Genomic DNA, 44,426 nt, shown 5'->3' with positions numbered 1-44,426 from the left:
CATGCGTGGCCTCAGCGCCAGACCGGCACCGGCGCTGACGCACGACGTTCAGGGTAAGACGGTTGAACTGGTTGACGGACTCACCCTTGAGGTCGAATTTCAATTCGACGATGCCACTTTCAAGAGCTTTAACCGTGATGGCTTTACCTTCGTAAATCATCAACTGATCTCCACGATATGGAAGCTGAACAGTACACGTCGGACGCAAGCGAATGGTTTGGCAGGACGCTTCTTCGTCACTGCTGATACCCATTCACCCGGCACACCCGCCAACGCGATAGTCGGGATTCTGTAGGAGCGGTCAGTAAGACAAACGCTCAATTCATACGCCCGTTTGATTTGGGTACGTCACCTTCACGGAATTTCCGACAATTGTCAATCGCCCAAAATACGGGTTGAAATGCGACTTTGCCGTCATTTCCGCACCACGCAGACCGGCAACACGCGCCTGCATGAGAAGCCATTCATAGAATCAATAGTTAGAAAAGTCGCCCTAATTAGCGCCGAGCCTTGTTTAACAGGCTACGCTGGCTGGACTACAGGGAAAAGCGCTGAGCGCTGCAAGCGAGATTCGTTGTAAAAAGATTTACCGGCCTGCCTGGCCAACCCAGCCCGATGAATCATGTCGGGCTTTTTAATGCGCGTCTGCCGGACGATCCCCACCGTTGCAGTGGGAAAAGTCCGCGCGTCATGCCAGCGCTTTCAGAGTCGCGTCGATATCCAGCAAAACCGAGGCTTCGCCCTTCTCACCCCAATACAAGGCGATCATCTGCTTGTCGGCTTCGACTTTGAAAACGTTGCCTGGCAACTTTTCGAAATGATTAAGCAGCGCCGGATCTTCGCAGGCTTCCTGCCACTGATTGACCCACGCACCCGGCGATTTCTGCCAATACGTCCAGCACGCCGGCTGCTTGCTACGGCGCGGCCGATGATATTGCGCGCACGGGCTCGGCGGCTCTTGCGCCATCCAGTGTGGCCACTCCTGAGGCGCCAGTTGCATGGCCAGACCGATGCGGCGCGCCTCCATGCGCAGGGCGATGCGACCGCTTTGCGCACGCGATGGACGCAACCACGCCAGCGGACTCAAAACCACCAACAGGATTGACACCACCAACCAGACCGTCATATCTCTACTCCCGATTTTTGATGAGCCATTGCTCCACTTCGGAACCAATGCGCTTGAAACCAGCCATACTTAACAATATTGAACCGTCACGAGGAGCACCTCATGCCCTACACCCATATCCTGGTCGCCGCAGATCTGACTGAAGAGTGCGACCCTGTGATTCACCGCGCCCGTGAGCTATCGGTGAGCAACGGCGCCAAGCTGTCGCTGGTGCATATTGTCGAACCAATGGCCATGGCGTTCGGCGGCGACGTGCCGATGGATCTGTCACAACTGCAACAACAGCAGTTCGATCAGGCCAAGGAGCGCCTGGAGCGCCTGAAGCTCAAATACTCCGAGCTCGAAGGCGCCAACTGCCATTTGACCTATGGCCAGCCACGTCAGGAAATCCACCACTTCGCCAAGGAACAGCAATGCGATCTGATTGTGGTTGGCAGCCATGGTCGTCATGGCCTGGCCTTGTTGCTCGGCTCCACTGCGAACGACGTACTGCACGGTGCGCCTTGCGATGTGCTCGCTGTCCACCTGGTTAAACGCTGAAACACCTGACCATTGTGGGAGCGAGCCTGCTCGCGAAGGCGTCGACACATTCAGCACTAATGCTGCCTGACACACCGCATTCGCGAGCAGGCTCGCTCCCACATTTGATCTGCGTATATCGATAGTTCGCATTACATATGAAAAGCCCGGCGCTCATCACTGAGCGCCGGGCTTTTTTGTTACGGGATCAATCAGGCATCCAGCTCGGCCCAACGCTCCATCAACGCATCCAGCTCAGCGTGCAACTGCTCCAAAGAAGCAATCACCTTGGCCGTCTCAGCCGCAGGACGCTGATAGAAACCGGCATCCGCCATTTCAGCTTCCACCGCAGCGATCTGCTGCTCTTTGGCGTCGATATCGCCCGGCAACGCTTCCAGCTCGCGCTGCAGCTTGTAGCTCAGCTTTTTCTTGGCCGCCGGGGCGGTAGCGGCAGGTTCAGCCACCGCAGCAGGCTCAGCCGTTACCACTGCCGAATTCAGGTCAGCCTTGCCGGATTTGCTTTCAGTCACGCCCAGCAGACGCGGCGAGCCGCCCTGACGGATCCAGTCCTGATAGCCACCGACGTATTCACGCACCTTGCCTTCACCTTCGAAGACCAGGGTGCTGGTGACCACGTTGTCGAGGAATGCCCGGTCGTGGCTGACCATCAGCACGGTGCCGTTGAACGTCAGCAGCACTTCTTCAAGCAGCTCCAGCGTTTCCACGTCGAGGTCGTTGGTCGGTTCGTCGAGCACCAGCAGGTTGGCTGGTTTGCTGAACAGTTTGGCCAGCAACAGACGCGCACGCTCACCGCCCGACAGCGCCTTGACCGGCGTGCGAGCACGCTGCGGGCTGAACAGGAAGTCGCCGAGATAACTCAGCACGTGGCGGCTCTGGCCGTCGATATCAATGAAGTCGCGACCTTCGGCAACGTTGTCGATAACGGTTTTTTCCAGATCCAGTTGATGACGCAACTGATCGAAGTAGGCCACGTCGATCCGCGTGCCCTCTTCCACTTTGCCGCTGGTCGGTTGCAAACCGCTGAGCATCAGTTTTAGCAGCGTGGTCTTGCCGGTACCGTTGGCGCCGAGCAGACCGATACGGTCGCCGCGCGTCAGCACCATCGAAAAATCCTTGATCAGAAACGGGCCGCCCGGGTGAGCGAAACTCACGTTCTCGAGCACCATCACCTGCTTGCCGGACTTGTCGGCAGTGTCCAACTGAATATTGGCCTTGCCGGTGCGCTCACGACGCTCACTGCGCTCAACGCGCAAAGCTTTCAGGGCGCGGACGCGGCCTTCGTTACGGGTGCGGCGCGCCTTGATGCCCTGGCGGATCCAGACTTCTTCCTGGGCCAGTTTCTTGTCGAACAGCGCGTTGGCGGTTTCTTCAGCGGCCAGCGCGGCTTCTTTGTGCACGAGGAAACTGGCGTAGTCGCCGTTCCAGTCGATCAGGCCGCCGCGATCCAGTTCGAGGATGCGCGTGGCAAGGTTTTGCAGGAAGGAACGGTCGTGCGTGATGAACAGCACGGCGCCCTGGAAATCTTTCAGCGCTTCTTCGAGCCAGGCAATCGCACCGATGTCCAGGTGGTTGGTCGGTTCGTCGAGCAGCAGCAGATCCGGTTCGGACACCAGCGCCTGCGCCAGCAGCACGCGACGACGCCAGCCGCCGGACAACTGGGCGAGGGTCTTGTCGGCCGGCAGTTGCAGGCGGCTCAGGGTGCTGTCGACCAATGTCTGCAAGCGCCAGCCATCACGGGCTTCGAGGTCTTGCTGAACGTGCATCAGCTTGTTCAGGTCTTCTTCAGTGACGCAGTTCTGCGCCAAATGATGGTACTCGGCGAGCAATGCGCCCACACCATCCAGGCCTTCAGCGACCACGTCGAACACCGTCCGATCGTCGGCCACTGGCAATTCTTGCGGCAATTCGCCGATTTTCAGACCGGGGGCACGCCACACGGAGCCGTCATCAGGCTTTTGATCGCCCTTGACCAGCTTCATCATGCTGGACTTGCCTGTGCCGTTGCGGCCGATGATGCACACCCGCTCACCACGGGCGATCTGCCAGGACACCTTGTCCAACAACGGCATAGCGCCGAACGCAAGGGACACATCGCTGAATTTGAGCAGGGTCATGAGCTTCTCCAAAAACCGGGCGCGCATTCTACCTGACTTAGGACTCCAGCAGGCCGGCAATTTGTCTGTCGAAGCACTCTGCACAACAATTGTTGCGAACTTGTGCTGCGAGGCCCGCAAAGCTTTCGCCGCTCGCTGGCAAAAGGCTAAGCTACAGACAATTCAGTGCTGACCGAGGTCGGCACTTGTCATGATTTCTCTGCCCGGATGTCTCATGCGCAGTCGCCTTTTCAGTGTTTTGTCCTGCTTGCTACTTACCGCCGCTGCCGTTCAATCCGCCCAGGCGGTGGATCTGTCCACCCAACGCCAGTATTACGATGAAGCCAAGCGCGCCTTGGCCAAAGGCGACACCGGCCCGTATTTCCGTTACAGCCAGGCCCTGGCCGATTATCCGCTGGAACCGTATCTGGCTTACGACGAATTGACCGCGCGCCTGAAAAGCGCAAGCAACGAGGAAATCGAGAAATTCCTCGCCGAGCACGGTGACCTGCCCCAGGCCAACTGGATGAAGCTGCGCTGGTTGCGCTGGCTTGCCGACCGTGGCGACTGGGCGACCTTCGTCAAGTACTACGACCCGAAGCTCAACTTCACCGAACTGGACTGCCTGAATGCGCAGTACCAGATCACCCACGACAAAAAATCCGAAGGTTATGCCAATGCCGACAAGCTCTGGCTTACCGGCAAATCGCAGCCCGCCGCGTGTGACGCGCTGTTCGGCATCTGGGCCGCTGACGGCCAGTTGACCGAACAGAAACGCTGGGAGCGCACCAAACTCGCCGCTCAGGCGCGCAACTATCCGCTCGCCAACAGCCTCGTTAACGGCCTGACCACCCTCGCCCCGCGCGGTCGGTTGCTGGTCGATGTCGCGCAGAAACCCGAGTTGCTCAACCAACCGTCGCGCTTTACTCCGGCGGATGAGCCAATGTCCGACGTGGTCAGCCTCGGCCTGCGCCGCCTCGCCCGTCAGGATCCAGACAAGGCCATGGCGCTGCTCGACGGTTACGCCAGCAGCATGCATTTCTCCCGTGATGAAAAAGTCGCGATCGCCCGGGAAATCGGCCTGACCCTGGCCCGGCGTTTCGACAGCCGCGCGCTGGACGTGATGACCAAATACGACCCGGAACTGCGTGACAACACCGTGTCCGAATGGCGTTTGCGTCTGCTGTTGCGTCTGGCGCGTTGGGACGATGCTTACCAACTGACCAAGCGTCTGCCGCAGGATCTCGCCACCACCAACCGCTGGCGTTACTGGCAGGCGCGCAGTCTGGAACTGGCGCAACCGCAGAACCCGGAAGCACAGACCCTGTACAAAAATCTGGCGCGTGAACGTGACTTCTACGGTTTCCTCGCCGCCGACCGCTCGCAATCGCCGTATTCGTTGAACAACAAGCCGCTGGTGCTGAGCCAGGCGCTGATCAACAAGGTTCGCAACACGCCTGGCGTACGCCGTGCGCTGGAATTCCATGCGCGCGGGCAGATCGTCGACGGTCGCCGCGAGTGGTACCACGTCAGCCGTCATTTCAATCGTGACGAAATGGTCGCGCAGGCAAAACTGGCTTATGACCTGAAATGGTATTTCCCGGCGATCCGCACCATCAGTCAGGCGCAGTATTGGGACGACCTGGACATCCGCTTCCCGATGGCCCACCGCGAAACTCTCGTGCGTGAAGCCAAGGTGCGTGGCCTGCATTCTAGCTGGGTGTTCGCGATCACTCGCCAGGAAAGCGCCTTCATGGACGACGCCCGCTCCGGCGTCGGCGCCAGCGGCCTGATGCAACTGATGCCCGCCACCGCCAAGGAAACTGCGCGCAAGTTCAGCATTCCGCTGGCCTCGCCACAGCAAGTGCTCGATCCGGATAAAAACATCCAGCTCGGCGCAGCTTATCTAAGCCAGGTGCACAGCCAGTTCAACGGCAACCGCGTCCTCGCCTCCGCCGCCTACAACGCCGGCCCCGGTCGTGTGCGCCAGTGGTTGCGCGGCGCCGATCACCTGAGCTTCGACGTCTGGGTGGAAAGCATCCCATTCGACGAAACCCGCCAGTACGTGCAAAACGTACTGTCGTACTCGGTGATCTACGGCCAGAAACTCAACTCGCCACAGCCGCTTGTGGATTGGCATGAGCGCTACTTCGACGACCAATGAACTGTAGGAGCTGCCGAAGGCTGCGATCTTTAGATCTTGCTCCAAATAAAATGCCCGCATTTTCATGCGGGCATTTTTAGATCAAAAGATCGCAGCCTGCGGCAGCTCCTACAGGAATGTGGAGGCTGTCGTTTTACCCCGTTCAGTCAGGCGATACTTTTGTACTGGGCTCCTGGGCGAATCGGGGTCGGTCATTTCAATCAATTTAATAGCCAGTGCGGGTTTGAGATAGTTCGCGCGAAAGGTTGCCTTGTGAGCCAGCCCGAGGCTACTCATGAGCTCGTTTACGCTCAGTTGATCAGCCCCATCAAATACGCCGAGCAACATCGCTACTTGGTCGGTTACTTGGTCGGTTACTTGGTCGGTTGAAGGCTCATTGCTGATTGCTTCTTGCAGCGCAAGACTTAAGGCTTGAAGCATGTACTCGACGAAGGGTGTCGATTCGGCCATCCGATCCGCCGCTGACAACGCTGCATAATAAGCATCTTGCTGATCTCTGATTACCGCCTCAACTGGCAAATAAGCCAGCACCGGTCGCCACTGACTGAGAATCAAGGTTTGCCAAAGCCGCCCCATCCGCCCGTTACCATCGGCAAAGGGGTGAATGAATTCGAATTCATAGTGAAAGACACAACTGATAATCAACGGATGCCAGTCAGAGCCCTGCAGCCAAGCCAGCAAATCATCCATCAAAGACGATATCCGGCTCGGCGGCGGTGCCATATGAACCAGTTGATCACCGCGATAAATGCCTACACCCGCTCGGCGAAAGTGCCCGCATTCATCAATAAGTCCATGCATCAATAGCTCATGCGCGCGAAGCAAGTCAGCCCTGTTACCGGGCTGCCACTGCTGCATGGCTTCATAGGCCGTAAAAGCGTTACGTACTTCCTGGATTTCCTTGGGTAATCCAAGCACCCGACGACCGTCGAGGACGGCTGTTACCTGATCAACACTCAACGTGTTGTTTTCAATCGCCAACGAAGCCTGAATCGAACGGATCCGATTGCCACGCCGCAGTTGAGGCGTCTGAAGGCCATCGTCCAAAGCCGAAAGCTGACCGATTTGCTCGCTGATGTCAGCGATCAAAGCAATCATTCGAGTGGTCAGGGTCAATGGCGGTTGGTAACGACTCATGTCCTCATCCAGGCATTCCATACAGGTCGCCATAATGCCCGATACGGGCGTAGTTCATCAGTGTTGTTTAGACGTTTCCTGACCATCACTAAACTGCAACGCCGCCAGCCGTGCATACAGCGGATTACTGGCAACCAATTCCTGATGTGTCCCCACCGCAACCAATTTGCCCTGATCCATCACGGCGATCCGGTCGGCGTTTTTCACTGTGGCCAAACGGTGCGCAATCACCAGCGTCGTGCGGTTGTGCATCAGGCTCGGCAAGGCTTGCTGGATCAAGTGTTCGCTTTGCGCGTCGAGGGCGCTGGTGGCTTCGTCAAGCAGCAGGATTGGCGCGTCCACCAGCAGCGCCCGGGCGATGGCCAGACGTTGGCGTTGGCCGCCGGAGAGGCCGAGGCCGCCGTCGCCCAAGTGGGTTTGGTAGCCGTCAGGCATTTGTTCGATGAAATCGTGGGCGTGGGCGATTCGCGCGGCCTCCTTGACCTGCTCCAGTGTGGCCGTCGGGCAGCCGTAACGAATGTTTTCCTCGACGCTGCCAAAGAACAGCGCGGGCGTTTGCGAGACGAGGGCGAAGCAGCGGCGCAAATCCAAAGGATCGAGGCGGGTCAAGGGCACGCCATCGAGGAGAATTTGTCCTTCGCGCGGGTCGTAAAATCGCAGCAACAAATCGTACACCGTGGATTTCCCGGCGCCGGACGGCCCTACCAGCGCCAGGGTTTCGCCCGCGCGGACGGTCAGATTCAAGCCATCGACGGCGTAACTTTCTGGACGCGACGGGTAGGAAAAACGCACATCCCGCAGCTCCAGCTCGCCGCGCACGCGCTCAGGCAACGTCACCAACCCGGAGGTGGGCGGCTGGATGATATTTTCCGAGCGCAGCAGTTCGGCGATGCGTTCGGCAGCGCCAGCAGCGCGTTGCAGCTCGCCGATCACTTCGCTCAATGTGCCGAAAGCACTGCCGACGATCAGGCTGTAGAACACAAACGCCGCCAGTTCACCCGCCGAAATTCGCCCGGCGATCACGTCCATGCCGCCGACCCATAACATCACCGCGACCGCGCCCAGCACTAGCACGATCACCAGGGTAATCAGCCACGCACGCTGGAAGATGCGTTTACGCGCGGTTTCAAAAGCCTGCTCGACCGTCGAGGCAAAGCGATGCTCGTCCTGCACCTGATGGTTGTAGGCCTGCACGGTTTTAATCTGGCCAAGGGTTTCGGAGACGTAACTGCCAATGTCGGCAATGCGATCCTGACTCTGGCGCGACAGATTGCGCACACGGCGGCCGAAAATCAGGATTGGCGCGACTACAAGCGGCAGCGCGATCACCACGATGCTGGTGAGTTTGGGGTTGGTGATGAACAGCAGCACGACGCCACCGATGACCATCAGCAGATTGCGCAGAAACAGCGACAGCGACGAACCGATCACCGACTGCAGCAATGTCGTGTCCGCGGTAAGGCGCGACTGGATTTCCGAGCTGCGGTTGTCTTCGTAAAACCCTGGATGCAGGTACACCAAGTGGTTGAACACCTGTCGACGAATGTCCGCGACAACCCGCTCACCAATCCACGACACCCAATAAAACCGGGCAAAGGTGCCGATCGCCAGTCCGACCACCAACAGCATGAACAGGCCAATCGACTGGTTGAGCAAATGCGGCGACTGGGTCATGAAACCCTGATCGACCAACAGCTTTATGCCCTGCCCCATCGACAAGGTAATGCCGGCGGTGACGATCAATGCGAGCAGCGCGCCAAAGGCCTGCCAACGATAGGGCAGGAGAAAATGGCTGGTCAGACGCAGGGCGCGCCGGTGTCGGGAGGAAAGCATCGAGATCATTCGGGTTCACATCTGCGCAGATGAATAGGGCCAGCCTAGTCATTGAAATGGGGTGGAACTCTGTAAATCACAATGAGTCAGGTTAAATATGCCCGTGACGACTAGCCCCTAGAGGCTATTGGTCTAAAGTTCGGGTTGAGACGAGCGGTCATTTCTGTTTGAGTGGAGATGCCGCCGCCGACAGACCGCAGGGCGTTGTAACAGCCCGGTCACGTGGCAGTTTTAACCTTGGCGAATAACCTGATGAGGAGACAGGCCATGTCCTTGCAACACAGCAGCGATGACAAGATTGAAGTGATCCGCACCAAGCCCGGCCAACCTCTGGGTTGCTCGATTATTGATAAGGATGGGCGTGAAGTACCGATCACTGAAGACATGATCCAGCAAGCGTGCAGCGAACTGGAGAAGCGATTGGTCAAGCCTGCCGAACAAGAGTGATATAGCCACCGTCTTCCTGACCCGGCCCCATTTTGGCCGGGTTTTTTCTGGCTGCAAGCATGGGATTTGTGGTGCGGCCTTCGCGAGCAGGCTCGCTCCCACAGGATCTGTTATCCATTGAAGATCTCTTGTGGGAGCGAGCCTGCTCGCGAATGGGCCACCTCGGTTCTAAACCGAAACAGCACCCAGCGCCGCCACAATCTGCCGCAACACTGGCGACGCCCCTTCAATCCGCACTTTCAGCCCTTCAATCTCGCGTCGCACCGGATACTGTTTGCGCAACACATCAAACGCCGCACGCTGCTCAGCGACGTTGCCTACAAGGCTGCGGCGGAAATCCGCATCATCGCGGCGCGGGTCGTACACGCCACGGCACAACATCGCCAGCGCCCACGCCGGATCGCTGTCAGCGTGCAGGGAAACTTCCGACAACCACGGTGCCGGCAGCAAGTCGCTGAGCTGAATGTTCGCAGGCTGGCCGATGAACTCGCAGTACGCCTGATAGATCTGTGCGGTGCCGCGTTGCTTGCCATCAAGGCTGTAACCGGCAATGTGCGGCGTTGCCAGCACGCAGAGTTCGGCCAGTTCGACATCGACTTCTGGTTCTGCTTCCCAGACATCCAGCACTGCTTGCAGGTCTTCACGTTCCAGCAGCACTTCGCGCAGGGCCGCGTTATCCACGACCGGGCCGCGCGCGGCGTTGATCAGCCAGGCACCGGGTTTGAGTTGCTGTAAACGCTGCTGATCGAACAGATGCCAGGTCGCGCCGTCACCGCTGCGGGTCAACGGAGTGTGCAGGCTGATCACGTCGCACTGCTCGATGATCTGTTCGAGGCTGACGTAATCGCCGCCCTCTGCTGCCTGACGCGGCGGATCGCAGACTTTGACGTTCCAGCCCAAGCCCTTGAGGACATTGATCAGGCGACCGCCAACCTCGCCAGCGCCGATCACCCCGTAAGTGCGTTTAGTCAGATCGACACCCTCGATTTCGGCGAGGGTCATAAGGCTGCCGAGCACATAGTCGACCACGCCCCGGGCATTGCAGCCGGGTGCGCTCGACCAGGTGATACCGGCCTCGTTGAAATACTCCAGATCCAGATGATCGGTGCCGATGGTGCAAGTGCCGACAAAACGCACTTTGCTGCCTTCAAGCAGCGCACGGTTGACGTTGGTCACCGAACGAACCAGCAACACATCGGCCTGCTCGACCGTCGCACGGTCAATGGAACGGCCCGGCACCCGGCGGATTTCGCCGAAACCGGCAAAAAAGGCATCGAGCAGCGGGATATTTTCGTCGGCAACAATCAGCATGGCGGGCTCCTTGGGCGGATCGGCAGTTTAACTGTAGGAGCTGCCGCAGGCTGCGATCTTTTGATGGTGATCTTAAAAATCCAAAGATCGCAGCCTGCGGCAGCTCCTACCCGATTACAAATCCGCAACAGAGGATTTTTCCTGACTGTAACGTCAGCGGCGTAGAATGCGGCGCCTTGCGCATCAACCTTTGTGGACGCTTTGCCTGTGAATTCTGTAACTGACCAACCTGTCGCCGTCTCCCTGACCCGCCCCGCGCGGATTCGTCTGGAGTTCAAAAACCTGCTCGCCCTCGCGCTGCCGATCATCATCGCGCAGCTGGCGACCACGGCCATGGGCTTCGTCGATGCGGTGATGGCCGGGCGCGTCGGGCCCAAGGATCTGGCAGCAGTGGCACTGGGCAACTCGATCTGGGTGCCGGTGTTTCTGTTAATGACCGGCACCCTGCTCGCCACCACGCCGAAAGTCGCCCAGCGCTACGGCGCCGGCAAGCACAGCGAGATCGGCCCGATCGTGCGTCAGGCGTTGTGGCTGGCGTTGGTGGTTGGCCTGATCGCGACCGCGATGCTGGTGGCCGCCGAACCGGTGCTGCACCTGATGAAGGTCGATCCCGAGCTGATCGGCCCGTGCATGCAATACCTGCACGGCATCGCCAGTGGTTTGCCGGCCGTGGCGTTTTATCACGTGCTGCGTTGCACCAGTGACGGCATCGGCCGAACCCGCCCGGCGATGGTGCTGGGTCTGTGCGGTCTGGCGCTGAATATTCCGCTGAACTACATCTTCATCTATGGCCACTTCGGCGTGCCAGCGATGGGCGGCGTCGGCTGCGGCTGGGCCACGGCAATCGTGATGTGGGTGATGGCGCTGGGTCTGGCCGGTTATGAGCGCTGGGCGCCGGCCTATCGTTCGAGCGAACTGTTCAGCCGTTTCGACTGGCCGCAGTGGGCGGTGATCAAGCGTTTACTGGCGATTGGTTTGCCGATTGGCATTGCGGTGTTTGCCGAATCGAGCATCTTTGCGGTGATCGCTCTGTTGATCGGCAGCCTCGGCGCCACGGTGGTGGCCGGGCATCAGATTGCGCTGAACGTCAGCTCGCTGGTGTTCATGATTCCGTATTCGCTGGGCATGGCCGTGACTGTACGGGTCGGTCAGGCATTGGGCCGTGAAGAGCCGCGTGAAGCGCGTTTTGCTGCTGGCGTCGGCATGGGCACGGCGCTGGCCTACGCCTGCCTGTCGGCGAGCATGATGCTGTTGCTGCGCGAGCCAATTGCGGCGATCTATACCGCCGACCCGACGGTGATTCACATCGCGGCGATGCTGATTGTGTACTCGGCGCTGTTCCAGTTTTCCGATGCGATTCAGGTTACTGCCGCCGGTGCGCTGCGCGGTTATCAGGACACCCGGGTGACGATGATTCTGACGCTGTTTGCGTATTGGGGCATTGGTTTGCCGGTGGGTTACGCCCTCGGCCTGACCGACTGGCTCGGCGAGCCACGTGGCCCGAGTGGGTTGTGGCAGGGTTTGATCGTTGGCCTGAGCTGCGCGGCGTTGATGCTGTCGATCCGCCTGACGCGCAGTGCGCGCAAGCGTATTCGGATCAGTCGTTCGGCAGGTTAAGGCCTGACTCGAGACAAAAAAATGTGGGAGCGAGCCTGCTCGCGAATGCGTTGTATCAGTCGCCATCCATAGTGACTGATATACCGCTTTCGCGAGCAGGCTCGCTCCCACATTTGGTTTTGCGTTTGCCTGGCGGTTACGCGTGTTTCTTGCGGATCCAGTACAGATACGTGCCGGCCTCTTCGTGTTGGCCGACCAGTTCATGGTCGAGAAACACGCAGAACTTGGGGATGTCGCGACGGGTCGACGGATCGGTGGCAATCACCTTGAGCAGGCCGCCGGGCACCAGGTCACGGATGTGCTGGTGCAACATCATTACCGGTTCCGGGCAGTTAAGGCCGGTGGCGTCGAGGGTGCCGTCGACCGGGGTATCGATCATTTCACTCATGATTTACTCCTGAAACTGGCCGGCATTGTCGCGCAATGCCGGGTGTTCGGTCATCTATAGCGTTAAACCGCATCCTATGTAGGAGCTGCCGAAGGCTGCGATCTTTTGATCTGGATCTTCAAAAACAAGATCAAAAGATCGCAGCCTTCGGCAGCTCCTACAGGGAGAATCAGCGGGATTTTGGTTTCTTGATGTCGTGACGGCGCAGGTGGCAGGTCACTTCTTCACGGTCGTGGTACAGCTGTTTGCAGCCGATATCGACCTTGATCCCGCGCGCTTTGAAGCCATCGGCGATGCGCTCAAGCAAACGCTTCACTTCGGCATAACGCTGCTTCATCGGCAACTTCAGGTTGACCACCGCCTCGCGGCAATGCCCCTCGCCGATCCACTCTTCGAGCATCGCTGCGTTACGCGCAGGCTTTTCGACGATGTCGCAGACCATCCAGTCCACCGGTTGCTTGGGCTTGAAGGTGAAACCGTCGGCCATCAAATGCTGCACCAGACCGGTGTCCATCAGGCTTTCCGCCATCGGGCCGTTGTCGATCGCCGTCACCAGCATGCCGCGATTGACCAGTTGCCAGGTCCAGCCGCCCGGCGCTGCGCCAAGGTCGACGCCGGTCATGTCACTGTGCAGACGATCTTCCCACTGATCACGCGGGATAAAGTGGTGCCAGGCTTCTTCCAGCTTCAACGTCGAACGGCTTGGTGCCTCGCGCGGAAACTTCAGGCGCGGAATGCCCATTGGCCACATCGCCGAGTTGCCAGCGTCCGCCATACCCAGAAACACTTCTCGGCCACTTTTGAAAGTCAGCAGCAGGCGCGGCTTACTGGCGTCGTCGACCAGTTTGCCGGCGCCGGTCAGCGCCTTCCGCAGCGGGCCTTCGAATTTCTTGCAGAAGTTCGACAGTTCCTTGCCGTCGTTAGTGTCGACGACCTCCAGCCACAGGCTGCCGCACACCGGGAACTCGGCCATGTGCGCGAGGATTACGCTGATGCGGTCGGTTTCCGGCAGATCGATAAATACGCCGCGCGCCCATTGGCGCGGGAAGATCAGCTCGGCGAAACGTTGGCCGCGCATCAGGCGCTCGGCGCCGTCTTCTTCGGTGCAGACAAACTCGGCGCAGGCAGTGGCCGCTTTGGCCTTGGCGTAACCGGCCACGTTGAGCTGGGCGGCGAGGTCGGAAATTTCCGAACAGACTTCGCCTTCGAAGCCTGGCCGGCAATGCATGAATAGGGTGTTCATTCTTACTCCTGGGCAGCGGGCGATCATTCGGCCCCTGCGCGATGCTCAAGCCTTGCGTTGAAGCAAAGCCTGTCACGAAAACCGGCGCATGATAGCCGATGTCGGAACCTTGGACTTGCCCATAGAGTCCAGTTATTAGCCAGCTAATGAAAACAGGGCTACGTTGATAGCTCTGCCCGTCCCCTCAATCCGTAGCCGTGCGGATTCAAAGGAGTGATCGTAATGCCGTCCCTCGATAGTCTGAAGACCCTCAAAACACTGCAGATTGACCAAAAGACCTACCACTATTTCAGCCTGCCGGATGCCGCCAAAAGCCTGGGCGATCTGGACAAGTTGCCGATGTCGTTGAAAGTCCTGCTGGAAAACCTGCTGCGCTGGGAAGATGAAAAAACTGTCACCGGCGCTGACCTCAAGGCGATTGCCGCGTGGCTCAAGGAGCGTCGCTCCGATCGGGAAATCCAGTACCGCCCTGCCCGCGTATTGATGCAAGACTTTACCGGGGTTCCCGCCGTGGTCGACCTCGCCGCCATGCGCGCGGCGATGGCCAAGGCCGGCGGCGACCCGCAGCGAATCAACCCGCTGTCACCGGTGGATCTGGTGATTGACCACTCGGTGATGGTCGACAAATTCGCCACGCCCAGCGCGTTCGAGCAGAACGTCGATATCGAAATGCAGCGCAACGGCGAGCGTTACGCCTTTCTCCGCTGGGGCCAGAGCGCCTTCGACAACTTCAGCGTAGTCCCGCCGGGCACCGGCATCTGCCACCAGGTCAACCTTGAATACCTCGGCCGCACCGTGTGGACAAAGGATGAAGACGGCCGCACCTATGCGTTCCCCGACACCCTGGTCGGCACCGACTCCCACACCACCATGATCAACGGCCTCGGCGTACTCGGCTGGGGCGTCGGCGGGATCGAGGCGGAAGCAGCGATGCTCGGGCAACCGGTGTCGATGCTGATTCCGGAAGTGATCGGCTTCAAACTGACCGGCAAACTAAAAGAAGGCATCACCGCCACTGACCTGGTGCTGACGGTTACGCAGATGCTGCGCAAGAAAGGCGTTGTCGGCAAATTCGTCGAATTCTATGGCGACGGCCTCGCTGACCTACCGCTGGCTGACCGCGCGACTATCGCCAACATGGCCCCGGAATACGGCGCGACGTGCGGTTTCTTCCCGGTCGACGACGTGACGCTGGAATATCTGCGTTTGTCCGGGCGTCCGCCGGAAACGGTGAAACTGGTCGAGGCGTATACCAAGGCTCAGGGCCTGTGGCGTCTGCCCGGTCAGGAACCGGTGTTCACCGATAGCCTGGCGCTGGACATGGGCAGCGTCGAAGCGAGTCTGGCCGGGCCGAAACGTCCGCAGGATCGCGTGTCGCTGCCCAATGTGCCGCAAGCCTTCAGCGACTTCATCGATCTGCAATTCAAACCTACCAGTAAAGATGAAGGACGCCTGGAAAGTGAGGGCGGTGGTGGCGTGGCGGTGGGCAATGCCGATCTGGTTGGCGAAACCGAATATGAATACGAAGGGCACACCTATCGTCTGAAAAACGGTGCGGTGGTGATCGCGGCAATAACCTCCTGCACCAACACCTCCAACCCGAGCGTGATGATGGCGGCCGGTCTGCTGGCGAAAAAAGCCGTGGAAAAAGGCCTGACCCGCAAGCCATGGGTGAAGAGTTCGCTGGCGCCGGGCTCGAAAGTGGTTACCGACTACTACAAGGCTGCCGGGCTGACGCAATACCTCGACCAGCTCGGGTTTTCGCTGGTCGGCTACGGCTGCACCACCTGCATCGGCAACTCCGGGCCGTTGCCCGAGCCGATTGAAAAAGCCATCCAGAAAGCCGATCTCACCGTTGCCTCGGTGCTGTCCGGCAACCGCAACTTTGAAGGTCGTGTGCATCCATTGGTGAAAACCAACTGGCTGGCCTCGCCGCCGCTGGTGGTCGCCTATGCCTTGGCCGGCAGCGTGCGCAGCGACATCAGCAGCGAACCGCTGGGCGAGGACAAGCAAGGCAATCCGGTGTACTTGCGCGATATCTGGCCAAGCAGCAAAGAAATCGCCGACGCGGTCAGCCAGGTCAACACCGCGATGTTTCACAAGGAATACGCCGAGGTGTTCGCCGGTGATGAGCAATGGCAAGCCATCGAGGTGCCGCAAGCCGCCACCTATGTTTGGCAGGACGATTCGACTTATATCCAGCATCCACCGTTTTTCGACGATATTTCCGGGCCGTTGCCGGAAATCAAAGACGTCAAAGGCGCTCGCGTTCTGGCCTTGCTCGGCGACTCGGTGACCACCGACCACATCTCCCCCGCCGGCAACATCAAGGCTGACAGCCCCGCCGGCGAGTATCTTCGTGAAAAAGGCGTGGAACCGCGGGACTTCAACTCCTACGGCTCACGCCGCGGCAATCACGAAGTGATGATGCGCGGCACCTTCGCCAACATCCGTATTCGTAACGAGATGCTTGGCGGTGAAGAAGGTGGCAACACCATCTACATTCCGACCGGCGAGAAACTGGCGATCTACGACGCGGCCATGAAATATCAGGCTTCGGGCACGCCGCTGGTGGTGATTGCCGGGCAGGAATATGGCACCGGTTCAAGTCGTGACTGGGCGGCCAAGGGTACGAATCTGCTGGGCGTGAAAGCGGTGATTGCCGAGAGTTTTGAACGGATTCACCGTTCCAACCTGGTGGGCATGGGCGTGTTGCCGTTGCAGTTCAAGCTCGATCAGAACCGCAAGAGCCTGAATCTGACGGGCAAGGAGACGTTTGAGATCAAGGGTTTGACCGGGGTTGAACTGACACCGCGGATGAATTTGCCATTGGTAATCACCCGCGAAGATGGGCGTCAGGAGAAAATCGAGGTGCTGTGCCGGATCGATACGTTGAATGAGGTGGAGTACTTCAAATCAGGAGGGATCCTGCATTACGTGCTGCGCCAACTCATCGCTTCCTGATTGACGCTATACCTGTGGCGAGGGGATTTATCCCCGATGGACTGCGCAGCAGGCCCTTCTTTTGGGGGTCGCTTCGCAACCCATCGGGGATAAATCCCCTCACCACAATGTCATTCGCCACAAATTCCTGTGATTTTCCAGAGGCAAAAAAAAACCCGCCGAAGCGGGTTTTTCCCAAGACCATTATCGACTCCCTGTCGGCAGCGATCCTTGCAAATGGTCGATCATCCGTGATCCTGAAACACTCCCTGTGTCTCAGTTGATGTGGCTAGATTAACCGTGGGATCCAATCGGCAATAGTCGACATAGCTACCATCGCGTGTAGGACATTCGCCATAGCGACCCTTCCGAAAACCCTTAGACGTGTCAGGCGTCGAGCATGGAAGCGGCGATCTGCGCAACTTTCAGCTGCCCAGAGGCCTGCTCGAGTGCGTCATCTTCCAAAAACCATGCGGCGGATAATCCGGCGAACGCCAGCACCCATTGCAGCAGTCTTTGGCGATCCAGCCCGGCGGCGTCGGTTATCACCTCAAGCTGTCCGCGGAAACGTTGGGGATTGGTGGCTGAGGGCAGATCGGGATTGCAAATCAAATTGGCGTAGTCAAAACCGCGCTCGCCCGTGACCCGCTTCGGGTCGATGGCCAACCAGCCACGCTCACCGAAATCCAGCACATTGTCGTGATGCATGTCGCCGTGCAACACCACCACGTCGTGCGGATTGGCGAGCAATGTTTCCGCCGTTTCCAGGCTTAAGCCGTAGAGACCGCCATGCTGGGCCGCAGCGATTCGCAGCGAAGCAAACCACGGCCCCAGCTCCACCAACGGCGGCGGTGGCGTCGCGCGCGGTGCATGCAGCCGCGCCAGCGCCGCACACAGAATCCGGCTTGCCTCGTCGTCCTCGCCATTCAGCGCCATGTGCATCAGCGAACGCCGGCCCATGGCCCGCTCCATCAGCAAGCCATCCTCGTGATGCGCCAGCACCTGCGCGGCGCCATTGCCGTCCCACCAGGACATCAGTTGGTTGCCGATTTTTTCATCGGCGTCCATCGCCACTTTGAGCATCGCCGGGGTGTTGCCTTGGCGCACCGGCAGTAAACGGCTGCCGAGAGTGATGATCGGCTCGCCGTCCGACACCAATGACCAACGCTGCAGCCACGGTTGGAAAATGTCAGCCACCGTCACGCGCTCGGGCCTTGGCACTTTCGGTCAGGAACTGTTCAAGTCGGCTCAGTTGCTCCTCCCAGCCGCGGCTGTCCATGAAATAAGCCTCTTTCTGGCGAATATCGGGGATATGCGCGAAACCTGACTCGGAAACCTTGAGCAGTGTGCCGTCTTCGTAATCCTGCAGCTCGAACCTGACCAATGTGGTCGGTTCCTGGGAATAGTCGATCTTCGGATTCACCGCATACGGGTGCCAGCGAAACGAGAACAACTGCTGCGGCTCGACCCGCTCGATCAGCACATTCCACAACACGTGTTCATAACCCGGATACGTGACCTGCCCTTGCGTCCATTCACCGGCAATAAACCGCCTGCCCTCCAGCGCCACGCCAAACCACTGGCCAAACGCCTCGGCGTCGACCAATGCACGCCAGACATGAGAACGCGGCGCCTTCAGCGAAATCTTGCGTTCGAAACTATTGGGTACTGGTTTCATACGTCACCTCCTGTTCTGAACACTAGGCTTGTATGACCACATGTCCAATGTGAAGTTGTATCAAACCGGTGCAAAAGAGAAACATCCGGCTGCAATTCCCGCCCGCTGATTGCGTGGATCCAGCCACCGTTACGACGGCCAAGCTGTTACCGTTTCCAGCGAGATCGAACCACACAAGGACGTATCATGCAGCCTTCTCTCGCCGAACGTTATCGCGGCGCCCTGCTCGGCCTGGCTTGCGGCGACGCGGTTGGTACTACAGTTGAGTTCAAACCGCGGGGATCATTCCAACCGTTGACCGATATGATCGGAGGCGGCCCGTTCCGGCTCAAACCGGGGCAATGGACTGATGACACTTCGATGGCGCTGTGTCTGGCGGAAAGTCTGCTGAACAAAAACGGATTCAATGCTGCTGATCAAATGGGCCGCTACCTCAACTGGTGGCAATGGGGTTATCTGAGTTCGACTGGTGAGTGTTTTGATATCGGGATGACCGTCAGTCGGGCACTGGAGCAATACCAACAGACGTCAGATCCCTTTGCGGGCTCAACCGATCCGTACAGCGCCGGCAATGGCTCACTAATGCGTCTGGCACCGGTGGTGCTGTTTTACTTTCCTGATGCCCAGCAGATCCAGACCTTTGCCGCCGACAGTTCACGAACCACCCACGCCGCAGCTGAAGCCATCGAGTGTTGCCAATTATTGGCAGGGCTGACTGCCAAGTCTCTTGAAGGCGCAACCAAGGCAGAGCTTCGCCAACTGCCATCAGCCAATTTCTCGCAACCCAAAGTCGCTGCGATTGCTCGCGGGGATTACCTTGGCAAAACCCACGCGGACATAAAAGGCAGCGGCTACAGCGTGCAGTCGCTGGAAGCGGCGCTGTGGTGCTTTCAGCAAACCGACAGCTTTGCCGCTGCGATTCTGCTGGCCGCCAATCTGGGTGATGATGCCGACACCACCGCCGCGATCACCGGCCAACTGGCCGGTGCTTATTACGGCGAGCGTGGTATCCCGGAACACTGGCTGGATAAACTGCATGACGGCGCCGAAATTGCGGCGACTGCAGATCGATTGCTTGACGCCTCCAGATTGCGTACGCCTGAATAGGCTCGGCGTAGTCGCTACACTGCCTGACACTTTCTATCGACATAGCGAGAATCCTCATGTCCCCACGCCTGTTGCTGGCCCTGACGCCATTACTATTCCCCTCCCTCGCCCACGCCGCCGTCGACTGCGCCAACGCCAGCGATCAGGCAACGATGAACCAGTGCGCCGGGCAGGATTTCAAAGCGGCGGATAAAGAGTTGAATGCGGTGTCTCAGCAGATTACCGGGCGCTTGAAGGACAACCCTGAGGGCAAGAAGCTGTTGGTCAGTGCGCAGCGGGCGTGGGTCGGGTTCCGTGATGCGGAGTGCAAGTTTTCGGCATCCGGGGTCGCGGGCGGGAGTGTTTATCCGTTGATTTACAGCAATTGCCTGACGAGTGTGACCAAAGTGCGGGTTGAGGCGCTGAAAGAATATTTGAAGTGCGAGGAAGGTGACATGAGTTGCCCGGTGCCGGGGGCCTGAGTTTTGCGGCGGTTGTGAGGGCCTCTTCGCGAGCAGGCTCGCTCCCACACTTGAAATGCATTCCAATGTGGGAGCGAGCCTGCTCGCGATGACGTCAGTGCGGACGCCGCCGATTATCGGACAAATATCTGCGCCGTGGTAATCGCCATATCCCCCCCTGGCAATTTGATGCTCCCGACCTGTTTCATCGTCTCGGCATCAAAAATCGCCACGTCATTAAACGTCCCGGCCAGATAGATCTTGCTGCCCTCCTTATTGAACGAAATGCAGTAATAGGAGTGCTCCAGCGTCGCCGCCTGGATGAGTTTCTTCTGTTTGATGTCGTACTTGGCCAGCCGGTTGAGCACGCCAAACATCAGGTTCGGATCCTTCGGCGAGCGCATGCCGCTGAAGTAGATTTCAGTCAGCGGCCCGAAGTCCGTGGTTTCGGTCTTCCCGGTTTTCAGGTCGATGCTGAACAGTCCGTACAGATATTCGGCGGTGGCTGGATCCTGCTTCTTGTCCTTGAATTTCGCCGTGGTATAGAGCAGCGAAAAATCATGGCGGAAGGTCTGCTGGTTCCACACATACAGAACGTCCGGCGCACTGTAGTTCGCGCGTTTCCAATGGCGACTGGGGATCAATACGTCGAACTTGCCGCTCTGTACATCGACCTTGTAAACATCAGCACCCGCGACATACAGCGTGCCGTCATCGCCACTTTGCATGATGGTCAACTGCCGAGGCGCCGGGAAACTGCGCACTGGTTTTGCATTCATCCCGGCATCGGTCGCATAGACATCCAGACGTGGCTGTTTCACCTCATAACGGTCGTTGAGCATCTGCGTCGGGTTAGCAATGGTGTACAGCTCTTTACCGTCGTGGCTGACGGTGAACGCGAACATCGAGCGCGCCTTCTCCCCCGGTTGCTGGGTGATGCTGGCGTGGAATACCTGTTTGCAACTGTCCAGCTCGACACCGTAAACGTCGGCGTAATGGTTGTTCAGCACATACGCGGTCTTGCGATCCGGTGACAACTGCACGGTGCCGGGGCCAAACGCGTCGGGCATCTTGCAGGTCTTGTACAGACTGTCGGTGGCCAGATCGAGGACGTGCAGGTTGTTTGGGTAATTAGTGGTCACCATGTACTCGTGACCGTCTTGCAGCGCGGTGTTTTCATCGGCCAGAACGCTGAACGAGCAGACGCTCAGCGCGGCGAACGCGGCCAGGCCGCAGGCTTTGATGCTACGCATACTGGAATCCTTCTTCTTGTCCGGGGCGATCACTTGTCTTTGGGGAAGACCGTGCCGAGGTTGCGCCAGTTGTCGTTGGACGCCTGGGCATCCTTGTTCCAGTCCGGGTAAGTGCTCATCATGTCCGGCACCTGCGCCGGCCACCAGCACGGATCGGAGCAGCCATACAGGTCAGCTTCCATCGGCTGGCACAGCGACGACACGCCGCCAAACGCATCGATTTCCCAACCCGGATCAGTGGTCGATGCGCAGCCCGCCACCGAACTCATCGCCACCACTTCTTCGATGCGGTTTTCCTCCGCGGCCTGATCGAGCTTCAACGCTTTGTTATTGATTGCCTTGAGATGTTTCATATCAGTGAGCCTTGCGCGGAGTGATGTAGCTGCTGATAAACGCAGGGTTATTGGCCATGATCCGGGTGTAGACCTCGATGCCGAAGTCGACCCAGTCGCGCATCAATTCGCAGTAGTGATACGTCGGGTGAGTCGGGTCGCCGTAGCGCGCGTAACTCTCGTGGTAGCAGCCGCCGGAGCACAGGTTGCGGATCTGGCAATCCTCACAACCGGTGTTGCTGCGATCCAGACGCTGCGACAGAAAGTCGTTCAATTCGACCTGTTTCACGCCGCTGTGCACGTTGCCGAAAGTCGGCAGCGTTGAGCCGGTAAAGCGGTGGCACAAATTGAGTTCGCCCTTGTGATCAACCGCCAACATCTTCAGTCCCGCGCCACACGGCAGGGCTTTTTTGTGGCCTTCGTGGATATCGGTAATCAACTGATGCAGGTTGGAAAAGCCAATATTTCGGTGCTCCAGCGCCGCTTCCAGATAACGTCGACCGAGACGCTTCATGCTGGCGAAGACTTCAATCAGTTCGTCGCTGCTGAGGTTGAAACTGCTGATATCACCGGAGGTCACCGGGGCAAAACCGACCTCGGCAAAACCCAGCTCGTTGAAAAGGTGATCCCAGATTGTTTCGACGTCGGTGACGCCAGTGGTCAGCGTCACGCGCGCACCGACCGGACGGCTGTTGTAGCGCGACAAGAGCATCTCGGCTTTACGTCGCACCACGTCGTAGGTGCCCTGCCCGCCCACAGTGATGCGGTTGCGGTCGTGCACGGTTTTCGGCCCGTCGATGCTCACCGACAAGCCGAAGCGGTGGGCGTTGAGGTAGTCGACGGTGTCTTCGGTCAGCAGCGTGGCGTTGGTGGTCATGACGAATTCGACGAACTTGCCGGCCTCGCGAAAACGCTTCTCGCAGTAGTCGACCATGTACTCGATCAGCTTGCGATTGCTCAGCGGTTCGCCACCGAAAAACACCACGGTGAAACGCTCTTCATCCGGCGATTCACGCAAGAGCATTTCCACCGAAGCGATGGCGGTTTCGACGTCCATTTTCTTGCCGGCGGACGGCTTGTCGAGGTCTTCCTTGTAGCAATAAGTGCAGCTCAGGTTGCAGCCGGTGTTGACGTTGAGCACCACGGTGTTGATCGCGGTGCGCTCGACGCGTTTGGCCGCGATGTCCGGGGTCAGTGGCGAACCGTCGCTGACCAGTTCCAGCGAGATCAGCTCGCGCAGGGTCTCGTTGATTTCCTCGCCGCTGAAGCGCGCGGCGAGGCGTTCGATCAGGTCTTCCGAAGAACAGCCGGGGCCGCGCAAGGTGTCGATGATGGTGCCGGTCAGATCATCGCTAGCAAACAGCGAACTGCTGGGAATGTGAAACAGCATGCGGTCGGCGTCGACGTGCACTTCGTGCAGATTACGTTCAACCAGATTCAAGATAGCGCCCATTGCAAACCTCCTGTGCAGGCCCCGCTTGGCGTGGCTTGCGGTCATTCCGAAAAGTGTCTGAAGCGTGTGCGTTCAAGCCAACTCAAGGAATGGGTGGATTGTTCCAGCGTTGCACGGTGACGATCAGATGGCCTTCGCCGGTGAGGGATTTCCCCGCATCGTCGACGGCGGCGATCACCTTGAGATTGCCGGCGTTGTTGGTGGACATTTTCCGCGCCGGATTCGGCCCGGCATCGCCCGGTGTGAACACGCCGGCGTCGGCCTGCATGGTGCCGGCAAACTTGACGTCCTCATCCTCTTTGGCGCGATCGTCGAAGGCTTCGACCTTCCACTGCGCCGGGAACACGCCGATGCGATACGGCTTGCCATCGGCGCCCTTGCCCCAGGCTTCGGCGTCGAAACGGCCCTGGACTTTCGGCGTCGAACCACCGCCCTCACCGATCCGCGCCACGGAGAATTCCGGCACGACTTTGACCGAGGCGATGCTGTTGTAAACCGACAGGCTCGGGCCTTTCAACGCACCAATGCTGACGGCGCGCAGACCCGGTTGGGCATTGGCGGCGGTTTTGATTTTGACTCTGATTCTCTCGGCGTTTTGCTCGACGACTTCGACAACTTCCAAGCCTTTGCCGAAGTTCGGTTTGCCGCTCAGACCGCTGCCGATCAAGGTCACTTCGGTTTCGCTGCCGACCTTCACGTAACCCGGCTGCACGGCGAGCAAACGTTGCGAGCCTTGTTTGGCGGCGACGAAATCGAGACCGCGTTCATCGTGCTCGGCCTCAAACATGCGCCCTTGCATCGCATTGCCCTGCGCGGCGAACACCTGGCGCATGGTCACGCCATCGACGCTGACGTTGCCGCGCCATTCGTAGCCGCTGTAGAGGATCGCGCTGCCGTCGCCATTGAATGCGCTGCCATCGGCGTATTGGCCTTTGACGCTGACCTTGAAAGTGTCGGTGCCATCGGCAGATACGCTCATCAGGCCAGCGACTTCACCCTTGCCCGGCAGGTGACCGCTGAAGCTCCAGTCGCCGATCAACGCTTCGGCTTTCGGCGCGGTTTTCAGCCATTTCTGCCACGCTGGATTGTCCAGCGGATAACGCTTGGCCAATAGCGGCACCATCTCTTTGCGGGCAATATCGAACCAGTCGCGATCATGGGACATGGCCTGATATTCCAGCGACGGCCATTGACCGAGGTGGAAATTCACCAAGCGTTCCCACTCCTGCGCCGGACGCCGTTGCAAGGCAATGCGCGCCCCGGAGTGGCAGCGCCCGCACATCTGCGCGGTCTTTTCATCAAATTGTTCGACGGTGTTCAACCGACGCTCCAGCGCGTAACGCACGCCATCAGTTTCACTTGGCGCCAGGCCTTGGGTGTCGGCCAGGTATTTGACCAGGGTACGGCGGTCGTCATCGCTGATCTGCAGACCGTGCATGGTCTGCATGCGGGCGATGCTCATCAGCCAGCCTTCCGGGGTCTTGCGCTGGTGGCTGATGCGGCTCAGGGCGCTGTCGGCCTCGGGGGTGTGGCAGCCCTGACAGGTTTCTTTCAGGATGGTCTGGGCATCGCGGGCAGCCAGGCTGTGCGGCGAATACAGGGCCACGCAAGCGGCCACGGCCAGCAGGCTGGCGCTCATGCCTGATCGGAGTCTTCTCTTCATCAACGTCGAACCTCGCACGGTGCTTTCTTATTGTTGTCGCTTATCGTTTTTATGGTTTCTGCCGTCAGCGGTGTCACGCCGACGGAGGCAAGAGAAACGTCTGTGATGAGCAATACACGGAGCGTGCCAGCTTGCGGATAAGCTTTTCAATCAAGCATTTACGTGAAGATCACTGCGTTGCAGGGGTGGCGGGGATGTCGACTGGCGTCCAATTTCGCGACAACTGTTGCAGTGTGAGACAAGCATAGTTGTCGCGGGGTCGGGTGCGTTGGGTCAGCGGACGGAATTGTCAGGGTGAAACTGGTATTTCCCGCAGGACTGGCAACACCTTTGGCATGGTCGTTGAGCGTAATCTCTGGCCGCTGACTCCTTGGATTTTCGGGAAGCGACTTCGAGCCGATTTCCCCACCAAAACGCAAACGCGATCAGCAAAATCATGCTGAGTGACCATAGGCCCATGATGATATAAAAACTCATGATTTCTCCTCGAACAGGGCAACAGCATAAGAGGCAAGAAGTACGAAAAAACTACTGACAGCCATCGCTGCACTTGCCCGAATCGTGTTGGCATCGCTACCGTCGCCAATCACCAGCGAAGCTCCGCCTGTCACCATAAATCCAGTACCGATACCCATCATTAAACTGGTTATCCATCGAATGCTTTTGTTGTTCATCGACATCCTTGTGAAGAACTGAACCTGCCAATTCCATGGCAGGAAAACTGAAAAACTGCAGTGATGATCCCATCAGCCCTTAGTGCCGAATACTGCCTATCAACATTCGATAAGCCGCTGGATAAAGAACTTAGCTCGAACCTCTTCAATCCACCAGATGCCCTAAATCAACAGCGCAGCGACTCTTCCTACAGCAGTTCGGCCACTGTTTCGTCCGGCGCCTGCCAGGCCTGATCCGATCCGTATCTTGCATCTCAATGACTGTCGCGTTTTGCGACAAATTCACCTTTCCGCGCGCCTCAACATCCACCTCTCATGCCCGGCACAACAGGCTCGCAAGCCTTCCTGAGGCATTTGGCACAGCCATTGCGAAAGCCCTCTCAACGACAACGAACAACAAGAGGCTTCGCCATGTCCCTTCCGCATCTGCTCCCTGCCACTTCAGCTTTTATCCAGCGCGCACCGCGCATGTTGATCGGCGGCGCTTGGGTCGAGGCCGCCGACGGCCAGACCATGCCATTACACAACCCCGCCACTGGTGAAGTCCTCTGCGTGGTGCCCCGCGCCACACCGGAGGATGTCGACCGCGCAGTGCTCGCCGCGCGTCAGGCCTTCGATGATTCCGCCTGGAGCCGCACCCGTCCACGCGAGCGGCAAAACCTGTTGTGGAAACTCGCCGATCTGATGGAGCGCGACGCCGAACTGCTGGCGCAACTGGAATGCCTGAACAATGGCAAGAGCGCAGCAGTGGCGCAGGTAATGGACGTGCAACTGGCCATCGATTTTCTGCGTTACATGGCCGGTTGGGCGACAAAAATCGAAGGATCCAGCGTCGAGGTGTCGCTGCCGCTGATGCCGAATGATCAGTTCCACAGTTTCATTCGCCGCGAAGCCGTCGGCGTGGTCGGCGCCATCGTCGCCTGGAATTTCCCGCTGTTGCTGGCCTGCTGGAAACTCGGCCCGGCGCTGGCCACCGGTTGCACCGTGGTGCTCAAACCCGCCGATGAGACGCCACTGACCGCGCTGAAACTGGCCGAACTGGTGCTGGAAGCGGGTTACCCGGAGGGCGTGTTCAACGTGGTCACCGGCACCGGGATCACTGCCGGGTCGGCGCTGACGCACAACCCGTTGGTCGACAAACTGACTTTCACCGGATCCACCGCTGTCGGCAAACAGATCGGCAAGATCGCCATGGATTCGATGACCCGCGTCACCTTGGAACTGGGCGGCAAATCGCCGACCATCGTCATGGCCGACGCCGACCTGAAATCCGCCGCAGCGGGCGCGGCCAGTGCGATTTTCTTCAACCAGGGCCAGGTCTGCTGCGCCGGTTCCCGGCTGTATGTGCAGCGCAAGCATTTCGACAATGTCGTCGCCGATATCAGCGACATCGCCAACGCGATGAAGATGGGCAACGGCCTCGACCCAAGCGTCGAGATGGGCCCGCTGATTTCCGCGCGCCAGCAGGAACGCGTCTACAACTACATCGAGATGGGTCGCGAAAGTGGCGCGACCATCGCTTGTGGTGGCGAGCAATTCGGGCCGGGTTTTTTCGTTAAACCGACGGTGATCGTCGATGTCGATCAGAAACACTCGCTGGTGCAGGAAGAGATTTTCGGCCCGGTGCTGGTGGCGATTCCGTTTGATGACGAGGCCGATGCGCTGCGCATGGCCAATGACAGTCCTTATGGTTTGGGCGCGAGTATCTGGTCGAATGATCTGGCGGCGGTGCACCGGATGATTCCGCGGATCAAGTCGGGATCGGTGTGGGTCAACTGCCACAGCGCGCTGGATCCGGCGCTGCCGTTTGGTGGGTACAAAATGTCCGGGGTCGGGCGGGAAATGGGGTATGCGGCGATTGAGCATTACACCGAGCTGAAGTCGGTGTTGATAAAGTTGTAGAGATCAACAGCACCCTCACCCCAGCCCTCTCCCGGAGGGAGAGGGGGCCGACCGAGTTGTCTGGTGAGCTGCATCGACCTGAAAGACCGAGTCGATGATGGATTCAATGGTGATCGCTTAAGTCGGTGTGCCTCGCCAATCTCCCCCAATCAGTCCCCTCTCCCACTGGGAGAGGGTTAGGGTGAGGGCCGATACCCCTGACCCAGCAACCATCCCCGAATCACCCGCCTCTGCTCTTCACTCAAAACCGCCAACACTAGCTCCGCCGACTCGGTGCGCAACCGCCTCACCAGCGGCGCCACCTCAACCCCTTGCACGTGCCAGACCCCCAACGGCTGATCCGCCGTAATCACCACCTCAGCCTCATCCACAAACCCATCCCGCAGCACCGGCATCCGCTCAATCCGCAACGCCGAAAAATCCGCCTCCGCATGCGCAACCTGAGCATCCGGCCACTGCCGCCGCGCCTGCCAGAACGGCTGTTCAGCCCAGCGCTGCTCATCGGCATAAAAGTCCCTGCCGATCCGCGCAAAACGCAAAAACATCTGCTCCACCCGTTGCTGATGAAAGCGCTGCGCCAGCGCCGCCCGCTCCGGTTTGCCCAGCAGCGTGTTGATCACCACCGGTGCCTGCAACGCCGAAGACAGCGACTGAAAAATCCCGTTGCCCGACAGCGGATCCACCGCCATCGCCGCATCACCGACGCGAATCCAGTTATCGCCGCACACCTGTGCCGCCAAAATCGCCGTGCTGCTGCGAGCATGCAGTTGCAGTTCGGTTTCAGCTGAATCGGCAAAAAACGCCTGCGCAAACGAGGAAGCCTGGCGACGTTGACGACAGTAATCGAGCAACTGCGCCTTACCCGGCAAATCAGCGCTGGCTACGTCCACCGTCCATTGCCAATAACATTGCCCATCGGCCCGGCGCGCCATCCACGCCCAGCCATCCTCAAGACTTTCCACCGCACTGGCCGTTATACCCGGCGCGCCTTGCCAGCGATTGAGCAGGCTGACCGTCTCCGGCCCGCGCAAGCCCTTACCGAGTGCCGGCGCCTGCCGTCCGCGTGCTTCCACCAAAAACTCCGCGTGCAACGTTTTGCCGCCATCCAGTTCGATCCGATGCTCTTTCGCCGAGGAGTTCACACTCAGCACGCGCGCTTCGATCAGCTCAACCCCGGCCGCGCGCAAAGCCTCACGCAAACCGCGATCAAACGTCGGCCGATCCAGTAGAAATTCGATGTTCTGCGCGTGCTGATGACCGTTCCAGTTCACCTGCCGTTGCGAAGGCAATATTGCCTCGGCTAACGCCTGATGCAGTCCCGCGCCGCGCAACGCCTCCAGCACTCTCTGCGATACACCTTCGAGGGCGGAAAAACGTCGCCACTCGCTGACCAGCGTCACGCCATAGCCCAACCGCCGCAGCCCCAAAGCTACCGCCGCACCCGCCGGCCCGGCACCAAGAATCACGATCGCGGTCACGGCGCAAACCGCCGCTCAGGCCCGCGATACCGGGCGTTTACTTTCAGCCATTCGACGACTTCAGAATTACTAGCCAGAGGATGCTCCAGCAGAAACGCAGCGATATGTCCGCTCAACGCCGCACAGCCCAGACTGGCCCCGGATTGCCCCGGATAAGTGCCATGCACGCACGCCGCAAAATCGGCCTGCGCACTGTCGAGCCACGACCATTGTTCGTCGGTGCACCGCGCATCCCCGGTCACCCGCAACACCTGCGGATAACTCGCCGGGAACACCGCCGCGCCCTGCGCCGGACTCGACGCGCAGAGCAACACGCCACGCGCTATCGCCGACGCACAGGCTTCGCGCAACAAGCTGCGATCCTGACGCAAACCGAGACTCAGGTTGATCACGCGAACGTCTTGCGTGACCAGCCAATCAATCGCCGTGGCGATCTGCAAAGCACTGGTCACGCCGCGCTGATCAAACACCTGCGCGACACAAATCTGCGCGGCCGGTGCACGACGGCTGATCGCCTCGATCACCGCGCTGCCGTGGCCCAGCGGATCATCGCGTAAATCCCCCTCAGCCAAACCCTCTTCCAACAACGAAAAGCGCCGACCGGCAATCACCTGCACCCGTTGCGCAGCCGAGTGCCCACTGTCGACCACGCCGATGCGCAACTCAGGCTTCATGCAGCACCGTTTTCGACGTCAGCACGCCGTCGAGCAATTCAAAGCGCAGATCGGCATCGGCCAGGGTCGACGGTCGATGGCTGATAAGGATGCGTGTGCGCCCGGCGAACAGGCGGTCAATCGCTTCAATGACTTCGCGCTCGGTCGCTTCATCGACCGCTGAAGTGGCCTCGTCGAGCACCAGAATCAAGGGATCCTGCAGCAGCGCCCGGGCAATCGCGATGCGCTGTTTTTGCCCCCCGGACAACTGCTGACCACGCTCGCCCAACGGACTGTCGAGGCCTTCCGGCAGCGAAGCGATCAGGCTGCCTAGTTGCGCCAGCCGCGCCACTTCGGCGATTGATTCACGACTGGCATCCGGCATTGCGTAAGCGAGGTTATCGGCAAGGCTGCCGCGAAACAGCACGATGTCCTGGCTGACCACCGCAATGCGTCGGCGCAACTCGAACAGATCCAGTTCACGCAGATCGACCTCACCGAGCAACACTCGGCCAGATTGTGGATCGTGATGCCGTTGCAGCAGATCGATGAGGGTTGATTTGCCAACTCCGGAGCCACCGCTCAACGCGACCTTCAAACCGTAGGGAATCGTCGCTTCGATGCCGGTCAACGTGCTCGGCCGCCCCGGATGGCTGAAGTGCACATTGTCGAAACGCAGTTCGCCCGAGCCTGGCAACGGTTGCGGCGCAACCGGTGAACGCACGGTCGGTTCTTCGCCGCGCAATTCCATCACCCGACCAAGGCTGACGGTCATCCGCTGAATCGCCACGTACAGCCCCAGCAAGCTCTGCACCGGCCCGACCGCCATGCCCAGATACGTCGAAAACGCAATCAGGGCGCCGAGCTGCCAAGTACCCTGCACCACCCAATAACCGCCGATCAAAAATGCACAGGCGCGGGACAACGAGGTCAACGTGCTGGGCACAGCCTGAGTAAAAAACTCGGTAACTTGCAGGCGCAGCAATTGATTCATGTAGCCCTGCCCAAGATGTTCCAGACGCCGCGCCTCACGCTGCTGCTGGCCCGCCGATTGAATAAACTTCATCACCGGTAAGGTCTCGACCATGAACGACGACATGTCCGCCGAACGCTCGCGCAACTGCCGCACATCACGCTCGACCTTGCGCCGCATCCAGCGCAGCCACAACACGTCGAGGGGAATCAGCACCAGCGCCAGCAGCGAGAGTTTCCACGACAGGGTGAAGAGCATCGCGATGGCGACCACCAACCCGATCACACTGGAGACCGCAGAGAACAGCGAATCCACGGCAAAGCGCTGAATCTCCGCCACATCGCCATCCAGACGCGACATCAGGTCACCGATGCGCCGCTGCCCATAGAAACTCGGCGACAGGGTTTGCAGGTGCCGATAGAGGTCGTCGCGCAGGGCAAACAGAATCCGCCCGGACAGGCGCGTGTGCAGAAAACGGTTGATCCCCGACAATGCAGTCCCGAGCAATCCGGCGATGATCATCAGCACTGCAATCATCACCAGCATCGGAAAATTGCGCGCCAGCAGACCGTCGTCGATCAGCAATTTGATCAGCCACGGCTGCACCAGCACCAGCAACGAGGCGCACACCGACAGCGCAAGCAAACCGGCAATCGCCAGCCGCTGCGGACGGACAAAACCGTAGAGCCAGCGCAACGCTGCTTGCAGCGCGGCGGGGTCGCGGCTGTCGATCAGCCGTACGATCAGGCGCTGCATCACGAGCGCAATTGTTTGAGTTTGCGATACAGCGTCGCGCGGCTGATGCCCAGCGCTTCGGCGGCGGCAGAAACGTTGCCCTGATGGCTGTCGAGGGACTGGCGGATCATTTCCAGTTCGTTCTCACGAATACTTCCGGCCGCCGGTTTCTCGCTGGCGGTCAGTTCATCGAGCATGCTGTCGGGCAGATGATCGAGCGTCAGTACGCTGTCGCCCGGTTCGCGCATGGCCAATGCGGTGCGCAAGACCATTTCCAGTTGGCGGATGTTGCCCGGCCAGTGATAGCTGGCGAGCAGCCGGTCGAGGTCGTCATGCAGGAGCACATTTGGCGCGTCGAGTTTGCTGAGTAAACGGCTGACCAACGCGGCGAAATCATCGCGCTCGCGCAAGGCCGGGAGCATCACGCTGATGCCGTTGACGCGGTAGAACAGATCCTCGCGAAACTGTTTGTCGGCGACGAGAATTTTCAGATCGCGGTGCGTGGCGCAGATCAGCGCGACGTCGATGTCCTGCTCTTCACCGGCGCCGAGCGGCGCCACTTTGCGATCCTGCAACACGCGCAACAACCGCGCCTGCAAGGCCAGTGGCATGTCGCCGATTTCATCGAGGAACAGCGTGCCGCCGTGGGCCTGCTGCAAGCGGCCAATCATGCCGCCGCGCCGCGATCCAGTGAACGCGCCTTCGCGGTAGCCGAACAGTTCCGACTCGATCAGGCCTTCAGGAATCGCCGCGCAATTCACCGCAACAAATGGTTTGTCGCAGCGGCTGCCGGCCATGTGCAAAGCGCGGGCGATGACTTCTTTACCGGTGCCGGTTTCGCCGAGCAGCAACACTGGCAATTCGTTTGCCAGCCCTTGGCGCGCCATGCGCAAGGCACGGACGTAACGGGCATTACTGCCAGCCAGCGCGTCAAGATCGGGTGGTGGTTTGATGGATTTCGCTACGCTGCGCGGTGGCCCGCCAAGGTTGACCGAGCGCGCGGGTGCACGCAGGGTTTTGTAGAAAAACTCACCTTTGGCGGTTTGCAGACTGCCGACACCGCCCTGCTGTAAACGACTGAGCAATTGCACGCCATCGACCCCGAGAAACTCTTCACAACGACGCCCGAGCAGCGCCGAACGTTCGGCCCGCAGTAGCTGACACGCCTGCGCGCTGACCGCGAGAATCTGTCCGCCGAGACTGACCGCGAGCAAGCCCTGCCACGGCGATTCCAGATACTGCCGACGACTGTGAAACGCCAAGACAATCTGATCCGGGAAGCTGTTATTGAACACCCGGCTTTCGATCTGACTGACCGCCATGCTCAGCAGCGCGGTGCTGTCATGTACGCGACCGAGCGGGCCTTCGCGGGTCAGATCGAGGACACCGAGAATCTCGCCTTGCGGGCAATGGATCGGCACCGAGGTGCAGGAAAAATCAGTCAGGCGGTCAAGGTAATGTTCGCCGCAATCGATCAGCGTTGGCCGGGCTTCGACCAGTGCAGTGCCGAGGGCATTGGTGCCGCGAGCCGCCTCGCTCCAGCAGGCGCCGAGGGTGATGTCTTGCAGACCACTGCCCTTGAGCCGGTCAGCGCGCCCTTCGACGGCGAGGATGGTCGCGTCGTAGTTGGCGAGGATGATCAGGCCTTCTTTGCCTTGGCGTTCAGCGAGGTAATCGATGGCCGGCATGGCCGCGTCGATCAGCAGGCGATTGCTTGCCAGCAGCACGTCGAGGCTGGCAGTCGATTCCAGCGTCAGCTCGTGTTTGCCGTTGAAGTGCACACCGTGGCCAAGACTGCGTCGCCACGAAGCATCGATCTCCGCACGCAGCACGCCGTCAGGCACCTGGCCTTCCAGATGCAACTTTTCCCGGGCGAGCCGGGCTTCGTGATGTGGCTTGGGATCGGTGGTTTTTATTAGAGTCATCAAGCGCTCCGCAGCGGTCCGCTTTGCGCTTTTATTATTTCAGCGCCCTGACGGCAATCTTTACGTTAACGTCAGGGCGATGGCAAGCACCGTAGGGCGCTTGGGGTTCCGGCAGATGGAATGCGTCATCGTTCTTCGCGAGCAGGCTCGCTCCCACAGGGGCAGCGCATACCAACTGTAGGAGTGAGCCTGCTCGCGATAGCGGTCGATCTGCTCACACAAAACTCAGATCTGCCAAACCTCACCATTCACAAAAAACGCCCGGGCATTATCCTCAAGACTCTCCAGGTGATACCCACCCTCTTGCACAATCAAACACGGCAACCCAAGCCCGCGAATCCGCTCACCCAAGGTGGCAAACCCCTCACGCGTCACCGCCACCTTGCTCTGCGGATCCAGTTCATAAATATCGAACCCCAACGACAGCACCAGCACCTCGGCACCAAACTCACGCACCGCCGCCAACGCCACATCGAGTTGCCCGAGGAAATCCGCTTCACTCGCACCATGCGCCATCGGCAGATTGAGATTGAAGCCCTCCCCCGCGCCCGCACCGCGTTCTTCGGCAAACCCGGCCACGCCCGGATAGAAGTTGGTCGGATCGCCATGCACCGAGACGTAGAGCACGTCATCGCGGTCGTAGAATATTTCCTGAATGCCCTGACCGTGATGCATGTCGGTATCGAGCACCGCGACCTTGGCGAACTTGTCACGCAACACCTGCGCCGCCACCGCCGCGTTGTTCACATAGCAAAAACCACCGGCGGCTTCGGCACGCGCATGGTGTCCCGGCGGGCGGCACAGCGCGTACGCCGCCGGTTCGCCATCGATCAACGCCTGCGCGCCCGCCACTGCGCTTTGTGCCGACCAGTACGCCGAACGCCAGGTCTGCTCGCCGACCGGGCAACTGCCGTCGGCGAGATAGCGTGCGGCCTGCGCGAGGATGCCGCGCAGGGCATTGGGTTCGCGGACGAAGATGTTCGACATGACTTCATCGCCCCAGTCTTCGGGGATTTCCTTCCAGCGCGCGTGGGCTTCCTGGAGGAATGTCAGGTACGGCGCGCCGTGTACCGCGAGCAATGGCGCGAGTCCGGCGTCGGTCGGTTGTACGACGCTGAAGCCCAGATTGTGCGCGGCTTGCACCAGACGCTGCGCGCGCTCGGGGACTTCCTGCGGCGTGCGCATCTGGCCACGGGAGTAGTAACTGCGTGGATGGTGGAGCAATTGTTCTGGGTGGAAAAAACTGCGCATGGGATGGATTCCTGTCAGTTAATACAAATCTTCAAAATGACCGATTTCAACTGTAGGAGTGAGCCTGCTCGCGATAGCGGTCTGTCATTTGACGTTGATGGTGGCTGACACGGCCCCATCGCGAGCAGGCTCACTCCTACATGGGGAATGGGGATTACCGGGATATTTCAGCGCGGGCAAGGACGGCGTTGAGCAGCACATCGGTGCCTTGGCGCACATCCTCGGGCAGCACGTCTTCGGCCTCGTTATGGCTCAGGCCGCCGACGCACGGAATGAATACCATCGCCGTCGGGCAGTACCGCGCGAGCAGAATCGCGTCATGCCCGGCCCCACTGACAATCGATTGCTGAGCGTAGCCCAACGCATCCACCGCCGATTGCACCGCCGCCACGCACTCGGCGTCAAACGGCGTGGCCGGGCTGATCCAGTGCGGGGTGATCGTCACGCTCAACCCCCGCGCATCAGCAATCGCCTGCAAACGTGCGCGCACTTGTTGTGCCATCGCGGCGATAGCGTCGTCACGGTGATGACGCAAATCGACGGTGAAATTCACCAGCCCGGGAATGGTGTTGCGCGACGATTTATTGATGCTCAGTTCGCCCACGGTGGTGAGCCCTTCGGGAGCGAAATCCGTCGCCAGTTCTTCAATCGCCTGAATCATCCGTGCCACGCCGTACAAGGCGTCCTTGCGCAACGGCATCGGCGTGGTGCCGGCATGCGCGGCCATGCCTTCGACCCGCACATCGAGCCAGCGGATCGCTTGGCCACCGCTGACCACACCGATGCTTTTCGCGTTGTCTTCAAGGATCGGGCCTTGCTCGATATGCGCTTCGAAATAGGCATCCACCGCACCTCCCAAGGCACGGTCAGCGGCGTAACCGAGGCGCTGCAATTCTTCGGCAACGCTGATGCCGTTGGCGTCGCGCACCGCCAGTGCGGCCTGCAAATCCATGATCCCGGTGAACACCGCCGAGCCGAACATCGCCGGAGTAAACCGCGCGCCCTCCTCGTTCGTCCACACCGCGATTTCCAGCGGTTTGCGGGTTTTGATGTTCTGGTCATTGAGGCAGCGCACCACCTCCAGACCGGCCAATACGCCGTACACGCCATCGAAGCGGCCACCTTCCGGTTGGGTGTCGAGGTGGCTGCCCATCATCACTGGCGCCGCGTTCGGATCGGTGCCTGGGCGGCGGGCGAACAGGTTGCCGATGGCATCGACACTCAGCGTCATGCCCGCCTCGCGGCACCAGTGGGCGAACAGTTCGCGGCCTGCTTTGTCTTCATCGCTCAACGCCAGACGGCAGCTGCCGCCGCGTGCGGTTGCGCCGATTTCGGCCATCGCCATCAGGCTCGCCCACAGGCGTTCGCCATTGATCTTCAACATGAGGTGCTCCTGGAATCCGAGATTAGATTGAGGCCATTTCCGCGCGATGAGCGCTGGCATGGCGGCGTGCGAGGGACAACACGCAGATCAGCGAAACCGCAGCGATCAGGCTGTAGAACACCGCGAGCGGCCACCACTGACCGGTGAATTTGTGCGCGAGCATGGTGCCGATCAGCGGCGTCAGACCACCGGCCACCGCGCCGCAAATCTGATAGGCCAGCGAAATCGCGGTGTAGCGCACGCGGGTCTCGAACATGCCGCTGACGTACCCGGCGATCACCGCGTAAAACGACGCCATGCACACCACCGCCAGTGCGATGCCGAGAATGATCAGCGGCGCCTGCGCCGAACTCACCAGAACAAACATCGGATACGGCGAGGCCATCGCCAGCAACGACACCAGACACAGGAAACGCGTGGCGCCGATCTTCTCCGCCGTCCATGCCGCCAGCGGCTGAATGCAGAACTGAATGATCGCAACGACGAACAGGCATGCAAGAATCAATGAACGCGGCAGCGCCAGTTGCTGAGTGGTGTAGGCGATCATGAAGGTGTTGGTGAAATACACCCCGGCAATGCCCAGCGTGTTGGCGCCGATGCACAGCAACAGTGGGCGCCACGCGGTGCGCAGAACCTCCATCACCGGCGCTTGTTCCTTACGGGTTTCCTTGCTCGCCTTCTCGCGGCTGGCGAGAAATTCCGGCGACTCATTCACGCCCAGACGAATCGCCAGACCGACCAGCAGCAACAACGCACTGGCGAGGAACGGCAGGCGCCAACCCCAACTCATCAAATCTTCTTCGGGCAAACGGGTCACCGCGCTGAATGCCAGCAGCGAGAGGATCAAACCCGCCGGGCTACCGAGTTGGGCGAAGGACGCGAAGAAGTTGCGCCGGCCCTTCGGCGCATGTTCGCCGGCCATCAACACCGCCCCGCCCCACTCGCCACCGACGGCGATACCCTGGACGACGCGCAGCAGAATCAGCAGCACCGGCGCGGCCACGCCGATCTGGGCGTAGGTCGGCAGCAGACCGATGCACACGGTGACCACGCCCATCATCAGCAACGTGATGATCAGCGATTTCTTGCGGCCGATGCGGTCGCCGATGTGGCCAAAAATGATCCCGCCCAACGGCCGCGCAAAAAAGCCCACGGCGAAGGTGCCGAAGGCGGCCATGGTGCTGAACAGTGAATCATCGGAAGGGAAAAACAACGCGCCGAACACCAGCGCGGCGGCGGTGGCGTAGATGTAAAAGTCGTACCACTCGATCATGGTGCCGATAAAAGCAGCGGCTGCCGCACGGCGCGGCTGGTTGGAAGCTTGGGGCTTCATGGTCGGGCTCCTTTGATTGTTTTTTTGGCAGGAGGAAAACGCTGGGGCGAGGCACTCTGGCGGTGCCTGTCTAGGAGTGATTTATCGTCCCGGGGCTATGATTAGTCAATTTTCTATTTATTATTCCGACTATTACGCCAACTTATAATCGAGGCCGCGATGGCTGAGCGCGATGTACAACGTTTGCTGAATGATCGTCTGGACTGGAACCTGTTGCGCACCTTCCGCGTGATCGGCCAAGAGCTGAGCATCAGCCGCGCCGCCGCCCGTTTGCACCTGACGCAACCGGCGGTGAGCCAGGCACTCAAGCGTCTGGAAGAACAACTCGGCCGGCAATTGATCGCCCGGCGTGGCCCGCGCTTTGCCCTGACCGAAGTCGGCGAGCAGATCTTCGAACTCGCTGGCGAGATTTACGGACAGGTGTCACAGGTCGGCGGATTGCTCGAACAGCCGGCCGACGAAGTGATCGGTAAAGTGCGCCTGCTGATCATCAGCCGGATCTTCTCCGACCGGTTCGATGACTTTCTTGCCGACTTCCATCGCCAGTATCCACGGGTGGATCTGGAAGTTGATGTGATGCGCAGTTCCGACATCGTCAGCGCCTTGCAGGAGAAAACCGCGACCCTCGGCCTGAGCCTCAATCGCCGCCCGCAACCGCGTCTCGAACAGCGTTTGTTTCTGCGGCAGCGCTATGCGTTTTTCTGCGGCAAGCACCATGAATTGTTCGGTCGCGAGGACGTCAGCGAAGGCGATTTGCAGCGCGAGAATTTCGTCAGTTTTACCAGCGACCAAATTGGCGGAATGCTCTCGCCGTTGACGATTTTTCGGGATCAGCAGGGTTTCAGCGGACGCATCGTCGCGTCCTCGCCGAGCCTGGAGGAAGTGCGGCGACTGGTGATCGCCGGGTTCGGGATTGGTTGTCTGCCGGAGCATGTGGTGGCGGCGGACGTTGAGGCGGGATTGCTCTGGCGACTGCCGCCTCACGAAGGGATTGCCGATGTCGACATCCATTTATTGTGGAACCGCGACCAGCGCATGAGCCGCGCCGAGACACTGTTTATCGAGCGCTTGCAGGCGTGCCTGGCGGATCAATAACCCAGCGCTCTGTCGGCGCTGTTGAGTAGCTCTTCCCCCGAATTCAGTCGGCGGAAGTTCTCCGCAATCTGCTCGGCGATGCAGTCGTGGGAAGCTGCCGAGGCCATGTGCGGGGTGATCGTTACACCGGCGGTTGTCCAGAGTGGATGGTCGTTGGGTAACGGTTCCTGATCGAAGACGTCGAGTAGCGCACCGCGCAGTTTCCCTGTTTGCAGCGCCTGTTGCAGATCCTCGATATTCAGGTGTGCGCCGCGTCCGACATTGACCAGTGCTGCGCCGTTGGCCAGGTGTTCGAACGTGGTTTGATTGAGGATGCCGCGCGTCTCGTGGGTCAGTGGCAACAGGTTGATCAGCAGCTCCACGTTGTGCAAAAACGCCGTGAAAGTTTTCGAGCCGGCGAAGGTCTGCACACCCGGCAGATCCTTGGTACTTCGCGCCCAGCCACGGACGTCATAACCCGCTTTGGTTAAATCCTCAGCGATGGCGCTGCCGAGCGATCCCAGACCCATGATCCCGATCCTGAACTGACTCGCCGGGCGCTGCAGCGGGCGCTCCCAGTGCTGACGTTTTTGCTGTTGCAGCACCTGATCAAATCCCCGGTGAAAGTGAATCACCGCCCAACGTACATACTCGGTCATGCCTTGCCGATGACCGGGATCGACCACCCGGCACACCGGCAGATCCGGGCACGACGGATCGTGCTCCAGATGATCGATACCGGCGGCCACCGAGTGAATTACTTGCAGATTGGGTAACGCGGCGAGACTGCCCGGCAGCGGAAACCAGCAAGCCGCGATCTGTGCATCAAGCGCTCGCGGGTCATCGGCCAGCACTGCCGTGAGGTGCGGCGCGCTGCGTGCAAACGCTGCCTGCAATTGCTTGAGCAACAGCAAGTCGCGGGACAACAGTGCAACGGTATTCATGACAGATAGGACTCGCGCTGGGATTCGATCAGGGTCAAAGCGGCCGCCCAGGCCAGGTCGATGATGTTGTCCTGTTCATCGCGGTCGAACTGTTCAGCGGTGTGCGCGCAGACTTCGTGGGACGGATAATGCAGCTCCGAACCACCGGCCAATGCCTGCACTTGCGCCTGACAGGCGCGCTCGAGAAAGTGGATTTCCTGAAAGGCCTGAGCCACGCCCGAGCCACCAACCAGCAAACCGTGATTGCGCAAAATCATCGCGCGGTGCGGGCCGAGGTCGGCGATCAAACGCTCGCGTTCATCCAGCGACAGCGCGATGCCTTCGTACGTGTGATAAGCGAGTTTTCCGTAGAACTTCAGCGCGTGTTGGCTGATAGGCAGCAAGCCTTGTTTTTGCGCGGCGACGGCCATCCCGGCGGCAGTATGCGTGTGGATCACGCAGTTCAAATCCGGGCGCGCCATGTGGATCGCCGAGTGAATGACGAAGCCTGCGGCGTTGACCCGATGACCCGCATATTCAGGGTCGACAATGTTGCCATCCTGATCGATGCGCACCAGATCCGAGGCGCGCATACGGTCGAAAATCACCCCGTAGCGGTTAATCAGAAAATGATGCTCCGGCCCCGGAATACGCAGGGTGATGTGCGTGTCGATCAAGTCGGTCATGCGGAAATGCGCGATCAAGCGATACAGCGCGGCGAGCTCACAGCGGGCTTGCCATTCAATCGGATCGATGTGGGCAGGTTTACTCACGAATACACCTCTTTGTTGGAATGCAGAACGACCGGCGCGGCACGCAGCCGAGCGAGGCCGCAAACACCGATCAGCGACACGGTCGAGAGCAATGTGAAGAACACCGCCAATGGCAGCCATTGCCCGGAAAATTTGCTGGCCAGCAGCGTGCCGATCAAAGGCGTGGTGCCGCCGGCGAGCGCGCAGCTCAGTTGATAGGCGATGGAAATCCCCGAGTAGCGCAGATGCACCGGGAAGGCCTGAGTCATGTAGCCGGCAATCACTGCGTACAGCGCCGACAGGATCACCACCGCGACGGCAATGCCGAGGGTCATCAGCAAGATGTTTTGCGTGCCGACCAGCAGGAACATCGGATATGGCGTGACCATGCACAGCAACGCAACCAGCGTCAGGAAGCGGCCTTCGCCAATGCGTTCGGCCAATAGCGCCGACAGCGGTTGCGAGAGCAGTTGAATCACCGTGACCAGGAACAGACAATCGAGAATCGTCGCCCGCGAAATGCCCTGGTATTGGGTGACGTAGGTGATCATGAAAGTGTTGGTGAAAAAGAACCCGGCCGAGCCAATGGTCACCGCAGCCGCCGCGAACAGAATCTGCCGCCAGCACTGACGGATCACGTCTTTGACCGGGTATTTCGAGGTTTCGTTGTTCTCTTTGGCCTTGGCGAATTCCGGCGATTCATGCACGCCGGAACGGATCATCAAACCGACCATCATCAGCACGCCACTGGCGAGAAACGGCAGACGCCAACCCCAGGCGAGAAACTCTTCCGGCTCCAGCGAAGTGACGAGGCGGAAGGCGATCAATGCCAACAACAATCCGGCAGGACTGCCGAGTTGAGCGAAGGATGCGTAAAAGGTTTTGCGCTTGGCCGGCGCATGTTCGCTGGCCATCAACACTGCCCCGCCCCACTCGCCGCCAACGGAAATCCCTTGGATCAGACGCAACACGATCAAACCGATCGGCGCCCATATGCCGACGCTGGCATAGCTCGGCAGCAAGCCGATACCGGCAGTCGCCAAGCCCATCAGCGCCATCGTCACCAGAAGCATTTTCTTGCGCCCGAGACGGTCGCCCAAATGACCGAAAACCATCCCGGCCATCGGTCTGGCGATGAAGCCGACGGCGAAGCTGCCGAAGGCTGCGAGCGTGCTGGTGACCGGATCTTCGCTGGGGAAAAACACTTGCCCAAGCACCAGTGCGGCGGCAGTGGCGTAGATGTAGAAATCGTAGAATTCGATGGTCGTGCCAATGAAGGCAGCGGCCGCGGCGCGACGCGGCTGAGCGGTGGTGTGCATGCAAGGACCCTGTGTATTTATCGTTTTTTTGGGCAGGTTTCAGGCGGCTGACGGTCACGCTCTGTGGCGCTTGTGGGCTTTATCGCTTTCGTGACAGGATTAGTCAATTTTCAAAAACTTAACGCTAGTATTAGCCCTGCTACTACATGGAGTGTGTGATGTCCTCTTCCAACCCTTGGGTCGGTCGGCGCTTTCTCAATGATCGGCTGGACTGGAATCTGCTGCGCACCTACCTGGTAATCGGCCAGGAAGGCAGCATGAGCCGCGCCGCTGCGCGCTTGCACATCACCCAATCGGCGGTGAGTCAGGCGTTGAAACGTCTCGAAGAACAACTGGAATGTGTGCTGATTGCGCGCAGCGGACGGCGCTTCGATCTGACCGAAACCGGCGAGGAAGTCCTGCGTATCGCGGCGGATATTTATGGCGATATTTCACGACTGGGGACAGTGATCGAGCATCGCCATGATGACGTGGTCGGCAAGATCCGCATCCTCACGGTCAGCGGTGTGCAGGCGCGGCACTACGATGAGTTTCTGGCGGACTTCCATGAAGCCCATCCGAAAATCGAGCTGGAAGTAGAGGTGATGGGCAGCTCGAACATCATCAGTTCACTGCTGCAAAAAACTGCCACGGTGGGCGTTGGCCTATGTCGTCTCGCGCAACCACGGCTTGAACGGCGGGTGTTGTTTCGCGAGACCTACGCGTACTTTTGCGGGCAGCGCCATCGGTTGTTCGGGCAACAGAATCTGTCGCTTGAGGAAATGGCGGCGGAGAACTTCGTCAGTTTCACCAGTGATCAGCTCGGCGGCAATCTATCGCCGTTGACGCTGTTTCGCGATCAGCAAGGGTTCACCGGCAAGATCGTGGCGTCTTCCACCAGTTTCGAAGAGATATACCGATTGATCTGCGCCGGATTCGGCATCGGTTGTCTGCCGACGCATCTGGTGCGGCGCGATGTCGAGCAAGGTCTGCTCTGGCGGTTACCACCGGAGGACGGCGTAGTGGATTTCGATATCGAGCTGCTGTGGAATCGCGAGCAGAAGATGACTCAGGCCGAGACCGTGTTCCTCGACAGCTTCCAGCACATGCTCAGCTTGCGTGAGCCTGTGCTGTGAAGCTGTAATCGATCAAACGTGCGGATCGCCCGGCGCCTTGGCTGGCGCCGCGTATTGCGGCTTGAGATGGCCATCCTGATCAAGTAGCCAGGCATCCATGATCTGCCGCACCACCGGACCTGCGACTCGGCCACCGGCCTCACCGTTTTCGATCATCACTGCAATCGCGATTTTCGGATGCTCGGCCGGCGCGAAGCCGACGAACAAGGCGTTGTCGCGATGGCGCTCGAGGGTTTTCTCGCGGTTGTAACGCTCACCCTGCTTGATCGCCACCACCTGCGCCGTACCACTCTTGCCGGCGATGCGGTACTGCGCACCGGCCGCCGCCGCCCGGGCAATACCTCGCGCATCGTGCATCACCATCTGCATACCGTGGTTGACCTGTTCCCAATCGCGCGGATCCTTGAGCAGAATGTTCGGCATTGGATTTTCATCGACCGGTGCCACGCCATCGACGGTTTTCGCCAGGTGTGGACGGTTCCACACGCCTTTGTTGGCGATCAGCGCAGTGGCCTGAGCCAGTTGCAGCGGCGTGACTTGCATGTAGCCCTGGCCAATACCGAGGATCACGGTTTCACCCGGGAACCAGGCTTGGCGGCGGGTGGCGCGCTTCCACGCTTGCGACGGCATCAAACCGGGCGACTCTTCGAACATGTCCAGCGAGACCTTTTCGCCGAGGCCGAACATCGCCATGTAGTCGTGCAGGCGATCAATGCCAAGCTTGTGCGCGAGGTCGTAGAAGTAGGTGTCGTTGGAACGCATGATCGCGGCGTCCATGTCTACCCAGCCATCGCCGCTGTGGTTCCAGTTGCGGTACTTGTGATCGAAGTCCGGAAGTTGGTAGTAACCCGGATCGAAGACGCGGGTTTGCGGCGTGACGACGCCGGCATCGAGACCGGCGATCGCCACTTCTGGCTTGATCGTCGAACCCGGCGCGTAGAGACCGCGCAGCACGCGGTTGAACAGCGGCCGGTCGATAGAATCACGCAGCGCCGAATATTCCTTGGAGCTGATGCCGGTCACGAACAGGTTCGGGTCGAAACTCGGGTTACTGACCATGGCCAACACTTCACCGGTAGCCGGGTCGAGCGCTACTACGGAACCGCGACGATCACCCAGTGCCGCCTCAGCGGCTTCTTGCAGGTGAACGTCGAGGCTGAGAACGATGTTTTTACCCTGTACCGGATCCGTGTGCTTGAGTACACGCAGCACTCGGCCCTGGGCGTTGGTTTCCACTTCTTCGTAGCCGACGTGGCCGTGCAGCTGGGCTTCGTAGAAACGCTCGATGCCGGTCTTGCCGATGGATTGCGTGCCGCGGTATTCGACCGAATCGAGGGTCTTGGATTCTTTTTCGTTGATACGGCCGACGTAGCCGATCGAGTGGGCGAAATGCGCACCGAGTGGGTAGTGGCGGACGAACTGCGGTTCAACATCGAGCCCGGGCAGGCGGAACTCGTTAACGGCCAGAACGGCGATCTGCTCTTCGGTCAATTCATAGAACAGGGTCACTGGCGTGAACGGATGACGCGACTGCTTCATCGCCTTGTCGAACACCGTGCGGTCTTCGGCAGGCAGGTGCAGGAGGTTGATGACCTCATTCAGCTCTTCATTGACGTCGGTGGCGCGTTCGCGGGTGATGATCAGGTTGTAACTGGGACGGTTGTCAGCCAGCAACACGCCATTGCGGTCGTAGATCAGGCCGCGTGTGGGCGGGATCGGCAAGACGTGGACGCGGTTGTTTTCGGAGATGGTCGAGTGGTAATCGAACTCGACCACTTGCAGGATGTACAGGCGCACCACCAGGGCACAGCTGACTGCAAAGACGAAAAGAGCACAGGCGATCAACCGTTTGTTGACCAGACGTGTCTCTTTTTCGTGATCCTTGATCGGGATAGGTTCAGGCATTTCTACAGCAACTCTTTGACATAAATTAATGCCGTTCCTTGGGCATGACATCAGTCCGTTAAAAAACGAGCTGCACCATACCAAAAACTGCCCGGTCACTTCAGACCGTTTTTCTCCAATGGCAGGTCTTGCGACGGTCGGAACGGTCTCAACGCGTCGTGAAAACTTTTCCTGCGGGCAAAACAAAACCCCAACTGCTTTCGCAATTGGGGTTTCGGAATTTAATCTTGACGATGACCTACTCTCACATGGGGAAACCCCA

The 44,426-nt window shown here is 59.5% G+C and carries 37 protein-coding genes; 11 read left to right on the top strand and 26 right to left on the bottom strand.

Going from position 1 to position 44,426, the window contains the following annotated elements:
- Both ACIP66_RS20605 and ACIP66_RS20600 read right to left on the bottom strand, forming a co-directional pair.
- The coding region (locus ACIP66_RS20605) for a hypothetical protein (RefSeq protein ID WP_400650443.1) at positions 1-160 on the bottom strand (160 nt) is incomplete at its 3' end.
- A gap of 528 nt (positions 161-688) precedes the next feature.
- On the bottom strand, positions 689-1,126 hold the full coding sequence (locus ACIP66_RS20600) for a hypothetical protein (RefSeq protein WP_159814295.1): 438 nt from the start codon (positions 1,124-1,126) through the stop codon (positions 689-691).
- Between the two features lie 102 nt (positions 1,127-1,228).
- Here ACIP66_RS20600 and ACIP66_RS20595 point away from each other — a divergent pair, with 102 nt between their 5' ends.
- Positions 1,229-1,666: a universal stress protein gene (locus tag ACIP66_RS20595; protein WP_400650441.1), complete on the top strand. Its 438-nt coding sequence runs from the start codon at positions 1,229-1,231 to the stop codon at positions 1,664-1,666.
- 191 nt (positions 1,667-1,857) lie between these two features.
- On the opposite strand, the gene ACIP66_RS20590 is transcribed toward ACIP66_RS20595, so the two are convergent.
- The gene (locus ACIP66_RS20590) at positions 1,858-3,780 is read right to left on the bottom strand and encodes an ATP-binding cassette domain-containing protein (RefSeq protein ID WP_053122098.1); all 1,923 of its coding nucleotides are present in this window, start codon (positions 3,778-3,780) and stop codon (positions 1,858-1,860) included.
- Between the two features lie 214 nt (positions 3,781-3,994).
- On the opposite strand from ACIP66_RS20590, the gene ACIP66_RS20585 reads away from it, so the two are divergent.
- Positions 3,995-5,923 carry a transglycosylase SLT domain-containing protein gene (locus ACIP66_RS20585; RefSeq protein ID WP_053122100.1) on the top strand — a complete coding sequence of 643 codons (1,929 nt, stop codon included), beginning with the start codon at positions 3,995-3,997 and terminating at the stop codon, positions 5,921-5,923.
- Positions 5,924-6,031: 108 nt separating this feature from the next.
- Here ACIP66_RS20585 and ACIP66_RS20580 read toward each other — a convergent pair whose 3' ends face one another.
- The gene (locus ACIP66_RS20580) at positions 6,032-7,060 is read right to left on the bottom strand and encodes a Fic family protein (RefSeq protein WP_400650437.1); all 1,029 of its coding nucleotides are present in this window, start codon (positions 7,058-7,060) and stop codon (positions 6,032-6,034) included.
- Between the two features lie 57 nt (positions 7,061-7,117).
- Positions 7,118-8,902, bottom strand: a complete 1,785-nt coding sequence (locus tag ACIP66_RS20575; protein ID WP_400650435.1) for an ABC transporter transmembrane domain-containing protein — start codon at positions 8,900-8,902, stop codon at positions 7,118-7,120.
- A gap of 258 nt (positions 8,903-9,160) precedes the next feature.
- Between ACIP66_RS20575 and ACIP66_RS20570 the strand changes: the two genes are divergently transcribed.
- Positions 9,161-9,340: a PA1571 family protein gene (locus ACIP66_RS20570; RefSeq protein WP_053122106.1), complete on the top strand. Its 180-nt coding sequence runs from the start codon at positions 9,161-9,163 to the stop codon at positions 9,338-9,340.
- 168 nt (positions 9,341-9,508) lie between these two features.
- Here ACIP66_RS20570 and pdxB read toward each other — a convergent pair whose 3' ends face one another.
- Complete coding sequence (gene pdxB, locus ACIP66_RS20565; protein ID WP_400650433.1) at positions 9,509-10,651, bottom strand: 4-phosphoerythronate dehydrogenase PdxB; 1,143 nt, start codon at positions 10,649-10,651, stop codon at positions 9,509-9,511.
- Positions 10,652-10,858: 207 nt separating this feature from the next.
- On the opposite strand from pdxB, the gene ACIP66_RS20560 reads away from it, so the two are divergent.
- A complete protein-coding gene (locus ACIP66_RS20560; RefSeq protein WP_212551172.1) occupies positions 10,859-12,268 on the top strand; it encodes an MATE family efflux transporter in 1,410 nt (469 codons plus the stop codon).
- Positions 12,269-12,404: 136 nt separating this feature from the next.
- Here ACIP66_RS20560 and tusA read toward each other — a convergent pair whose 3' ends face one another.
- Positions 12,405-12,656, bottom strand: a complete 252-nt coding sequence (gene tusA, locus ACIP66_RS20555; RefSeq protein ID WP_025111044.1) for a sulfurtransferase TusA — start codon at positions 12,654-12,656, stop codon at positions 12,405-12,407.
- Positions 12,657-12,825: 169 nt separating this feature from the next.
- Positions 12,826-13,899 (bottom strand): 23S rRNA (cytidine(2498)-2'-O)-methyltransferase RlmM, encoded by a 1,074-nt coding sequence (gene rlmM, locus ACIP66_RS20550; protein WP_400650430.1) that lies wholly within the window; start codon positions 13,897-13,899, stop codon positions 12,826-12,828.
- A gap of 222 nt (positions 13,900-14,121) precedes the next feature.
- On the opposite strand from rlmM, the gene acnA reads away from it, so the two are divergent.
- Positions 14,122-16,863: an aconitate hydratase AcnA gene (gene acnA / locus ACIP66_RS20545; protein ID WP_053122114.1), complete on the top strand. Its 2,742-nt coding sequence runs from the start codon at positions 14,122-14,124 to the stop codon at positions 16,861-16,863.
- A 366-nt stretch (positions 16,864-17,229) separates the two neighbouring features.
- Here acnA and ACIP66_RS20540 read toward each other — a convergent pair whose 3' ends face one another.
- Positions 17,230-18,045 (bottom strand): aminoglycoside phosphotransferase family protein, encoded by an 816-nt coding sequence (locus ACIP66_RS20540; RefSeq protein WP_400650428.1) that lies wholly within the window; start codon positions 18,043-18,045, stop codon positions 17,230-17,232.
- Positions 18,032-18,520 (bottom strand): SRPBCC family protein, encoded by a 489-nt coding sequence (locus ACIP66_RS20535; RefSeq protein WP_212545619.1) that lies wholly within the window; start codon positions 18,518-18,520, stop codon positions 18,032-18,034. Before ACIP66_RS20535 ends, ACIP66_RS20540 begins: the two co-directional genes overlap by 14 nt.
- A gap of 186 nt (positions 18,521-18,706) precedes the next feature.
- Between ACIP66_RS20535 and ACIP66_RS20530 the strand changes: the two genes are divergently transcribed.
- Both ACIP66_RS20530 and ACIP66_RS20525 read left to right on the top strand, forming a co-directional pair.
- The gene (locus tag ACIP66_RS20530; RefSeq protein WP_400650424.1) at positions 18,707-19,627 is read left to right on the top strand and encodes an ADP-ribosylglycohydrolase family protein; all 921 of its coding nucleotides are present in this window, start codon (positions 18,707-18,709) and stop codon (positions 19,625-19,627) included.
- 56 nt (positions 19,628-19,683) lie between these two features.
- Entirely contained in the window at positions 19,684-20,088 is a 405-nt protein-coding gene (locus ACIP66_RS20525; RefSeq protein WP_400650421.1) for a lysozyme inhibitor LprI family protein, read from the top strand.
- A 113-nt stretch (positions 20,089-20,201) separates the two neighbouring features.
- Here ACIP66_RS20525 and peaD read toward each other — a convergent pair whose 3' ends face one another.
- From peaD to ACIP66_RS20500, 5 genes are all read right to left on the bottom strand, one after another.
- Positions 20,202-21,320, bottom strand: a complete 1,119-nt coding sequence (gene peaD / locus ACIP66_RS20520) for a quinohemoprotein amine dehydrogenase subunit beta (RefSeq protein WP_282357778.1) — start codon at positions 21,318-21,320, stop codon at positions 20,202-20,204.
- Between the two features lie 29 nt (positions 21,321-21,349).
- On the bottom strand, positions 21,350-21,673 hold the full coding sequence (gene qhpC, locus ACIP66_RS20515; RefSeq protein ID WP_064117830.1) for a quinohemoprotein amine dehydrogenase subunit gamma: 324 nt from the start codon (positions 21,671-21,673) through the stop codon (positions 21,350-21,352).
- 1 nt (position 21,674) lies between these two features.
- Entirely contained in the window at positions 21,675-23,105 is a 1,431-nt protein-coding gene (gene peaB / locus ACIP66_RS20510) for a quinohemoprotein amine dehydrogenase maturation protein (RefSeq protein ID WP_400650418.1), read from the bottom strand.
- An 82-nt stretch (positions 23,106-23,187) separates the two neighbouring features.
- Entirely contained in the window at positions 23,188-24,768 is a 1,581-nt protein-coding gene (gene peaA, locus ACIP66_RS20505) for a quinohemoprotein amine dehydrogenase subunit alpha (RefSeq protein ID WP_400650415.1), read from the bottom strand.
- 473 nt (positions 24,769-25,241) lie between these two features.
- The gene (locus ACIP66_RS20500) at positions 25,242-25,442 is read right to left on the bottom strand and encodes a hypothetical protein (protein WP_282357775.1); all 201 of its coding nucleotides are present in this window, start codon (positions 25,440-25,442) and stop codon (positions 25,242-25,244) included.
- A 411-nt stretch (positions 25,443-25,853) separates the two neighbouring features.
- On the opposite strand from ACIP66_RS20500, the gene ACIP66_RS20495 reads away from it, so the two are divergent.
- A complete protein-coding gene (locus tag ACIP66_RS20495) occupies positions 25,854-27,344 on the top strand; it encodes an aldehyde dehydrogenase family protein (protein ID WP_400650413.1) in 1,491 nt (496 codons plus the stop codon).
- 176 nt (positions 27,345-27,520) lie between these two features.
- Here ACIP66_RS20495 and ACIP66_RS20490 read toward each other — a convergent pair whose 3' ends face one another.
- The 7 genes from ACIP66_RS20490 to ACIP66_RS20460 form a co-directional block, all read right to left on the bottom strand.
- Positions 27,521-28,822 (bottom strand): FAD-dependent monooxygenase, encoded by a 1,302-nt coding sequence (locus ACIP66_RS20490; RefSeq protein ID WP_400650412.1) that lies wholly within the window; start codon positions 28,820-28,822, stop codon positions 27,521-27,523.
- Complete coding sequence (locus ACIP66_RS20485; protein WP_400650410.1) at positions 28,819-29,496, bottom strand: S8 family serine peptidase; 678 nt, start codon at positions 29,494-29,496, stop codon at positions 28,819-28,821. The genes ACIP66_RS20490 and ACIP66_RS20485 overlap by 4 nt, the downstream gene beginning before the upstream one ends.
- Positions 29,486-31,204 (bottom strand): ABC transporter ATP-binding protein, encoded by a 1,719-nt coding sequence (locus ACIP66_RS20480; protein ID WP_400650408.1) that lies wholly within the window; start codon positions 31,202-31,204, stop codon positions 29,486-29,488. Before ACIP66_RS20480 ends, ACIP66_RS20485 begins: the two co-directional genes overlap by 11 nt.
- Positions 31,204-33,108: a sigma-54-dependent Fis family transcriptional regulator gene (locus ACIP66_RS20475; RefSeq protein WP_400650406.1), complete on the bottom strand. Its 1,905-nt coding sequence runs from the start codon at positions 33,106-33,108 to the stop codon at positions 31,204-31,206. The genes ACIP66_RS20480 and ACIP66_RS20475 overlap by 1 nt, the downstream gene beginning before the upstream one ends.
- Before the next feature lie 225 nt (positions 33,109-33,333).
- Positions 33,334-34,359 carry a histone deacetylase family protein gene (locus tag ACIP66_RS20470; RefSeq protein ID WP_400650405.1) on the bottom strand — a complete coding sequence of 342 codons (1,026 nt, stop codon included), beginning with the start codon at positions 34,357-34,359 and terminating at the stop codon, positions 33,334-33,336.
- A 154-nt stretch (positions 34,360-34,513) separates the two neighbouring features.
- Positions 34,514-35,743 carry a Zn-dependent hydrolase gene (locus tag ACIP66_RS20465; RefSeq protein ID WP_400650403.1) on the bottom strand — a complete coding sequence of 410 codons (1,230 nt, stop codon included), beginning with the start codon at positions 35,741-35,743 and terminating at the stop codon, positions 34,514-34,516.
- Between the two features lie 22 nt (positions 35,744-35,765).
- On the bottom strand, positions 35,766-37,076 hold the full coding sequence (locus ACIP66_RS20460; protein ID WP_400650402.1) for an MFS transporter: 1,311 nt from the start codon (positions 37,074-37,076) through the stop codon (positions 35,766-35,768).
- Between the two features lie 159 nt (positions 37,077-37,235).
- On the opposite strand from ACIP66_RS20460, the gene ACIP66_RS20455 reads away from it, so the two are divergent.
- The gene (locus tag ACIP66_RS20455) at positions 37,236-38,171 is read left to right on the top strand and encodes a LysR family transcriptional regulator (protein WP_400650400.1); all 936 of its coding nucleotides are present in this window, start codon (positions 37,236-37,238) and stop codon (positions 38,169-38,171) included.
- Here ACIP66_RS20455 and ACIP66_RS20450 read toward each other — a convergent pair.
- The 3 genes from ACIP66_RS20450 to ACIP66_RS20440 are packed head-to-tail and all read right to left on the bottom strand — an operon-like array spanning position 38,165 to position 41,144.
- Entirely contained in the window at positions 38,165-39,094 is a 930-nt protein-coding gene (locus ACIP66_RS20450; protein WP_400650399.1) for a 2-hydroxyacid dehydrogenase, read from the bottom strand. The two genes, ACIP66_RS20455 and ACIP66_RS20450, sit on opposite strands and share 7 nt — an antisense overlap.
- Positions 39,091-39,846, bottom strand: a complete 756-nt coding sequence (locus tag ACIP66_RS20445) for a class II aldolase/adducin family protein (protein WP_400650397.1) — start codon at positions 39,844-39,846, stop codon at positions 39,091-39,093. The genes ACIP66_RS20450 and ACIP66_RS20445 overlap by 4 nt, the downstream gene beginning before the upstream one ends.
- Entirely contained in the window at positions 39,843-41,144 is a 1,302-nt protein-coding gene (locus ACIP66_RS20440; protein ID WP_159814326.1) for an MFS transporter, read from the bottom strand. The genes ACIP66_RS20445 and ACIP66_RS20440 overlap by 4 nt, the downstream gene beginning before the upstream one ends.
- A gap of 155 nt (positions 41,145-41,299) precedes the next feature.
- Between ACIP66_RS20440 and ACIP66_RS20435 the strand changes: the two genes are divergently transcribed.
- Positions 41,300-42,259, top strand: coding sequence for a LysR family transcriptional regulator (locus tag ACIP66_RS20435; RefSeq protein ID WP_400650395.1), 960 nt, complete (start codon positions 41,300-41,302; stop codon positions 42,257-42,259).
- Positions 42,260-42,271: 12 nt separating this feature from the next.
- Here the strand turns inward: ACIP66_RS20435 and mrdA are convergent, their stop codons facing one another.
- Entirely contained in the window at positions 42,272-44,164 is a 1,893-nt protein-coding gene (gene mrdA / locus ACIP66_RS20430; RefSeq protein WP_053122139.1) for a penicillin-binding protein 2, read from the bottom strand.
- A gap of 28 nt (positions 44,165-44,192) precedes the next feature.
- Between mrdA and ACIP66_RS20425 the strand changes: the two genes are divergently transcribed.
- Positions 44,193-44,426: hypothetical protein (locus ACIP66_RS20425; protein ID WP_400650392.1), on the top strand; the 234-nt coding region annotated here is incomplete at its 3' end.

It is taken from the genome of Pseudomonas sp. NPDC088429 (assembly GCF_044753305.1).
In the GTDB taxonomy this organism is placed as follows: domain Bacteria; phylum Pseudomonadota; class Gammaproteobacteria; order Pseudomonadales; family Pseudomonadaceae; genus Aquipseudomonas; species Aquipseudomonas rustica.
The sequence above is the reverse complement of the archived record's forward strand: the minus strand, read 5'-3'. Positions and strand labels throughout refer to the sequence as shown.

Bases quoted from the DNA above. Each gene is read 5' to 3' on its own strand.
- ACIP66_RS20525 (WP_400650421.1), top strand. From the start codon at position 19,684: ATGTCCCCACGCCTGTTGCTGGCCCTGACGCCATTACTATTCCCCTCC.
- ACIP66_RS20440 (WP_159814326.1), bottom strand. From the start codon at position 41,144: ATGCACACCACCGCTCAGCCGCGTCGCGCCGCGGCCGCTGCCTTCATT.
- peaD (WP_282357778.1), bottom strand. From the start codon at position 21,320: ATGCGTAGCATCAAAGCCTGCGGCCTGGCCGCGTTCGCCGCGCTGAGC.
- tusA (WP_025111044.1), bottom strand. From the start codon at position 12,656: ATGAGTGAAATGATCGATACCCCGGTCGACGGCACCCTCGACGCCACC.
- ACIP66_RS20450 (WP_400650399.1), bottom strand. From the start codon at position 39,094: ATGAATACCGTTGCACTGTTGTCCCGCGACTTGCTGTTGCTCAAGCAA.
- ACIP66_RS20470 (WP_400650405.1), bottom strand. From the start codon at position 34,359: ATGCGCAGTTTTTTCCACCCAGAACAATTGCTCCACCATCCACGCAGT.
- pdxB (WP_400650433.1), bottom strand. From the start codon at position 10,651: ATGCTGATTGTTGCCGACGAAAATATCCCGCTGCTCGATGCCTTTTTT.
- ACIP66_RS20585 (WP_053122100.1), top strand. From the start codon at position 3,995: ATGCGCAGTCGCCTTTTCAGTGTTTTGTCCTGCTTGCTACTTACCGCC.
- ACIP66_RS20570 (WP_053122106.1), top strand. From the start codon at position 9,161: ATGTCCTTGCAACACAGCAGCGATGACAAGATTGAAGTGATCCGCACC.
- acnA (WP_053122114.1), top strand. From the start codon at position 14,122: ATGCCGTCCCTCGATAGTCTGAAGACCCTCAAAACACTGCAGATTGAC.
- ACIP66_RS20460 (WP_400650402.1), bottom strand. From the start codon at position 37,076: ATGAAGCCCCAAGCTTCCAACCAGCCGCGCCGTGCGGCAGCCGCTGCT.
- ACIP66_RS20590 (WP_053122098.1), bottom strand. From the start codon at position 3,780: ATGACCCTGCTCAAATTCAGCGATGTGTCCCTTGCGTTCGGCGCTATG.
- ACIP66_RS20580 (WP_400650437.1), bottom strand. From the start codon at position 7,060: ATGAGTCGTTACCAACCGCCATTGACCCTGACCACTCGAATGATTGCT.
- ACIP66_RS20500 (WP_282357775.1), bottom strand. From the start codon at position 25,442: ATGAACAACAAAAGCATTCGATGGATAACCAGTTTAATGATGGGTATC.
- ACIP66_RS20600 (WP_159814295.1), bottom strand. From the start codon at position 1,126: ATGACGGTCTGGTTGGTGGTGTCAATCCTGTTGGTGGTTTTGAGTCCG.
- ACIP66_RS20455 (WP_400650400.1), top strand. From the start codon at position 37,236: ATGGCTGAGCGCGATGTACAACGTTTGCTGAATGATCGTCTGGACTGG.
- ACIP66_RS20530 (WP_400650424.1), top strand. From the start codon at position 18,707: ATGCAGCCTTCTCTCGCCGAACGTTATCGCGGCGCCCTGCTCGGCCTG.
- ACIP66_RS20535 (WP_212545619.1), bottom strand. From the start codon at position 18,520: ATGAAACCAGTACCCAATAGTTTCGAACGCAAGATTTCGCTGAAGGCG.
- peaB (WP_400650418.1), bottom strand. From the start codon at position 23,105: ATGGGCGCTATCTTGAATCTGGTTGAACGTAATCTGCACGAAGTGCAC.
- peaA (WP_400650415.1), bottom strand. From the start codon at position 24,768: ATGAAGAGAAGACTCCGATCAGGCATGAGCGCCAGCCTGCTGGCCGTG.
- ACIP66_RS20595 (WP_400650441.1), top strand. From the start codon at position 1,229: ATGCCCTACACCCATATCCTGGTCGCCGCAGATCTGACTGAAGAGTGC.
- qhpC (WP_064117830.1), bottom strand. From the start codon at position 21,673: ATGAAACATCTCAAGGCAATCAATAACAAAGCGTTGAAGCTCGATCAG.
- ACIP66_RS20495 (WP_400650413.1), top strand. From the start codon at position 25,854: ATGTCCCTTCCGCATCTGCTCCCTGCCACTTCAGCTTTTATCCAGCGC.
- ACIP66_RS20480 (WP_400650408.1), bottom strand. From the start codon at position 31,204: ATGCAGCGCCTGATCGTACGGCTGATCGACAGCCGCGACCCCGCCGCG.
- mrdA (WP_053122139.1), bottom strand. From the start codon at position 44,164: ATGCCTGAACCTATCCCGATCAAGGATCACGAAAAAGAGACACGTCTG.
- rlmM (WP_400650430.1), bottom strand. From the start codon at position 13,899: ATGAACACCCTATTCATGCATTGCCGGCCAGGCTTCGAAGGCGAAGTC.
- ACIP66_RS20485 (WP_400650410.1), bottom strand. From the start codon at position 29,496: ATGAAGCCTGAGTTGCGCATCGGCGTGGTCGACAGTGGGCACTCGGCT.
- ACIP66_RS20475 (WP_400650406.1), bottom strand. From the start codon at position 33,108: ATGACTCTAATAAAAACCACCGATCCCAAGCCACATCACGAAGCCCGG.
- ACIP66_RS20465 (WP_400650403.1), bottom strand. From the start codon at position 35,743: ATGTTGAAGATCAATGGCGAACGCCTGTGGGCGAGCCTGATGGCGATG.
- ACIP66_RS20575 (WP_400650435.1), bottom strand. From the start codon at position 8,902: ATGATCTCGATGCTTTCCTCCCGACACCGGCGCGCCCTGCGTCTGACC.